Annotated in this window: 59 protein-coding genes and 2 pseudogenes (1 of these 61 running past the window's edge); 21 read left to right on the plus strand and 40 right to left on the minus strand. The window is 63.4% G+C overall.

What is annotated here, in order from left to right; all coding sequences use genetic code 11:
• Nucleotides 1-101 precede the first annotated feature (101 nt).
• On the plus strand, nt 102-1,184 hold the full coding sequence (locus BEN49_RS20945) for an SMP-30/gluconolactonase/LRE family protein (protein ID WP_070746368.1): 1,083 nt from the start codon (nt 102-104) through the stop codon (nt 1,182-1,184).
• A 109-nt stretch (nt 1,185-1,293) separates the two neighbouring features.
• Here BEN49_RS20945 and BEN49_RS20950 read toward each other — a convergent pair whose 3' ends face one another.
• On the minus strand, nt 1,294-1,815 hold the full coding sequence (locus BEN49_RS20950) for a GreA/GreB family elongation factor (RefSeq protein WP_070746369.1): 522 nt from the start codon (nt 1,813-1,815) through the stop codon (nt 1,294-1,296).
• 104 nt (nt 1,816-1,919) lie between these two features.
• Between BEN49_RS20950 and BEN49_RS20955 the strand changes: the two genes are divergently transcribed.
• Entirely contained in the window at nt 1,920-3,122 is a 1,203-nt protein-coding gene (locus tag BEN49_RS20955) for an MFS transporter (protein ID WP_070746370.1), read from the plus strand.
• Nucleotides 3,123-3,131: 9 nt separating this feature from the next.
• Here BEN49_RS20955 and BEN49_RS20960 read toward each other — a convergent pair whose 3' ends face one another.
• From BEN49_RS20960 to BEN49_RS20985, 6 genes are all read right to left on the minus strand, one after another.
• On the minus strand, nt 3,132-3,779 hold the full coding sequence (locus BEN49_RS20960) for a hypothetical protein (RefSeq protein ID WP_070746371.1): 648 nt from the start codon (nt 3,777-3,779) through the stop codon (nt 3,132-3,134).
• On the minus strand, nt 3,779-4,633 hold the full coding sequence (gene rfbD, locus BEN49_RS20965; protein ID WP_070746372.1) for a dTDP-4-dehydrorhamnose reductase: 855 nt from the start codon (nt 4,631-4,633) through the stop codon (nt 3,779-3,781). Before rfbD ends, BEN49_RS20960 begins: the two co-directional genes overlap by 1 nt.
• Nucleotides 4,634-4,741: 108 nt before the next feature.
• On the minus strand, nt 4,742-5,536 hold the full coding sequence (locus BEN49_RS20970) for a TIGR03915 family putative DNA repair protein (RefSeq protein WP_070746373.1): 795 nt from the start codon (nt 5,534-5,536) through the stop codon (nt 4,742-4,744).
• A gap of 127 nt (nt 5,537-5,663) precedes the next feature.
• Nucleotides 5,664-6,533: an alpha/beta fold hydrolase gene (locus BEN49_RS20975; RefSeq protein WP_070746374.1), complete on the minus strand. Its 870-nt coding sequence runs from the start codon at nt 6,531-6,533 to the stop codon at nt 5,664-5,666.
• A gap of 232 nt (nt 6,534-6,765) precedes the next feature.
• Nucleotides 6,766-6,948 carry a hypothetical protein gene (locus BEN49_RS20980; RefSeq protein WP_070746375.1) on the minus strand — a complete coding sequence of 61 codons (183 nt, stop codon included), beginning with the start codon at nt 6,946-6,948 and terminating at the stop codon, nt 6,766-6,768.
• Nucleotides 6,949-6,983: 35 nt separating this feature from the next.
• The gene (locus BEN49_RS20985) at nt 6,984-8,252 is read right to left on the minus strand and encodes a putative DNA modification/repair radical SAM protein (RefSeq protein ID WP_070746376.1); all 1,269 of its coding nucleotides are present in this window, start codon (nt 8,250-8,252) and stop codon (nt 6,984-6,986) included.
• 206 nt (nt 8,253-8,458) lie between these two features.
• Between BEN49_RS20985 and BEN49_RS20990 the strand changes: the two genes are divergently transcribed.
• A complete protein-coding gene (locus tag BEN49_RS20990; RefSeq protein WP_070746377.1) occupies nt 8,459-10,336 on the plus strand; it encodes a BamA/TamA family outer membrane protein in 1,878 nt (625 codons plus the stop codon).
• A gap of 226 nt (nt 10,337-10,562) precedes the next feature.
• On the opposite strand, the gene BEN49_RS20995 is transcribed toward BEN49_RS20990, so the two are convergent.
• A complete protein-coding gene (locus tag BEN49_RS20995; protein ID WP_070746378.1) occupies nt 10,563-11,024 on the minus strand; it encodes an energy transducer TonB in 462 nt (153 codons plus the stop codon).
• Nucleotides 11,025-11,218: 194 nt separating this feature from the next.
• On the opposite strand from BEN49_RS20995, the gene BEN49_RS21000 reads away from it, so the two are divergent.
• Entirely contained in the window at nt 11,219-12,049 is an 831-nt protein-coding gene (locus BEN49_RS21000; RefSeq protein ID WP_070746379.1) for a CvfB family protein, read from the plus strand.
• A 167-nt stretch (nt 12,050-12,216) separates the two neighbouring features.
• On the opposite strand, the gene BEN49_RS21005 is transcribed toward BEN49_RS21000, so the two are convergent.
• Nucleotides 12,217-13,293, minus strand: a complete 1,077-nt coding sequence (locus BEN49_RS21005) for a PLP-dependent cysteine synthase family protein (protein ID WP_070746380.1) — start codon at nt 13,291-13,293, stop codon at nt 12,217-12,219.
• A 367-nt stretch (nt 13,294-13,660) separates the two neighbouring features.
• On the opposite strand from BEN49_RS21005, the gene BEN49_RS21010 reads away from it, so the two are divergent.
• The 3 genes from BEN49_RS21010 to BEN49_RS21020 all read left to right on the plus strand — a co-directional run bounded on the left by BEN49_RS21010 (nt 13,661) and on the right by BEN49_RS21020 (nt 15,951).
• Nucleotides 13,661-13,972 (plus strand): hypothetical protein, encoded by a 312-nt coding sequence (locus BEN49_RS21010; RefSeq protein WP_070746381.1) that lies wholly within the window; start codon nt 13,661-13,663, stop codon nt 13,970-13,972.
• Nucleotides 13,973-14,141: 169 nt separating this feature from the next.
• A complete protein-coding gene (locus tag BEN49_RS21015) occupies nt 14,142-15,185 on the plus strand; it encodes a sialidase family protein (protein WP_070746432.1) in 1,044 nt (347 codons plus the stop codon).
• Nucleotides 15,186-15,378: 193 nt separating this feature from the next.
• Nucleotides 15,379-15,951 carry an NAD-dependent epimerase/dehydratase family protein gene (locus tag BEN49_RS21020; protein ID WP_204376180.1) on the plus strand — a complete coding sequence of 191 codons (573 nt, stop codon included), beginning with the start codon at nt 15,379-15,381 and terminating at the stop codon, nt 15,949-15,951.
• Nucleotides 15,952-16,130: 179 nt separating this feature from the next.
• On the opposite strand, the gene BEN49_RS21025 is transcribed toward BEN49_RS21020, so the two are convergent.
• The 6 genes from BEN49_RS21025 to BEN49_RS21050 form a co-directional block, all read right to left on the minus strand.
• On the minus strand, nt 16,131-16,436 hold the full coding sequence (locus BEN49_RS21025; protein WP_070746382.1) for a hypothetical protein: 306 nt from the start codon (nt 16,434-16,436) through the stop codon (nt 16,131-16,133).
• Nucleotides 16,437-16,650: 214 nt separating this feature from the next.
• Nucleotides 16,651-17,331, minus strand: coding sequence for an OmpH/Skp family outer membrane protein (locus BEN49_RS21030; RefSeq protein WP_070746383.1), 681 nt, complete (start codon nt 17,329-17,331; stop codon nt 16,651-16,653).
• Nucleotides 17,332-17,376: 45 nt separating this feature from the next.
• Nucleotides 17,377-18,333 (minus strand): succinylglutamate desuccinylase/aspartoacylase family protein, encoded by a 957-nt coding sequence (locus BEN49_RS21035; protein WP_070746384.1) that lies wholly within the window; start codon nt 18,331-18,333, stop codon nt 17,377-17,379.
• A gap of 23 nt (nt 18,334-18,356) precedes the next feature.
• A complete protein-coding gene (rimK, locus tag BEN49_RS21040) occupies nt 18,357-19,295 on the minus strand; it encodes a 30S ribosomal protein S6--L-glutamate ligase (protein ID WP_070746385.1) in 939 nt (312 codons plus the stop codon).
• Nucleotides 19,296-19,421: 126 nt separating this feature from the next.
• Entirely contained in the window at nt 19,422-19,901 is a 480-nt protein-coding gene (locus BEN49_RS21045; protein WP_070746386.1) for an ATP-dependent zinc protease family protein, read from the minus strand.
• Between the two features lie 184 nt (nt 19,902-20,085).
• A complete protein-coding gene (locus tag BEN49_RS21050) occupies nt 20,086-20,370 on the minus strand; it encodes a 2TM domain-containing protein (protein ID WP_070746387.1) in 285 nt (94 codons plus the stop codon).
• 192 nt (nt 20,371-20,562) lie between these two features.
• Here BEN49_RS21050 and BEN49_RS21055 point away from each other — a divergent pair, with 192 nt between their 5' ends.
• Nucleotides 20,563-21,102, plus strand: coding sequence for an O-acetyl-ADP-ribose deacetylase (locus BEN49_RS21055; RefSeq protein ID WP_070746388.1), 540 nt, complete (start codon nt 20,563-20,565; stop codon nt 21,100-21,102).
• An 88-nt stretch (nt 21,103-21,190) separates the two neighbouring features.
• On the opposite strand, the gene BEN49_RS21060 is transcribed toward BEN49_RS21055, so the two are convergent.
• From BEN49_RS21060 to BEN49_RS28405, 5 genes are all read right to left on the minus strand, one after another.
• Nucleotides 21,191-22,072, minus strand: coding sequence for a 4-hydroxy-3-methylbut-2-enyl diphosphate reductase (locus tag BEN49_RS21060; protein ID WP_070746389.1), 882 nt, complete (start codon nt 22,070-22,072; stop codon nt 21,191-21,193).
• Between the two features lie 101 nt (nt 22,073-22,173).
• The gene (gene cmk, locus BEN49_RS21065) at nt 22,174-22,866 is read right to left on the minus strand and encodes a (d)CMP kinase (RefSeq protein ID WP_070746390.1); all 693 of its coding nucleotides are present in this window, start codon (nt 22,864-22,866) and stop codon (nt 22,174-22,176) included.
• A 31-nt stretch (nt 22,867-22,897) separates the two neighbouring features.
• Entirely contained in the window at nt 22,898-23,305 is a 408-nt protein-coding gene (locus tag BEN49_RS21070) for a hypothetical protein (protein WP_070746391.1), read from the minus strand.
• Between the two features lie 7 nt (nt 23,306-23,312).
• Entirely contained in the window at nt 23,313-23,978 is a 666-nt protein-coding gene (locus BEN49_RS21075) for a hypothetical protein (RefSeq protein ID WP_070746392.1), read from the minus strand.
• A 27-nt stretch (nt 23,979-24,005) separates the two neighbouring features.
• Nucleotides 24,006-24,155, minus strand: a complete 150-nt coding sequence (locus tag BEN49_RS28405) for a hypothetical protein (RefSeq protein WP_158023022.1) — start codon at nt 24,153-24,155, stop codon at nt 24,006-24,008.
• A gap of 91 nt (nt 24,156-24,246) precedes the next feature.
• Between BEN49_RS28405 and ade the strand changes: the two are divergent.
• Nucleotides 24,247-25,916, plus strand: a pseudogene (gene ade, locus BEN49_RS21080) (adenine deaminase).
• 208 nt (nt 25,917-26,124) lie between these two features.
• On the opposite strand, the gene BEN49_RS21085 reads toward ade, so the two are convergent.
• The gene (locus BEN49_RS21085) at nt 26,125-26,526 is read right to left on the minus strand and encodes a response regulator (protein WP_070746393.1); all 402 of its coding nucleotides are present in this window, start codon (nt 26,524-26,526) and stop codon (nt 26,125-26,127) included.
• Nucleotides 26,527-26,639: 113 nt separating this feature from the next.
• Nucleotides 26,640-27,614: pseudogene (locus BEN49_RS21090) on the minus strand (PLP-dependent cysteine synthase family protein); the annotation flags it as partial.
• A 182-nt stretch (nt 27,615-27,796) separates the two neighbouring features.
• On the opposite strand from BEN49_RS21090, the gene sucD reads away from it, so the two are divergent.
• Nucleotides 27,797-28,678, plus strand: coding sequence for a succinate--CoA ligase subunit alpha (gene sucD, locus BEN49_RS21095; RefSeq protein WP_070746395.1), 882 nt, complete (start codon nt 27,797-27,799; stop codon nt 28,676-28,678).
• An 85-nt stretch (nt 28,679-28,763) separates the two neighbouring features.
• Here the strand turns inward: sucD and BEN49_RS21100 are convergent, their stop codons facing one another.
• From BEN49_RS21100 to BEN49_RS21110, 4 genes are all read right to left on the minus strand, one after another.
• The gene (locus BEN49_RS21100; protein WP_070746396.1) at nt 28,764-29,225 is read right to left on the minus strand and encodes a hypothetical protein; all 462 of its coding nucleotides are present in this window, start codon (nt 29,223-29,225) and stop codon (nt 28,764-28,766) included.
• Complete coding sequence (locus BEN49_RS26000) at nt 29,173-29,424, minus strand: DUF433 domain-containing protein (RefSeq protein ID WP_262490232.1); 252 nt, start codon at nt 29,422-29,424, stop codon at nt 29,173-29,175. Before BEN49_RS26000 ends, BEN49_RS21100 begins: the two co-directional genes overlap by 53 nt.
• Nucleotides 29,425-29,545: 121 nt before the next feature.
• Complete coding sequence (locus tag BEN49_RS21105) at nt 29,546-29,977, minus strand: organic hydroperoxide resistance protein (protein ID WP_193415857.1); 432 nt, start codon at nt 29,975-29,977, stop codon at nt 29,546-29,548.
• A gap of 136 nt (nt 29,978-30,113) precedes the next feature.
• Complete coding sequence (locus BEN49_RS21110; protein WP_083326320.1) at nt 30,114-30,890, minus strand: hypothetical protein; 777 nt, start codon at nt 30,888-30,890, stop codon at nt 30,114-30,116.
• An 82-nt stretch (nt 30,891-30,972) separates the two neighbouring features.
• On the opposite strand from BEN49_RS21110, the gene BEN49_RS21115 reads away from it, so the two are divergent.
• Nucleotides 30,973-32,406 (plus strand): mercuric reductase, encoded by a 1,434-nt coding sequence (locus BEN49_RS21115; RefSeq protein ID WP_070746397.1) that lies wholly within the window; start codon nt 30,973-30,975, stop codon nt 32,404-32,406.
• Nucleotides 32,407-32,418: 12 nt separating this feature from the next.
• On the opposite strand, the gene BEN49_RS21120 is transcribed toward BEN49_RS21115, so the two are convergent.
• The 5 genes from BEN49_RS21120 to pheT form a co-directional block, all read right to left on the minus strand.
• Nucleotides 32,419-33,381: an N-acetylmuramoyl-L-alanine amidase gene (locus BEN49_RS21120; protein ID WP_070746398.1), complete on the minus strand. Its 963-nt coding sequence runs from the start codon at nt 33,379-33,381 to the stop codon at nt 32,419-32,421.
• A 102-nt stretch (nt 33,382-33,483) separates the two neighbouring features.
• The gene (gene rny / locus BEN49_RS21125) at nt 33,484-35,151 is read right to left on the minus strand and encodes a ribonuclease Y (protein ID WP_070746399.1); all 1,668 of its coding nucleotides are present in this window, start codon (nt 35,149-35,151) and stop codon (nt 33,484-33,486) included.
• A gap of 127 nt (nt 35,152-35,278) precedes the next feature.
• A complete protein-coding gene (locus BEN49_RS21130; RefSeq protein WP_068228787.1) occupies nt 35,279-35,572 on the minus strand; it encodes a cell division protein ZapA in 294 nt (97 codons plus the stop codon).
• 26 nt (nt 35,573-35,598) lie between these two features.
• Nucleotides 35,599-35,895, minus strand: a complete 297-nt coding sequence (locus BEN49_RS21135; protein WP_070746400.1) for a hypothetical protein — start codon at nt 35,893-35,895, stop codon at nt 35,599-35,601.
• Nucleotides 35,896-36,048: 153 nt separating this feature from the next.
• On the minus strand, nt 36,049-38,484 hold the full coding sequence (pheT, locus tag BEN49_RS21140; protein ID WP_070746401.1) for a phenylalanine--tRNA ligase subunit beta: 2,436 nt from the start codon (nt 38,482-38,484) through the stop codon (nt 36,049-36,051).
• A gap of 127 nt (nt 38,485-38,611) precedes the next feature.
• On the opposite strand from pheT, the gene BEN49_RS21145 reads away from it, so the two are divergent.
• The 3 genes from BEN49_RS21145 to BEN49_RS21155 are packed head-to-tail and all read left to right on the plus strand — an operon-like array spanning nt 38,612 to nt 40,635.
• Entirely contained in the window at nt 38,612-39,214 is a 603-nt protein-coding gene (locus BEN49_RS21145; RefSeq protein ID WP_083326321.1) for a Uma2 family endonuclease, read from the plus strand.
• Between the two features lie 42 nt (nt 39,215-39,256).
• A complete protein-coding gene (locus BEN49_RS21150; protein ID WP_070746402.1) occupies nt 39,257-39,898 on the plus strand; it encodes a sulfite oxidase-like oxidoreductase in 642 nt (213 codons plus the stop codon).
• Nucleotides 39,895-40,635, plus strand: coding sequence for a ferredoxin reductase (locus BEN49_RS21155; protein WP_070746403.1), 741 nt, complete (start codon nt 39,895-39,897; stop codon nt 40,633-40,635). Before BEN49_RS21150 ends, BEN49_RS21155 begins: the two co-directional genes overlap by 4 nt.
• 132 nt (nt 40,636-40,767) lie before the next feature.
• On the opposite strand, the gene BEN49_RS21160 is transcribed toward BEN49_RS21155, so the two are convergent.
• Nucleotides 40,768-41,373 (minus strand): DUF1684 domain-containing protein, encoded by a 606-nt coding sequence (locus BEN49_RS21160; protein WP_070746404.1) that lies wholly within the window; start codon nt 41,371-41,373, stop codon nt 40,768-40,770.
• Between the two features lie 107 nt (nt 41,374-41,480).
• Nucleotides 41,481-41,678: a JAB domain-containing protein gene (locus BEN49_RS26005; protein WP_498366038.1), complete on the minus strand. Its 198-nt coding sequence runs from the start codon at nt 41,676-41,678 to the stop codon at nt 41,481-41,483.
• A 25-nt stretch (nt 41,679-41,703) separates the two neighbouring features.
• Here BEN49_RS26005 and BEN49_RS21165 point away from each other — a divergent pair, with 25 nt between their 5' ends.
• Nucleotides 41,704-44,178, plus strand: a complete 2,475-nt coding sequence (locus tag BEN49_RS21165) for a M1 family aminopeptidase (RefSeq protein ID WP_070746405.1) — start codon at nt 41,704-41,706, stop codon at nt 44,176-44,178.
• 95 nt (nt 44,179-44,273) lie between these two features.
• On the opposite strand, the gene BEN49_RS21170 is transcribed toward BEN49_RS21165, so the two are convergent.
• The 5 genes from BEN49_RS21170 to radC form a co-directional block, all read right to left on the minus strand.
• A complete protein-coding gene (locus tag BEN49_RS21170; RefSeq protein WP_070746406.1) occupies nt 44,274-44,966 on the minus strand; it encodes a LytR/AlgR family response regulator transcription factor in 693 nt (230 codons plus the stop codon).
• 6 nt (nt 44,967-44,972) lie between these two features.
• A complete protein-coding gene (locus BEN49_RS21175) occupies nt 44,973-45,905 on the minus strand; it encodes a sensor histidine kinase (protein WP_239692041.1) in 933 nt (310 codons plus the stop codon).
• 196 nt (nt 45,906-46,101) lie between these two features.
• Entirely contained in the window at nt 46,102-46,512 is a 411-nt protein-coding gene (locus tag BEN49_RS21180) for a DUF2846 domain-containing protein (protein WP_070746408.1), read from the minus strand.
• Nucleotides 46,512-47,258 (minus strand): hypothetical protein, encoded by a 747-nt coding sequence (locus BEN49_RS21185; protein ID WP_070746409.1) that lies wholly within the window; start codon nt 47,256-47,258, stop codon nt 46,512-46,514. The genes BEN49_RS21180 and BEN49_RS21185 overlap by 1 nt, the downstream gene beginning before the upstream one ends.
• A 335-nt stretch (nt 47,259-47,593) precedes the next feature.
• Complete coding sequence (gene radC, locus BEN49_RS21190; protein WP_070746410.1) at nt 47,594-48,331, minus strand: RadC family protein; 738 nt, start codon at nt 48,329-48,331, stop codon at nt 47,594-47,596.
• A gap of 104 nt (nt 48,332-48,435) precedes the next feature.
• On the opposite strand from radC, the gene BEN49_RS21195 reads away from it, so the two are divergent.
• From BEN49_RS21195 to BEN49_RS21215, 5 genes are all read left to right on the plus strand, one after another.
• Nucleotides 48,436-49,674, plus strand: coding sequence for a metallophosphoesterase (locus BEN49_RS21195; RefSeq protein WP_070746411.1), 1,239 nt, complete (start codon nt 48,436-48,438; stop codon nt 49,672-49,674).
• Nucleotides 49,675-49,764: 90 nt separating this feature from the next.
• The gene (locus BEN49_RS21200) at nt 49,765-50,445 is read left to right on the plus strand and encodes a hypothetical protein (RefSeq protein WP_070746412.1); all 681 of its coding nucleotides are present in this window, start codon (nt 49,765-49,767) and stop codon (nt 50,443-50,445) included.
• Between the two features lie 124 nt (nt 50,446-50,569).
• Nucleotides 50,570-51,244 (plus strand): carboxypeptidase-like regulatory domain-containing protein, encoded by a 675-nt coding sequence (locus BEN49_RS21205; RefSeq protein ID WP_083326323.1) that lies wholly within the window; start codon nt 50,570-50,572, stop codon nt 51,242-51,244.
• A gap of 106 nt (nt 51,245-51,350) precedes the next feature.
• A complete protein-coding gene (gene uvsE / locus BEN49_RS21210) occupies nt 51,351-52,334 on the plus strand; it encodes a UV DNA damage repair endonuclease UvsE (RefSeq protein ID WP_083326324.1) in 984 nt (327 codons plus the stop codon).
• 77 nt (nt 52,335-52,411) lie between these two features.
• Nucleotides 52,412-52,765, plus strand: coding sequence for a hypothetical protein (locus BEN49_RS21215; protein ID WP_070746413.1), 354 nt, complete (start codon nt 52,412-52,414; stop codon nt 52,763-52,765).
• 74 nt (nt 52,766-52,839) lie between these two features.
• Here the strand turns inward: BEN49_RS21215 and BEN49_RS21220 are convergent, their stop codons facing one another.
• Together BEN49_RS21220 and BEN49_RS28410 are read right to left on the minus strand one after the other, a co-directional pair.
• The gene (locus tag BEN49_RS21220) at nt 52,840-53,220 is read right to left on the minus strand and encodes a hypothetical protein (protein WP_070746414.1); all 381 of its coding nucleotides are present in this window, start codon (nt 53,218-53,220) and stop codon (nt 52,840-52,842) included.
• Nucleotides 53,221-53,324: 104 nt separating this feature from the next.
• Nucleotides 53,325-53,714, minus strand: a complete 390-nt coding sequence (locus BEN49_RS28410) for a hypothetical protein (protein WP_158023023.1) — start codon at nt 53,712-53,714, stop codon at nt 53,325-53,327.
• 578 nt (nt 53,715-54,292) lie between these two features.
• Between BEN49_RS28410 and BEN49_RS21230 the strand changes: the two genes are divergently transcribed.
• Nucleotides 54,293-54,566 carry the 5' portion of a hypothetical protein gene (locus tag BEN49_RS21230; RefSeq protein WP_125917083.1) on the plus strand. Its footprint extends 56 nt past the window's final position, so the window shows 274 of its 330 coding nt (coding positions 1-274); it begins with the start codon at nt 54,293-54,295; its stop codon lies off the right edge, out of view.

Consider the following 54,566-nt stretch of genomic DNA (forward strand, 5'->3'; position numbering starts at 1 on the left):
TAGCCCACTTCCAGTGGTTTCTTTTAGTCGGCTTTAGCCGAAACCACCGAATTCCATTCGGCTTCAAACCTATGGACTTTCAGTCCATAGTCGTTTAGTTTATGAAATTTCCCCTGTACTTCTCGCTGGGCCTGGCCGCCGCCGCCGGCCCCGCCTTGGCGCAGCAGCTGCCCGTGCCCCTGGAAGAGGTGGCCTCGTTCGGCCGCCAGCAGCCGCTGGGCGTGGGCGTGTCGCACCAGGGGCGCGTGTTCGTCACGTTTTTGAAGAAGAAAACGAACTACGACTTTGCCCTCGTGGAGCTAGTGAACGGCCAGCGCCGCCCCTACCCCAACGCTGAGTGGAACCGCTGGGACTCGCTCCAGGCCCCCAACCGCTTTGTGAACGTGCAGGCCGCCGTGGTCGACGCCACTGATGCGCTGTGGGTGCTCGACCCCAGCAACCCCGGCGACGACGCGCCGCTCATCGCCGGCATTAAGCTGGTGAAAATCAACCTCACTACCAATAAAGTCGAGCGCATCTACCGCTTCGAGGACCTGCCCCGCGAGCGCACCGGCCTGAACGACGTGCGCGTGGACCCCAGCCGCCAAGTGGCGTACTTATCCGACCCCAAGCTGGCGGCTATCGTGGTGCTCGACCTGAAAACCGGCAAGAGCCGCCTGCTGCTGCAAGGCGACAAATCGGTGATGACGGAACAAGGCTTTGTTCTGCGCATCGACGGCAAAGAGGTGAAGGACAAGACGGGAAAACCATTCAGCAGCAACGTGAACGGTATTGCGCTGACGCCCGATTTCAAGTATCTATACTATCGGGCCATCAACCAAACCAAGCTCTACCGCATCGAAACCGAATACCTGCGCAACCCGGCCCTGCGCCCGGCCGAAGTAGCGGCGCACGTGGAAACGGTGGGCGAGGACGGCATTTCGCACGGCATGCTGGCCGACGACGCGGGCAATATTTACACCTCCGATTCGCCGAACCACGCCATCCAACGCGTGACGCCCGCCGGCCGCTTCGAAACCGTGGCCCACGACCCGCGCCTGCTCTGGCCCGACACGTTTGCCATGAGCCCCGGCGGTTACCTCTACCTCACGGCCACCCAAATCCACCGCCTGCCCAAGTGGAACAACGGCGAGGACAAAGTAGAATACCCCTTCCGCCTCTACCGCGTGAAACTGCCGCAATAGCCCGGACTGTAGCGCGGACTTTGTAGTCCGCAGCTCTCGCTTCGTCCTGCCGGTAATCGTGCGGCGACTGGGCAGCGCCGCGGACTACGAAGGCCGCGCTACAGCCACGCTACTGGTACTGGATGCTAACTACCTCCACCACTTCCGGCAGGGGCCCCAGCGGTAGCGTAGCCGTTTTGCCCAGCTTGGTGCCGATGATGGCCCGCGCAATGGGCGCCACAAAGCCCACCTTGCCCGCCGCCACATCGGCCTCATCCACGCCCACAATGGTGAAGGTGCGCTCGAAACCCACCCGGCCGCCGCTCACGGTGCGCAGCCGCACGGTGGCCCCGAAGCGTACTTCCTTGGCCGGTTGTCCCTGCAGATCAACCACTTTGGCGCTGCCGATGCGCTCGGCCAGCAGCGCCAGGCGGCCGTTGAGCAGCGAGAGGCGGTGGGTGCGGTCGGTGGCGGTGGCGTCGTGGTTGGCCGCAGCAGCGGCGTGCTCGGCTTCGAGGGCCGTGTGCTCGGTGCGCAGCTGCGCCAGGCCCTGGGGCGTGACGTAGTTGGACGTGCCCGGCGGCAGGGCGGCGCGGGGCGGCACAATGGGCGCGGCCTGAACGTCGTCTTCTTTGGTAAATGCGCGGCTCATGAGGGTTGAACGCAGCGGTTGGCATGGGGTTGCCGGCAACCATTGCGGGGCCCCGGGGGTTAATAGCCCCGGCCTACGCCGCTTGCCCAACTCTTCCCGTTGTTATGAACCCATCCCCGGTGGCCCTTTCGCCACTTGCTGAAAAATCCGCTGCCCCGCGCCTCGACAACGCGCTGGTCTGGCTCATGGCCCTCACCTGCGGCCTCGTGGTGGCCAACATCTACTATAACCAACCGCTGCTGGCCGCCATCGGCCGCACCTTTGGCGTCTCCGATAGCCAGGCCAGCCTCGTGGCCACGGCCACCCAGGTGGGCTACACGCTGGGCATCTTGCTGGTGGTGCCGCTCGGCGACATGTTGGAGCGCAAGCGCCTGATGCTGTTGCTGCTGGTGGGCGCGGCTGGCTGCCTGGGCCTGGTGGCTGGGGCCCCCAGCTTTGGCGTGCTGGCCGGGGCCAGCGTGCTGGTGGGCATCTGCTCGGCAGTGCCGCAGCTGCTGCTGCCCATGGCCGCCCACCTGGCCCCGGAGGAAAGCCGGGGCCGCATCGTGGGCCGCATCATGAGCGGCTTGCTCGTCGGCATCTTGCTCTCGCGCACGGCCAGCGGCTACGTGGGGGCCCACTTCGGCTGGCGCGTGGTGTTCGAGGGCGCGGCGGTGCTCATGGTGGCCCTCACGGCCCTGCTGGCCTGGCGCCTGCCCACCGACCGCCCCCACTTTGCGGGCACCTACGGCTCGCTCATGCGCTCCCTCATCACGCTGGCGCGCGAGCTGCCCGACCTGCGGCGCTCGGCGCTGGTGGGCGGCAGCGTGTTCGCCGCGTTCAGCGTGTTCTGGACGACGTTGGTGTTTTACCTCGGCAGCCCGGCCTACGGCTACGGCAGCGACGTGGCAGGCTTTTTTGGGCTGGTGGGGGCCGCCGGGGCCCTGGCCGCACCGCTGGCCGGCGGCCTCACCGACCGACGCGGGGCGGTGTACGCCGTCACGGCGGGGCTGGGGCTAGCCTTGGCTTCGTACCTGCTGCTGGGTGTGAGCGGCGGCTACCTGGCCGGGCTGGTGCTGGGCATTCTGCTGCTCGACGTGGGCGTGCAGTCGGTCCACATCTCCAACCAGACGCTCATCTTTTCGCTGCGCCCCGAGGCCCGCAGCCGCCTCAACACGGTGTACATGACCGGCTACTTCACTGGCGGCTCCCTGGGCTCCATCGCCGGCGGCCTGGCCTGGACGCACTTCGGCTGGGCCGGCGTGTGCCTAGTGGGCAGCGCCTTCGTAGCGTTGGCGTTGGCGCTGCACCGGTTTTATGGGCGGTAGGGTTATAATTTACGAAAGATGCTGCGTGAGTAAATCTTCGTACTGCGCAGCCCATTCGTCATAATCGCGGATACCGCGGAATGCATGGGCTACGATCATAAGCTTATCACAAAGCGGCTCAAACAAAGATGCTTGTATTCGGGAATCAAACCACGAGCGTAGCGGGCTAATATCCATCAGCACTATCATCGCCCAGTAGCGTACTTTCTCATTGGGGCTATCCAATTGTTTACCAAGCAAGTCAAGCACTTGTTTAGCAGCAAGAAATACGTTGCTATTACTCCTCAGTGATCCTGAATAGTTCGCCGCCGCCGCCGTATCAGGTGAAGCCGAAATAGCGGAGAGCAACGCCTCGATTCCGGGCTTGTCCAAAAGATTTAACGCTCGACCAGCCCGATCAACCACTGGCCCATCGTCTAACATCAGGCAAGTAAGTAACAAGGGAATAACTACGTCTGCATCATTCTGTAACTGAACTGCATAACGCTTAATTAGAATCTCCAGACAACAAAATAATATTCGATTATTACTCGATTCAGCTATAATCTCCAACAGTTCTGAATAGCGGTTATTGCCATCATCCAGCTGTTCCAAGGCTTGATGAAACTCATCTTGGCTGCCGTTCCCTACCAGCCAAAGTAACCCTCGCGTATCCATTACCCCAGCCGCCCAATGCACACCGCTAAACTGGTGCGCCAGTGCGGAATAGCCACGCCGAGCACCGTTTTGGCTTTGGTCTTGTCCATTACCGAATAGGCGGGGCGGGTGGCTTTGGTGGGGTACTCGGCGGTGCGGATGGGCACAGTCTTCACCAGTGTGCCGCTTAGCTCGAAGATGGCCGTGGCAAAGTCGTACCACGACGTTATGCCCTCGTTGCTATAGTGGTAAATGCCGTATTGCTGACTTTGCGACTCGATGATGGTGAGGATGCAACCGGCCAAATCGATGGCGTAACAGGGCGTGCCCGTTTGGTCCCAGATGACGCGCATTTCGTCGCGGTCCTGGCCCAGGCGCAGCATGGTTTTCACGAAATTGTTGGCGTATTCGGAGTACAGCCAGCTCGTGCGCAGGATGAAGAACTGGCTGGTGTGGGCCGGAATTACCTGCTCGCCTTCGAGCTTGGTGAGGCCATACACGCTGATGGGCTCAGCGGCGTCGGTTTCCACCAGGGGCGTGTTGCCGGTGCCAGCAAACACAAAATCGGTCGAAATCTGGATGAGCGTGGTGCTGTGTTCGCCGCACAAGCGGGCCAGGTTTTCCACCCCGTCGCGGTTGATTTTGCGGGCTAATTCCAGTTCGTCCTCGGCCTTGTCCACGGCCGTGTAAGCGGCGCAGTTGATGCAATAGGCTGGCTTATGCTCCGCAAATAGCGCCTGAAGGCCGCTCACGTCCAGAATGTTGGCCTGCGCCTCAGGCGGAAATACGATGCCCGGTATGTTCCGTTCCTGCGCTACGTGCGCCAGGCACTGCCCCAATTGCCCGGAGGCCCCAAAAACCAATATGCTGCCCATCAAATCGAATGTGAAAAGGTGTAGTGATGTGGAAGATGTGAGCCAAAACAAAGCACGGATAGCCTTTGCCGTCCTCACACCAACGCACAAAGTAACCGCGCCAGCGGCTTACTCCACGTCCAGCAGCGGGGGCCCCGGGGTGGGCGGACGCTTATTTTGGATGGGCTGGAAGGGCTGGGCGCGCGGCTGCTTCTCGCTCAGGTACTTCCAGTAGCGCAGGGGCATGTGGCGGCGGTGCAGCTTCAGGTTGCGGCGCTCGGGGATGTTCACGTGGTCGAAATACGCCTGCCACAGCACCTGGAACAGCGGCTCGCGCTCGTCGAGCACGGTGGCGGTCACGTCGGTGGCGCGCGCCGGGGCCCCGGTTTCTTCGAATTGCACAATATCGGTGCGCGTCAGGTCGTAGTAGAGGCCGTAGCGGCGACGGCGGTCGTAAATCAGCCAGCGCTGGTCGGCGTAGCGTTTGGTGAAGTGCGGGGCGATGAGCGGCAGCACGTCATAGTCGGGCTCGATGGTGGCGTGGAACAAGCCGTCGCCGGTTTTTTCGAATCGCACGAAGGCCTCCATCCGGTGCTTCTCGCGGAACATCTGCTGGGCCAGGCGCTGCACCCGGCGCACGGTGGCGTCGGTATAGTTTTCCGAGATGTCAGCTGCCGTGCGCAAGGCCAAGTCTACGTACCTGAAAATCAGCAATTCCCGTTCCGCATCTTCGCTCAAGAACACGTGGTAGAGGCGGGCGCGGGCCTCTTCAGTCATGGTGCGCAGCAGGCCGTCCCACACGCGGGTGGCCTGGGCTTCGTTGGTTTCACGGTGCGCCGGCTGGGCAAATAAGCCCGTCTGGGCCGTGGCTTCGGGCTGGATGGAGTTGGGCGCGGCGCGCCAGTCGTACACCGTGAAGAGCACCGTGAGCAGGCCCTCAAACGTGCCGTCGTAGGTGTAGTCGCGCGGGGCGGCGGTGAGGGCGGGGCCCCCACGGGGCGGGCCGCCGCGGGGCCCACGGCCGCCGGCCGGCGCAAAGACGGGAGCTTACTCATGCGGGCGTTTCGCGTAAAAATTCAATCAACAGTTGGTTCACCTGCGCCGCCTCTTCGTGCTGCACCCAGTGGCTGGCCTTAAGGTAGGTCAGCCGCCCATCGTCGCAAAACGCTAAGCTCTCCTGGGCCAGACCGGCGTTCAAAAAGGCATCGTGCCACCCCCAAATGATGTGCAGCGGCACCGCCACGCGCCCGGCCTGGCCCAGCCGCCGGCCAAATCGCGCGGCGGCCCGGTACCAATTAATCATGCTGCGCAGGGCCCCCGGCTGGGCCCAAGCCGCCTGATAAGCCACCAAATCCGCGTCGCTGAACGTGCCGGGGCGACTGGTACGCCGCAGAGCTTGGCGCGCCAACCACGCGCCGCGCAGCCGCGCCAGGGTTTCGGGCAGCCACGGCAGCTGGAAGAAGAACACGTACCAGCTCTTCAGCAGCTGCCGCGGCTGGCGGCGCAGGGCCCCGGCCAACGCCCGCGGGTGGGGCACGTTCAGCACCGCAGCGCGGCGGATGCGCGCAGGGAAATTGGCGGCCAGGTGCCAGGCCACGGCAGCACCCCAGTCGTGGCCCACCACGGCGGCGGTGTCGTAGCCGGCAGCGTCGAGCAGGCCCAGCACGTCAGCCGCCAGCTCATTGATGGCGTAAGCGCGCACGGGGTGGGGCTTGTCGCTGAGGTTGTAGCCGCGCTGGTCGGGGGCCCACACGCGGTAACCGGCGTCGGCCAGGGCCCCCAGCTGCTTCCGCCAAGCGTACCAAAACTCGGGGAAGCCGTGCAGCAGCACCACCAGAGGCCCGGCAGCGGGGCCGCACTGCACCACGTGCAGCGTCAGGCCGTTGGTGGGCACAAAGTGGTGTTCGAGCGGGCAGGCCATAGACGCATACCGCAGGCCGGGGCCCCGGGTTGCTGCTACGTGTTCGCGCCGTTGAACGGTCTGTAGCGCGGACTTTGTAGTCCGCGGCTCTGCACGGTCGCTGCACGGTTTATACCCTGCATTCACTGTCCGGTCGCCCAACGGTAATCGGCAGGACGAAGCGAGAGCCGTAGACTACAAAGTCCGCGCTACAGACCGTTCAACTGCGCGGACTCGCAGCGCCCACGCTACTTTAGGCAGCTTGCTGGTTTTCCTGGATCTGGCGGGCTTCGGCCTCGGCGCGGGCCATGCCGTGGAGCTGGCGCACCAGCGGCATCAACTCGCTGATGTGGCAGCAGCACGAGAGGCGCGGGGCTTTACCGCTGCCTTCGTAGGCGAAGCGGCGAACGACGTTTTGGCGGTGCGAAACTTTCATAACCAAGGCGTTAAGAGGCGGTATTGAAAAATTGATTAGCCAGCTTGGGCAAATAAATCGAGCTGCTGCGTGACCAAAGCAGAACGCACCGAGCCGGCACCGAACAGGATTTGGCGGCGCACCTGCTGCTCGGTCAGCTCGCCCAGGGCGGTGCGCTGCTCGCCGCGGCAGGTGAGGAAAAACTTGGCCCGCTTCAGCACCACGCCGAAGCTGTGCAGGTGCTCGGTGGTGAGCGGGGCGAAGCGCCGGGCCGCGATGATGCGCTTGGCAGACCGGGCCCCCACGCCGGGAATGCGCAGAATCATCTCAAAATCCGCCGTGTTCACGTCGATTGGGAACACGTGGCGGTTGCGCAGGGCCCAGGCCAGCTTAGGGTCAATTTCCAGGTCCAGGTGCGGGTGCGCGGGGTCGAGAATTTCGTCGGCCTGGAAGCCATAAAAGCGCATCAACCAGTCGGTTTGGTACAGGCGGTGCTCGCGAATGACGGGCGGCTGCATCACCTGCGGCAGGCGGGCGTCGTCGGTCACGGGCACGTAGCCCGAGTAGTACACGCGCTTCAGGCCGTAGCCCTGGTAGAGCGAGTCGGAGAGCTTGATGATTTGCAGATCGGTTTCGCCGCTGGCCCCCACGATGAGCTGCGTGGTTTGGCCCGCGGTGGCAAAGGCCGGCACCTTCTTGAACAGCGCCTTCTCCTCCTTATTCTGGATAATACCGTCCCGAATCTGGGCCATCGGGGTCAGAATCTCCTGGTAGCTTTTCTCCGGCGCCAGCGTTTGCAAGGCCAGCTCCGAGGGCAGCTCAATGTTCACGCTCAGGCGGTCGGCGTACAAGCCAGCTTCCTGAATCAGCTCCTCGGAGGCCCCAGGGATGGTTTTGACGTGGATGTAGCCGTTAAACTTGTGTTCGGTACGCAGCGTCTTCACAATGCGCACCAAGCGCTCCATCGTGTAGTCAGGGCTGCTGAAAATGCCGGAACTTAGGAACAGCCCTTCGATGTAGTTGCGGCGGTAGAAGTTGATGGTCAGGTCCACCACTTCGTCCACGGTGAAGGCGGCGCGCTTCACGTCGTTCGAGCGGCGCGACACGCAATAAGCACAGTCGAAGATGCAATGGTTGGTGAGCAGGATTTTGAGCAGGCTCACGCAGCGGCCGTCCTCGGTGTAGCTGTGGCAAATGCCCATGCCTTCGGCGTTGCCCAGGCCCTTACCTTCGTTTTTGCGCTTGCCGCCGCTGCTGCTGCACGAAGCATCGTACTTTGCGGCATCGGCTAATATGCTTAGTTTTTCCTGAATGCGTTCGTTCATCGGGAATGGCTGCTTTTCGGTGTTAAAAGTAGTGCAAATCCCGCTAACGGGCAATACCTATTAAGCTAATTTTTTTGGAAAAAGTTTCTTAGTATCCAGTAAAGGGCCCGGGGCCCTGCTAAAGCGGGGCCCTGCACTTTTCGTATCTTGCTTGTGGCTGTTCAAGGGGCCCCTTTATGTTATTGCGCTGCGCCGTCTTTCTTCTGTTGTTGCTGGGGCTGGGCGGCGCGGCGCGGGCGCAGTCGTTCGACCCGCGCTCGGCGGTGCCGCCCGACTCGCTGCGGACCGAGGCCGCCCTGCGCCGCGAGCAGCCCGATTCGCTGCGCCGCGACTTCGACGAGCAGCGCCTGCGCCTGAAATTGCAAGCCTATACCCGGCGCAAAACCATTGTGGGGCGCGCAGCGGCGGCGGCCCTGCGCCTCACCCGCCCCAAGGAAGAAAACGCGGGCCTCGACGCCGTGCTGCTCGACCGGCAGTTCGACCGGCACACGTTTAAGGTGGTGCGCCGCGTGACGGTGCGGCCCAACGATGCGTTCGGCTACAGCCTCACCGACTCCACGCGGCAGCCCCACTCGCTGCTCGACCGCACCGGCAACTGGGTGCACATCCGCACGGCGCCCTCGCGCATCCGGCAGGTGCTACTGTTCCGGCCGGGCCAGCGGCTGGCCCCCCAGGCCCTGGCCGAATCGGAGCGCCTGCTGCGCCAGACCGACGAAATCCTCGACGCCCGGGTGCTGGTGAACGAGCGCACCTCTACTGCTGACAGCATTGACATTGTGGTGATTACCACCGACGTGTTCAGCATCACGGGCAACTTTGAGCCCGGCGGGGCCGCCGCGGGCCGCGTCGACGTGGGCGACCAGAACTTCCTGGGCCTGGGCCACCACTTCAGCAACACCTACCAGTACGGGCGCAACCTCGACCAGCGCTGGCGCTACAGCGGCGACTACTCGGTACCGTTCCGGCACTTCTTTTTGGCCCAGGCGCGCTACAACAACGAGTTCCGCGACGAGCACGGCGGCGTGTCGCTCCAGCGCGACTTTTACTCCGTGAACACGCGCTACGCCGGGGCCCTGTCGATGGATTCCTACAACCAGCAAATCACGCTCACGGTGCAGCAGCCGGGCGAAATTCTGAACTACTACACCCTGCGCTACAACCGGCAAGACCTGTGGGTGGGCCGGTCGCTGCGCCTACGCTCCTACGACCTGGGCTACGAAAACCCGGGCCGCCTCATCGTGGCCACCCGCTTCACCCGCACCGACTACACCGTCAGCCCCAGCCCCGACTACCGCAACACCAACCTGATTCTGGGCACCGTGGGCTACTCGGTGCGGCGCTACTATAAGGACCGCTACTTGTTCGGTTTCGGCCGCACCGAGGACGTGCCCACCGGCACGCTGCTCAGCTTCACGGCCGGCCTCGACGCTAATGCGGTGGTGCCGCGCCGCTACTTTGACGTGCGCCTGGCAACGGCCGTTTTCAGCCAGCGCCACGGCTACTTGTTTGGCAATGTGGAGTTTGGCACCTTCCAGCGCCTGGCCAACCACCGCGTGTGGGAGCAGGGCCTGCTGAATGCCCAAACCACGTATTTCACCCGACTCTACCGCCTGGGCAACTACCAGTACCGCCACTTTTTGGGCACCACCACCACCGCGGGCTTCAACCGCCGGCCGGGCGAGCTGCTGCAGGGCATTTCCGACGAGCGGGGCATCCGGGGGTTTTCGCCGTCGGTACCCATCCTGGCCACCAGCCGCTTCGCCTTTAACTACGAAACCACGGTGTTCACGCCGCTCTCGCTGCTGGGCTTCCGGGTGGCGGGCGTAGCTTTTGCCGATGCGGCCTGGATCGGCGAAAAGGTGGGCGGCGGCTCACCCTTCGGCCACACGCCCTACACGGGCTTCGGCCTGGGCCTGCGCCTGCGCAACGAGTTCACGTCGCTGCGCACGTTCCAGATTTTACTGGGCTACTACCCCCGCGGCCTCGTGTCGGCCAACGGCCTGCGCGTGTTCGAAACCGCCCGCGAAACCGTTTCCTTCACCGATTTCGGCATTGGGGCCCCGGGCGTCACCATCTACCAGTAAGGCCCCCGGGCGCTGCGTCGCGGGGGCCCCAGGGAAACCGTTCGGGTTTCAACTGCGCAGGGCCCCAAGTGGGACGGTTTTAGCGTACCGGGCTGGCAGCGTTGCACAAAAAAAGGGCAAGCCGCCGCTTGCCCTTTTTTGGAGAATTGCCCACAGCTTTTGCCGGGGCAGGGCCAATAACTGGCCCCAAACCATATTTATCTTATAATCAGTTAAATACAGTAAATCAGTGCTGCGTGTCGAAATTGATGGGGATGGTGCAGGCCACGCGTACGGCCTGGCCCTGCTGACGGGCGGGGGCCCAGTTGGGCATCAGCCACACCAGGCGCAGGGCCTCCTCGTTCAGGCCGTAGCCGGGGCCCCGCACCACGTGGGCGTCGGTTACGCGGCCTTCGCGGTTCAGCACGAACGACACGTACACCCGGCCCGACACGTGCTGCCGCAGTGCGGCTTCGGGGTAGCGAATGTTCTTGGTGAGGTAAGTGGTCAGGGCCACATTGCCGCCGGTGAACGCGGGGCGGCTGTCGGTATTGACGTAGATGGAATCGGGCGAAACCACGGAGGCCGGGGCCAGGGCGTCGCCGCCGCCGGCGTGCGCGCCGGTCGTTAGAATGCCCTGGGCTTGCACGCGCCCCACGCCGATTAACAACACGGCTACCAGAAACAGAAATTGGGTAAAGTTTTTCATGTTAATAGTATTTTGTAGTGAATAACTTGGTTTGGCTTAAAGGCCCTATGTTCAAATATACAGCACGTTACGTTGATGTATGCAAGTAAAATATTAATTATTTTATTGTCCATTTTGGTCTTCGAAAATTGCACTTGCACCGGCCGTAGCTTTGCACTTCCGGCGGGCCAGGCCCGCTTCTTTTTGCTTTTCTTATGAACCTCGGCGATTACAACGACCTCGAAGTAGCCCGCGAAACCAGCGTCGGCCTCTACCTCACTTCCGACGACGGCGACTTGCTACTGCCCAACAAGTACATCCCCGAAGGCACGCGCGTGGGCGACGTGCTGCGCGTGTTTGTGTACCGCGACTCGGAGGACCGCCTGATTGCCACCACCCTGCGGCCGCTGGCACTGGTCAACTCCTTCGCCGCCATGGCCGTGCGCGACCACGGCCCCGCCGGCTCGTTCCTCGAATGGGGCCTGGAAAAAGACCTGCTCTTGCCCTTCCCCAACCAGCGCCGCGACCTGCGCGTGGGCGAGCGGGTGTTCGTGTTCGTGTACCTGGACGAGGAAAGTGACCGGCTGGTGGCTTCGGCCAAGTGGAAGAAGTTCCTGTCGTCCGAGCCGTTCGCCGGCCAGCCCGGCGACGCCGTGCGCCTGATGGTGGCCGACGAAACCGAGCTGGGCTACCCCGTTATCGTGAACGGCACGCACCAGGGCCTGCTGTTCCACAACGAGGTGTTCCGGCCCCTGCGGCTGGGCGAAACCATTCCGGGCTTCTTGCGCCAGGTGCGGGCCGACGGCAAGCTCGACGTGCGCCTCCAGCGCGAGGGCTACGGCGAGGTCGAAACCGCCGCCGCTACGCTGCTGGCGGCCCTGCGCGGGGCCCCCGGCGGCCAGCTGCCCATCGGCGACAAGAGCGAGGCCGACGACGTGTACCGCCGCGTGGGCATGAGCAAAAAGGTCTTCAAAAAAGCCCTGGGGGCCCTGTTCAAGCAAGGCGCCGTGGAGCTGGCCCCGCTCGAAACCCGCCTGCGCGCCTAAAGCAGTTTCCCAATTAGGAATGTAAAACGGAGTGGCACTCCGTTTCCGTGCGAACGGAGGCAATAAACCGAAGACGCAAGGCAAGGCTGTTAAACGGAGTGGCACTCCGTTCGGCGTTCGCACGGAGAAACGGAGTGCCACTCCGTTTTACAATATGGGGCCCCAGGCTACTCAGCAGCGTGCACGTAGGGCGTGGCCAGGCGGCTGATGGGCTGATAATCAACAAACTCAATTTCCGGGGCGAGGTAGCCGGCGCGCACGGGCTCCTCGCGCAGCAGGTCGGTGCTGAGGTATTTCTTGTTGCTGTCGCAAAGCAGCGTTACCACCGTGGCCTGGGGCCCTAATTCGGCGGCCAGGCGGATGGCGGCGATGACGTTGGCCCCCGACGAGATGCCCACGGCCAGCCCCAGTTGCTGGGCCAGCTTTTGGGCCACCAGGATGGCGTCGCCGTCCGAGGCCTGCACTACGGCGTCCAGCTCTTCCAGCTGCACGATGGCGGGAATGAACTCGTCCGAAATGCCCTGGATGCGGTGCGAGCCCACCTTGTGGCCCGTGGTAAGGGTGGGCGACTCGGCTGGCTCCAGCGGGTGCACGCGCACGCCGGGGAAGTGCGCCTTGAGGTAGTGGCCGGTGCCCATCACGGTGCCGCCAGTGCCCACGCCGGCCACGAAGGCCGTGGGCGTGCGGCCCACGCTGGCGAGCTGGGCGGCTATTTCGGGGCCCGTGGTGCGGGCATGGGCCTCGGCGTTGTAGCAGTTCTCAAACTGGCGGGTCAGGAACACGCGCCCGTTGGCGGCGGCCATTTCCTCGGAGAGCTTGATGCTGCCCAGAAAGCCGCCCTGCGCCTTGCTGATGAGCGTGACCTCGGCCCCCAGCGAGCGGATAATGTCCTGGCGCTCCCGGCTCAGCCAGTCGGGCATGAGGATGTGCACGGGGTGGCCCAGGGCCTTGCCGATGGCGGCGAAGGCAATGCCCGTATTGCCGCTGGTGGCCTCCACAATGGTGTCGCCGGGCCGGATTTTGCCCTGCGCGTAAGCTTGCTGCAAGATATAGAGCGCCATGCGGTCCTTCAGGCTGCCGGTGAGGTTGTAGTGCTCGCACTTAACGAACACCTGGCCCGGCTGGCCCCGGTAGGTGTAGTGCAGCGCCAGCATGGGCGTGTTGCCCACCAGGTGCCAGAGGTGCGCAAACTTGGCGGTGAGGACGGGCGAGGGCAGCGCGGGCACTACGAGGTCTGGTTGCATAACGGGGAGTGAGCGGGCGAAGGAGAAGCAGGCAGGCTTTTGGTGCCGGCAAAGCTCCACACCAGCCGGCGTTGCACCACCAAGCGCACAGGATTATTTCATGGTGAACCGCTGAATTGGTTGGGCTTGCCTGGCCAGGGAGGCGCTTGGCCTAAGCGGTAATTTCCGACAAGCTGGGGCCCTGCTTTCTATCCAACGGCCCCGCTTTATTCGGGGCGATTTACCTAAGTATAATTCACTGTCCAATAAATAATTGAATAATATTTATGGCCACTGGCCAAAAACGCACCGGGCCCCTAAAAAAGCCAGGCGTGGGCCTTGCAATACTGCGCTTATTTGGTAGCTTCGACCCCCTATTTCTTATTCTATGAACCCACTATTAATCACCCCCAACACTACCCTGCTGAGCCCATCGCACGGCACGCACCTGCACCACGACGACCCCGCGCACCACTACCCCACGGTGTGCGGCAGCTTCAGCTTCGGCCGCCCGCCCATGCTCGTGTGCACCGCCCGCAGCGCCTCGCACATCGAGTTCGACGAAGTGCTCTTCGAGCTTGGCGAGTGGGTGAGCTGCCCGCAGTGCCGCGCCCGCTACCAGGCCGATTTTGCGGCCGCCGCCCTGCTGCCCGGGCTGCGCGACGAGGTGGCCCAGCCGCGGCACCTCACGCCGAATTAGGGCCCCGGCGGCGGGGCAGCGGCTACGGCCGCGCACAGGAACAGGACCCCGGCTAGCGAAAGCGAGCCGGGGCCCTATTTATGGCCAACAGCTAGCGCTGAGTGGCGGCGTACGTTAATTTTTGCACTTTGCGGGCCGGCGCGCTGGAGTATTCGGCGGCCGGGCAAAAATGAAAGAATCGGTTTTGCTGGCCGCAGCGCTGCTGCTGGGGGCCCCGGCCCACCTGGGGGCCCAACCCACGTGGGCCAAAATCAGGGAGGAAATAGTCTTTCCGCAGCCGCCCTTCCGGCAGTGCCACGCCTCCACCATTGTGCAAGCCGCCGATGGCCACTTGCTGGTGGCCTGCTTCGGCGGGGCAAATGAGGGGGCACCCGACGTGGGCATCTGGCTGATGGCCCTCGGGGGCAAAGGCCGCGCAACGCCGCGACAGGTGGCCACCGGCGTGGTGAGCGACACGCTGCGCTACCCCACCTGGAACCCCGTGCTGTTCCGGCCGCGCGGGGCCGGGCCCCTGTTTCTGTTCTATAAAGTGGGGCCCAACCCGCGGGAATGGTGGGGCATGGCCAAAACCTCGGCCGACAATGGCGCCACTTGGTCGGTGCCGGTGCGGCTGCCGGCCGGGGTGCTGGGGCCCATCAAAAACAAGCCGGTGCAACTGGCCAACGGCACCATCCTTTCGCCGTCGAGCCGCGAGGAGGCCAGCGGCCGCTGGCGGGCCCACCTGGAAAAATCGACGGACCAGGGCCAGACCTGGCAAATTATTTCCATCGACCCCGGCTCGGCGTTCGACGTCATTCAGCCCAGCATTTTGGTGCACCCCGGCCACCGGCTCCAGCTGCTGTGCCGCAGCAAACAGGGCGCCGTGGTGCAGGCCTGGTCGGCCGACGATGGCGACACCTGGGGACCTCTATCCAAAACAACTTTGCTGAACCCCAACTCGGGCACCGACGCCGTGACCCTGCGCGACGGCTCCTTCCTGGTAGTGTACAACCCCGACGTGCCGGGCAAAGACTGGTTCAACGGCCGCAGCAAGCTGCGCGTGGCGGCCTCGGCAGATGGCCGCGCGTGGCACGACGTGGCGGTGCTGGAAGACGGCACCACCGAGGAATTCAGCTACCCGGCCATCATCCAGACCACCGACGGCCTGGTGCACATCACCTACACCTACGACCGGAAGAACATCAAGCACGTGGTGCTGAAGGCGGCAAAGTGATGATTATGGGGTGATTATGCTGCCGCACCGCCAAGCGGCGCTGGCACCGCAGGAACCTCGCCCCGGGGCCCCCAGGGCAGCTTAGTTGTGCGGGCACGCGGGCGCGCTGAGCGGGCCAGGTAGCCATTTTGGTCCGCTTGCGTACACTGCTGGGCCCCAGGCGGCTACTTCCCGCTTGGTGGGGCCCCGCGCTATGCAAAAAACTGCCCTCCTGGCCGGGGCCACCGGCCTCATTGGCGCGGCCCTGCTGCCGCTGTTGCTCGCCGATGCCCGCTATGCTAAAGTGGTGGTGGTGGGGCGGCGGCCCGTGGCCCTCGCCCACCCCAAGCTGGTGCAGGTCGTCACGGAGCTGAGCGAGTTGGAAAGCCACCGCCTCCAGCTCATTGCCGACGACGTGTACTGCTGCCTGGGCACCACGCGCCAGCAGGCCGGCTCGAAGGAAGCCTTTTACCAGGTTGATTTCCTGTACGTGGTGCAGCTGGCGGCGCTGGCGGCCAGCAACTTCGCCAGCCAGTTCCTGGTGGTATCGAGCATCGGGGCCGACGCCGATAGCCGCGTGTACTACAGCCGGGTGAAGGGCGAGATGGAGGCCGCGGTGGGGCCCCTGCCCTTCCGGGCGCTGCACATTTTTCGGCCGTCGCTGCTGCTGGGCCAGCGCGCCCACCTGCGCCTGGGCGAGCGAATTGGCGCCGCCGCCCTGGCCTGGCGGGGCCCCTGCTGCGCGGTGGCTGGGCCAAGTACCGGCCCGTGGCCGCCGCCGCCGTAGCCGCCGCCATGCTGCGCGCCGCCCGCACCGACGCCACCGGCTTGCGCGTGCACGAGCCCGCCGGGGCTTAGCGCCGGGGCCCACGGCTCAATTTCCGCAGCCCAATAAAAAAACCTCGGCCATAACAGCCGAGGTTTTTTTGTTAAATAGAAGTGCGGAGCCTTGTGGGGCCCAGCGGCTTAGTAGCGCCGGCCGCGGTACCTATTGCCATAGTAGCGGGGACGGACTGGGTAAGGCCGCACGTAGCGCGGGCGGCCATAGTATGGGGCCGGGTACACCACGCGGGCGGGCGGGGCGTAGTACACGGGCGGGGCCACCACCACCGGGCGGGGGTAATAGTAGCCGTTGCCATAGTACGGCCGGGGCGGGGGGTAGTAGCCACCGCCGCCGATGGCCACGCCTACGCTAACCTGGGCCGACGCCGCCCCGCTGCTCAGCAGCAACATAAACAACGCCGAGGCGAAAATCACGAGCTTGTTACGCATGGTAAGGATGCGCCGGAGCGCACAGGTTAAGGAGTGGAAGGATGAATAACTACAGGAGGTTTTGCAAATAAAATGCCAGACTATACCGGGTTAGAGGGCCCAGGCCGGCCAGGGTTTAACGGGCCCCGACAAGTTTTTCTTACGAGCCAGGCCAAAAAAAGTGGCGCGCCTGGGGGCGCGCCACTTTGGCTTAGCAGAGCCGAAGCCCGCCGGATTACTTGGTGTACGTCTGGTTGAGGTAGGCAAGCACGGGCGTGGTGAGGTCGAGGTCTTTGCGGCCGTAGGCGATGGTGCCGCTGGGCGCGGCCACCAGGATAAGCTTGTAGCCGTGGGCCTTGCCGTAGGCTTCCACCTTCTTGTTCACGCTGCCTAGCACGCGCTGGGTGAGCTTGCCCTCTTCCTCTTGGGCCAGGGCTTGCAGCTTCTGCTGCTGCTCGCCCGACTGCTGCTGCTGGGCTTGCAGCTTCTGCTCGGCGGCGGCGCGCTGCTCGGGCGTAAGGCTAGGGGCCTGCTTCTGGTAGGCCTCCACGGCGGTGCGGAAGCTGGTGACCAGCGCCTGGTTCTGGCGCTCCCAGCCCTTGGCCTTTACCTCGAACGAGCGGCGGGCATCCTTCATGCCCTGGTAGCCGTCGAGCAGCTTGGCCGACTCGATGTAGGCAATCTGGTCGGCGTTGGCGGCGGCTTCGGCGGCGGGCACGTTGGGCGGCGTCACGGGCCGCTCGGCCACGGCGGCCAGCGTAGTGGTGTCGGGCGCGGCATCGGCGGCAGGAGTTTCGGTGGCGGCGGGCGCGGCGGCCACGGCCGGAGCGGCGGGCTGGCGGAAGTGCAGGAAGTACAGCACGGCTACGGCCACGAGCAGCACGGCGTTAAACGCCAGTTGGAGCGGGTTTTTCATTGAAACAGAAAGTGAAACGATGCACAAAAGTACGGCCGGGGCCCCTCACACCGGCAAGCCAATGTGCAGCAGCGCATCGCCCTGGTTCACAACGGGCATGTAGTTGAGACCCACCACGTAGCCGCTCACCGGCGATTCGAGGCGCACGGTGCGCTCGCCGTAGGGGTCGGCCACGGAGCCGTACACCTGGCCTTTCTGCACAAAGTCGCCGTTTTGCACCAACGAACGCCACAGGCCCGCAAACCGGGCCCGCAGCCAGGTGTGGCGGCGGCATACCACGCCGGCCGGCGCGGCCGGCGGCACGGCGGGGCCCATGCCCAGGTGGTGCAGCACACGCAGGGTGCCGGCCACGGCCATTTCCACCCCGGCATCGTCAATACGCAGGCTCTCGCCGGTTTCGTACACAATCAGGCGCTTGCCCAAGCGCTGCGCGGCCTCGCGCAGCGAGCCGGGGCGCAGGGCGGCGTGCAGCGTGAACGGGGCCCCAAAGGCAGCGGCCAGCGCATCGGTCACGGGGTCCACGTCCAGCTCGCAGCGCACCTGCGGGTGGTTGGCCCGGGCCGCGCCGCCGGTGTGGAAATCAACGCCGTAGTCGATCAGGGGCATTATTTCGCGCATGAAGCGGTGGGCCACCCGGCTGGCCAGCGAGCCGCGCGGCGACCCCGGAAACGAGCGGTTCACGTCCTTGCCGTCGGGCACTTCGCGGCTAAAATTCAGGAACCCGTAGATGTTGAAGATGGGGATGGCGATGATGGTGCCGCAGGTGGGCCGCAGCAAGTCGCGCCGCAGCATGCGCCGGATGGTTTCGATGCCGTTCACCTCGTCGCCGTGCATGCCCCCCATCAGCAGCAGCACGGGGCCCGGCACGGCCGAGCGCAGCACGTGCACCGGCACATCAATGAGGGTGCCCGAGGGCAGGCGCGAAATCACCAGCCGCGTCAGTACCCGCTCGCCGGGCATGATGGTCAGGTCGTTGAGGTAAATTGGGTCGGGCGGGGGCATCGGGCAAAGGTAGCGGCGGGGCCCTAGGCGGCGGGGGCGTCGGGGTGGGCATCGGCGGCCTTTTTGGCCTTGCCCTTGCTCCGCTTTTTGGCCACCAGCGCGGCCGTGTAATCGATGATGCGGCCGGCAATGTCGAGCTGCGTGGCCTTCTCGATGCCCTCCAGGCCGGGCGAGGAGTTCACTTCGAGCACCAGGGCCCCCCGCTTGCTTTGCAGCATGTCCACGCCGGCAATGCCCAGGCCCAGGGCTTTGGTGGCCAGCAGGGCGGCGGCCTTTTCGGCGCGGCTCAGCTTCACAAGGGTGCCCACGCCGCCGCGGTGCAGGTTCGAGCGGAACTCGCCCTCCTTGCCCTGCCGCTTCATGGCCCCCACCACCTCGCCGTCCACCACAAAAGCCCGCAGGTCAGCGCCTTTGCTTTCGGCAATGAACTCCTGCACAATGATGCGCGCCTTGAGGTTATGGAAGGCTTCAATAACGGACTGGGCGGCTTTCACGCTCTCGGCCAGCACCACGCCCAGGCCCTGGGTGCCTTCGAGGAGCTTGATGATGACGGGGGCCCCACCCACTTGCTCGATCATGGCGGGCACGTCCTGCGAGAAGTTGGTGAAGGCCGTTTTGGGCATGCCCAGGCCGGCGCGGCTCAGGATCTGCATCGAGCGCAGCTTATCGCGCGAGCGCACAATGGCCTGGCTATCAACGGCGGTGCGCACCTTCATCATCTCAAACTGCCGCACCACGGCCGTGCCGTAGAACGTGACCGAAGCCCCGATGCGCGGCACAATGGCGTCGAAATGCGCCAGCGGCTCGCCCTGGTAGATGATGCCAGGCTGGCCTTTTTCCAGCACCAGGTTGCACTGGAGGTGGTCGACGACCACGGCGTCGTGGCCGCGGGCAACGGCAGCCGCCACCAGGCGCTGGGTTGAGTACGATTTGGGTTCCCGCGAGAGAATGGCCAGTTTCATTGGTCGGAGGGTAAGGAGGCGGGCAGGAATTGGAGAGTGGCGGCGGCCAAGAACGGGCCGCGGGGCCCCAACAAGCGGCGCGCCTACTTGGCTGGCCCGCGGCCCAAATTTACGGTCGAAACTGAGCTACGGCGCCGCCCGGCGCGCCGCGGCCCGGGCTGCAGCCTTGTGCGAAAGGTTGCGCCGGGCCACGTCCACCACGAAGCGGCCCTGGCGCAACAAGCTGCGGCCCAGCAATACGGGGTACTTCATGTCGGAGCGGTCGGAGAGCGAAAACTCCACCCGGAAATCTTTGCCGTACAGCCGCACGACGGCCTCAATCACGTAGCGTTCCTGCACCTCGCCGTTGGACGAGCGGATGTCGCGCCGCGTGAACGTAGCGAATTCCAGGGCCCTGCCGTCGAAGCCGGGGTGGTCGGGGTCGAGCAGGCGGCCGCGCAGTACGGGGGCTCCGGCGGGCCCCGGGGCCTCGTGCAGCTCCGTGCAGTGCAGGGCGCTGGTGTAGGCCCCGGTGTCCACCTTGGCCTCCACACCGAGCAGGGCAAACGCGGGGAAATCAACCAGCTCGCGCCGGCCCAGGGTGCGCTTGGCGGGGCGGGTTTTCATACTGGCGAAGGTAGAACGCAAAACGCCCTTCCGGCAGCGGAAGGGCGCGTGAAAGATGTTACCGCTGGAACCTCACCCCCGGCCCCTCTCCTGCGGAGAGGGGTGCCAGTACCTGACCGTTGGTGACTGAACGAGCTAATTGAACGCACCCCTCTCCGCGGAGAGCGGGGGTGAGTTCCGGGGTCTAATAGGAACCCTGCTGCTCGCGCACTAGGCGGTCGTACACGCGCTGGGTGCGCTCGTCGCGGCTGTGGCCGGAGTAGGCGGCCAGGCCCTGCGTCAGCAGCCCGAAGCCCCAGAAGGCCGTTGACCAGATGGGCCAGGGCAGCAACTCGCGGCCGTGGGGCGTGAGCGCCCACAGCAGCCACAGGCCGCCGTTCACGAGGCTGTAGATGAGCAGGTGCGATTGAAATTTGGTACGGGCTTTGGCTTTCTGCCATAGGTAGGGGTCGCGGGCTTGGGGTTCCATGGGCGGTGGGGTGAAACGGTGGATGGATTTGATGCTCAAAACTATTCCCGGGCCCCGGGGCCCACAATTTCTTGTGGCCGAAGCGTCGGCTTCTGCGGATCAAGCGCCCAAAACGGCGACCGAAGCGCGGGGCCTCGGCAGCTTTTCGGCCCTATTTTCGTTAGCCTCTTCTACCCCTCACTCCTTCCGCCCATGCCCACCGACGCCGACCTCACTGCCCGCATTCGCCTCGTGCAGGGCGACATCACCCGCCAGACGGTAGCGGCCATCGTCAACGCCGCCAATTCCAGCCTGCTCGGTGGCGGCGGGGTCGATGGGGCCATCCACCGCGCCGGGGGCCCTCAGGTACTGGAAGAGTGCCGGCAGATTCGGGCGCGGCAGGGTGGCTGCAAAACCGGCGCGGCCGTTATCACCACGGGTGGGCGTCTGCCGGCGGGCCACGTCATCCACACCGTGGGGCCCGTGTGGAACGGCGGCCACAAGGGTGAGCCGGAGCTGCTGGCCAGCTGCTACCGCAACAGCCTGCACTTGGCCACCGAGCACAACCTGGAAACCCTGGCTTTCCCCGGCATCAGCACCGGCATTTACGGCTACCCCAAACCTGAAGCAGCGGCCATTGCCGTGCGCGAGGTGCGGCAATGGCTGGGGGCCCACGCGGTGCCCGCCACGGTTACGTTCGTGGTGTTCGACGACGAGAACCGGCGCGTTTACGAGCAGGCACTGGCGGAATAAAGAGCAGCGCGGGTGGCATCCTAAAAAACGAAAACGGTCATGCTGAGCTTGTCGCAGCATGACCGTTTATTCAACTTATTAACTTGCCTTACACCAGCTCGCCCACGGCTTCGATGCGGGCCTGCACCTGCTGCATCAGCCAGAGCGGCGTGCTGGTGGCGCCGCAGATGCCCACGGTTTGGGCCCCGGCAAACCACTCGTCTTCGAGCTCAGTCTCATTCTCCACGAAGTAGCTGCGCGCGTTGAACTGCTGCACCACGGAAAACAGGGCCTTGCCGTTGGAGCTTTTGCGGCCGCTCACAAAAATGATGACGTCGTGCAGGGCGGCGAATTTGGCCAGCTGCGGCTCGCGGTTGCTCACCTGCCGGCAAATGCTGTCGTTGGCGTCGAAGCTCTCCAGGGCCCCGCCGGCGGCCGTGATGCGGGCCTCCATCAAGGCCTTCATTTTGTAGAAGCCGGCCGTGCTTTTGGTCGTCTGGCTGAAGAGCGTGACGGGTCGGGCGAAGTCAATCTGGTCGAGGTCGGCTTCCGTCATCACGATGATGGCGCGGTTGCCAGTTTGGCCTGTGAGGCCGGCCACTTCGGCGTGGCCGGGCTGGCCGTAAATCACAATTTGGCCGTCCTGGCGCTGGCTCAGGTCGAAGGCGTGCTTGACGCGGTTTTGCAGCTTGAGCACCACCGGGCACGAGGCATCGATGAGCTCCAGGTTGTTGCGCAGGGCCAGGGCGTAGGTTTCGGGCGGCTCGCCGTGGGCCCGGATGAGCACCTTACAATCGTGCAGCTCAGCGAGTTGCTCGCGGTCGATGATGCGCAGGCCGCGCTGGTGCAGGCGCTCCACCTCCATGCGGTTGTGCACAATGTCGCCGAGGCAGTACAGCGTTTCCTCGTGCGCCAACTCGTCCTCGGCCATCTGAATGGCAAACTCGACGCCGAAGCAATACCCGGAATTTTTATCAATCGTGACTTCCATAGCACTTATAAAACACGGTATAGTTAGATAGGGTTCTGGCCCACGGCAAAGGTACGCCGGGGCCCCGGCCCTAGCCGCAACCGTGCCAATAAGAAGCTGCCCTACCCCCAGCCGGCCGCGAACAGGGCCGACGATACTTGGTCAATCACGAAATCGACCTGCTCGCTGATGGTAATGTGGGTGGTGTCGAGCATTACGGCGTCGGTGGCGCGACGCAGAGGGCTTTCGGCGCGGGTCGAGTCGATGTGGTCGCGCTTGCGCAGGTTGTCGATGATGTCGACCAGAAGCACGTGCTCACCTTTTTCAGCCAGCTCCATTTGGCGGCGGCGAGCGCGCAGCTCCATGTCGGCGGTCATAAAAATCTTTACCTCGGCGTCGGGAAATACGGTGGTGCCGATGTCGCGGCCGTCCATCACCACGCCGCGCTTGCGGCCCATGCGCTGCTGCTGGGCCACCAGGGCGTGGCGCACCTGCGGGATGACCGATACCTCGCTCACGGAGTTCGAAATCCGCATTTGGCGAATATCGTCCTCGCGGTTCACCCCGTCCAGGAACAGCTCGTTGCGCCCCGTTTGGGGGTGGCGGCGGAAGCTGATGGTAAGGTCTTTGAGCACCTGATCCACGGCGGGCAGGTCGTCGAAGGCGATGCCGTGCTCCAGCAAGTGGAGCGTGACGCCCCGGTACATGGCGCCGGTGTCGACGTAGGCGTAGTGCAGCAGGTGGGCCACCGCCTTGGCAGTGGTGCTTTTGCCGCACGAGGAGTAACCATCAATGGCGATGACGAGCTGTTTCATAAGAAAGCGGGGGGCCATTGGCCCCGCAAGATTACGAAATCCAGCGCTTACGGCCAGCCACCGGGGCCCTCAGCCGCCCGGGCACCGACGCGAAAAAAGCGGCAATGGATGCCGCATCGCCCCTATCCAACTGCTGGCTAACCAAATAAAAGGGGTTGAAAAAAAGTCGGTCAGCCAGGCCCACGCCGGTGCTGCCGTCGGGCCCGGCCGCCCATTCGCCGCCGTGCGCCCGCACCAGGCACTCGCCCAGGTAGCAGCCAAAGGCCTGCACTACGCCCGCCCGCTGGCCGGCCGCCACCTGCCCCCGCTGCGCCGTGATGAAGTGGTCGAGCCGGGCCACGCCCGCGGCGTCGAAGCTGGCCAGGCCCAGCTGCTGGCGCACGGCTTCGGCCGCTGCTTCAAGGGCAGAAACGGGGCTGGAAACGGGTTGGTCGGGCATAAAAAAGTTATTTGGGCCGGGCGTTGAAGGCCTTCCACCGGTCGTAGGCCCCCAACACGCGCGGCAAGTCTTCGGGCGTAAATTCCTTCATTTGCAGCACCTGAGCCGATAAAGCGGGGTAATCCTGCACCATGTAAGCCGTCACGCGCCGCACGTCCTGCGGGTTGGTGGGCACCACCACGGTGGTATCGGGCCGGCACAGCAGGGTGTAGGGCTTGGCGTCGCGCAGGCCGGTGCGGTAATCCACGTACTCATTCACCTGGATGCCCCCGGCCCGGTACATTTTCCGGGCGAAACTGCTGCGCACGTACTCACCAGTTTTGGGCACCGTGAAGCGGCGCACAATGCAAAAAGTATCGGTGCCAAACGCAAACCCGCGCAGGCTGTCAATGGCACAGCGCTGGGGCGGCGCTTTTTTGTCCTTATTCTGAGGGTCGGCGATATAAAGGTTTTGCCAGTCGTAGTAAAACCGCCCGCGCTGCCAAACGCCGTTGGCCTGCTGGAAATCACCCTTGCGGTACACCATGCCGGGGCCCCGGAACTGGTTCTGGCTCTTGGAAACGCCGCCAATAATCAACCCGGTAATGGCTCCTGCCAATTGCGCCTGAGCCGCCGGGGCCCCCAGCAAAGCCGCGCCGCCAACCAGCGCGAATGAGCAGTAGAATTTATTCACGCAGAAGCGGCAGTAAATGGTGGAGAATTACTTCCCCTCGCAGGGGCAGGGCACGTGTTTGCCCGATTTGTGGTGCTTGTACCAGCTGGTTTTCTTCTGCATGGAGCTTTGGCGGGCGCAGCCGCCGCTGGCCAGCAGCAGCGGGGCCAGCAGCGCAAAGGCGATAATTTTTTTCACGGGAATATGAGGTTAGGCTAACGGCTTGTTTAGCCAAATATAAGGTTCTTTGCCCCTCCGAACCCCACTGCCCGGCCCGTCCGTTCCGCTTATGTCCGCTGACTTTTCTTTGCTCGCCAACGTCGTCGACGTATTTGCCCGCACCGTGCGCCCCGCCACCATCCAAGTGGCCGGCGGGCGCATTGCCGCCGTGGTGCCCACGGGGGTCCCGGGGCCCGATGCGGCCCTGCCCTACGCCCTGCCCGGCTTCGTGGATGCCCACGTGCACGTGGAAAGCTCCCTACTGGTACCCAGCGAGTTTGCGCGCCTCGCGGTGGCCCACGGCACCGTGGCCACCGTGTCCGACCCCCACGAAATCGGCAACGTGCTGGGCGTGGCCGGCGTGCAGTACATGCTGGATAATGCGGCCGCGTCGCCGTTCAAGTTTTGCTTCGGGGCCCCAGCTGCGTGCCGGCCACGCCGTTCGAAACGGCGGGCGCCGAAATCACGGCGGCCGACATTGCCCGGCTGTTTGAGAACCCCAAAATCGGCTACCTGGCCGAGGTGATGAACTGGCCCGGCGTGCTGAACCGCGACCCCGGCATAATGGAGAAAATTGCCCTGGCCCACGCCGCCGGCCGGCCCGTAGACGGCCACGCGCCCGGCCTCCGGGGCCCCGACGCGGCCCAGTACGCCAGCGCCGGCATCGCCACCGACCACGAGTGCTTCACCGCCGACGAAGCCCGCGACAAGCTGGCCGTGGGCATGCACATCCTCATCCGCGAGGGCTCGGCGGCCCGCAACTTCGACGCCCTCATCGAGCTGCTGCCGGAGCACTTCCCGCACCTGATGTTCTGCTCCGACGACAAACACCCCGATACACTCGTGCTCGGCCACATCGACCAATTGGTGCGCCGGGCGTTGGCGCTGGGCAACAACGTGTTCGACGTGCTGCAAGTGGCCTGCGTGAATCCCGTGCAACACTACCGCCTGCCCGTGGGCCTGCTGCGCGTGGGCGACCCAGCCGACTTTATCGTGGTCGACAACCTCACCGATTTCCGTGTGCAGCAAACCTACCTCGACGGCCAGCTGGTGGCCGAAAATGGTCAGTCCCAGCTGCCCGCCGCGCCCATTGCGGCGGCCAATAACTTCCACGCCCAGCCTGTACAGGCGGCCGACTTCCGGGTGCCTACGCCGGCTGCTGGGGCCCCCACGCTGCGCGTCATTGAGTGCTTTGATGGGCAGCTCGTCACGGCCCGGCTGGACTTGCCGGCGCGGGTTGAACAAGGCGAAATTGTGGCCGACCCAGCGCGCGACGTGCTCAAGCTGGCCGTGGTGAACCGCTACCAGGCGCACGTGCCGCCGGCGGTGGCGTTTATTAAGGGCTTCGGGCTGGCGGGTGGGGCCCTGGCCAGCAGCGTGGGCCACGACTCGCACAACATCACGGCCGTGGGCTGCGACGACGCGAGCCTGGCGCGGGCCGTCAACCTCGTCATCGGGGCCCGGGGCGGGCTGGCAGCGGTGGGCCCCGGTGGCGAAGCGCTGTTGCTGCCGCTGCCCGTGGCCGGCCTCATGTCGGACCAGCCCGGGGCCGACGTGGCGGCGGCCTACGCCGCCCTCGATGCGTTTGCCAAGCAGCTGGGCTCGCCGCTGGGGGCCCCGTTTATGACGCTTTCCTTCATGGCTTTACTTGTTATTCCCAGCCTGAAGCTGAGCGACAAGGGCTTGTTCGACGGCGAGGCTTTCCGGTTCGTTGATGCCGTGGTTGGAGAGGGTGTTTGAATTAACGCTAGCGCGGGGTGGAGACGCGATACTTCGCATCTATGGTTTGAACAGTTTCGGATAAGTCGTTCAAACTGGAGACGCCAAGTGTCGTGTCTCTACCTCGTTGTAAAAATTAACAGGTTAAGACAAACCACTGTCCGAGCCAATCGGGTACGAAAAAGCCGCCGGACAATGCATCCGGCGGCTTCTTGCTTTTCAAGCGGTGCTAGGCTTGCTGAAAGCGCTTGTCCAGCAGCTTTTGCATCTTCTCTTCAGTCAGGGGCTTGGTGAGGTACTCCACGTTGGGGTACTCGGCCACGCGGGCGGTATCGGCCTGGTGCATCGACGTCGTGAGCACAGCCAGCACCGTTTTGTTCTGCACGGTTTCGGGCAGCTTGCTGTACATTTTCAGGAACTCGAAGCCCGACACGCCGGGCATTTTCAAGTCCACAAACACCAGGTCGGGCGCCGGGGCCCCGTCGGACCACAGCTTGGCAAAGGCCTCATCGGCACGGGTGTACGTCGTCACCTGCTCAGCCACGGCCAGCCGCCCCAGCAGGCGGTTATTCAAGAAGCTAGTGGTTTCGTTGTCGTCCACCAATACGATGTGGTTAAGAGAGTTGGGCATAAAACTATATCGTATTCATTGGACAGGAAGCCACGAAGTTACGCGGCCACCGCAACACACACAACCCCGACAGTAGGACGAAACCATGAGCGCCGGGGGCCCTGGGGGCCCTACAGCCAGCCCTGGGCCTGCATCCAGTCGTCGTTGTAGATTTTACCCAGGTAGCGGGTACCGTGGTCGGGCAACAGCACCACCATCGTGTCGGTTTCCTGGAGGTGCTCGCGGGCATATTCCAGGGCCCCAAACGCGGCCGAGCCGCAGCTCCAGCCCACGAACAGGCCTTCCTCCTTGGCCAGGCGGCGCGTCATTAGGGCCGCGTCCTTGTCGGTGACTTTAATAAACTGATCAATCACGTCAAAATTCACGTTTTTCGGCAGAATGTCCTCGCCGATGCCCTCCGTTTTGTAGGGGTAAATTTCGTTCGGGTCGAAAATGCCGGTTTCCTTGTACTTCTTGAACACCGAACCGTAGGTATCGAGGCCGAGCGTGAACACGCTGGGGTTCTGCTCCTTGAGGTACTTGCTCACGCCGCAGATGGTGCCGCCCGTGCCCACGCCGGCCGCCCAGTGGGTAATCTGGCCTTCGGTGCCGGCCCAGATTTCGGGGCCTGTGTGCTCGTAGTGAGCAGCGGTGTTCGAGAGGTTATCGTACTGGTTGGGGTAGAAGGAGTTGGGCGTTTCCTGGTTGAGGCGGCGGGCCACCGAGTAGTAGGAGCGCGGGTCGTCGGGGGCCACGTCCACGGGGCAGACCACCACCTGGGCCCCCACGGCGCGCAGAATGTCCTGCTTCTCTTTGCTCTGCTTGTCGCTCATCACGAAAATGGTTTTGTAACCCTTCGCAATGGCGGCCAGCGCCAGGCCCATGCCCGTGTTGCCGCTCGTGCCTTCGATGATGGTGCCGCCGGGCTTCAGCAGGCCGGCCTTTTCGGCGTCCTCCACCATGCGGATGGCCATGCGGTCCTTCACCGAGTTGCCCGGGTTGAAGTACTCGACTTTGGCCAGCACGGTGCCTTTGATGCCTTCGGTGACTTTGTTGAGCCGGACGAGCGGGGTGTGGCCGACGGCTTCGATGATGTGATTATAATGCATGACGAATACTGGGTAGGAAGCGGCAAAGGTACGGCATTCGGGCAGGGCCCCGGGGCCCCGGGCGGGGCGGGTGGGCCCCGGGGCCCCGATTTTTATGTGCCGCCGCCCGCCGAATTAGCCCTACTTTTGCGGCGGCGCAGGCCATCCCCTTCCCATCGTTTTCATCCCCCAATCCCCCAAGAATGAGCGTTCTGGTCAACAAAAACTCCAAGGTTATCGTGCAGGGCTTCACCGGCTCCGAGGGCTCTTTCCACGCCGGGCAAATGATTGACTACGGCACCCACGTGGTGGGCGGCGTAACGCCGGGCAAGGGCGGCACCCAGCACCTCGATTTGCCGGTGTTCAACACCGTGGCCGACGCCGTGGCCGCCACCCAGGCCGACACCAGCATCATTTTTGTGCCCCCGGCTTTTGCCGCCGACGCCATCCTCGAGGCTGCGCAAGCCGGCATTAAGGTCATCGTGACCATCACCGAGGGCATTCCGACTAAGGACATGATTGCCGTGAAGCACTACCTGAAGGACCGCCCCGAAATCACGATGATCGGGCCGAACTGCCCCGGCGTGATGACCGCCGGCGAGTGCAAAGTGGGCATCATGCCCGGCTTCATTTTCACGAAGGGCCGCGTGGGCATTGTGTCCAAGTCGGGGACGCTGACCTACGAGGCCGTTGACCAGCTCACTAAGGCCGGCCTGGGCCAGACCACGGCCATTGGCATTGGCGGCGACCCCATCATCGGCACCACCACCAAGCAGGCGGTGGAAATGCTGATGAACGACCCCGAAACCGAAGGCATCGTGATGATCGGCGAAATCGGCGGCGGCATGGAAGCCGAAGCCGCCCGCTGGATCAAGGAAACCGGCAACAAAAAGCCCGTCGTGGGCTTCATCGCCGGCCAAACCGCGCCTCCCGGCCGCCGCATGGGCCACGCCGGCGCCATCGTGGGCGGTGCGGATGATACCGCCGCCGCCAAAATGGCCATTATGCGCGAGTGCGGCATCCACGTCGTGGATTCGCCCGCCGAGATTGGCGACACCATGCTGCGCGTGCTGGGCGCCAAGTAGGGCCCCTGGCTAACTAGTTTAAAAAAGCCGCTGCCTATTTTGGCAGCGGCTTTTTTTGGCCCCTTTCCTGACAGCATCTTATCAATCAAAATGCCGTGTAGGTGAATTCTTCGGTGCGGGTTATATCCGGGTATATTGAAGTGGTGGTGCGCAAGCGCAAAGTCGTGGGCGACAGTTCTACTACGTCTGCCAAAAGAATAAAACTGCTGTAGGAAACCGCGTGAGACGTTAGCTTGGTCTGGTCGTCGTTTAAGCTCCACGTGCCAGTAAGCGCCTGCGGAAGCGTCGTGCTGCACTTGGTAAGACCTTCGTCCGTTATTAACGAATTATCGGCGTTGAATACGAGGAAGTCATCCTGCTTGCACGTGGGCAGACGCGCATAGACATCCGTTGTAGTAGTCTTACCGCTGGCAACATCGGTCGTCACGTCAGCCGACATGCGCCAGCTTTTGGCTATCAGCAATTCGGTGCGTAAAGGAGCACTGTCATCTTTTTTACAACTGCCGAGCGCAACGGTTGCCAACAGCAGCAAGTAGCACGTTTTCATATCGTTTGCGAGGTTTTAGCAATCTCCTCAAATAAAGATAATAGAACGGTGCGCGCAGTAAGCAAGCCCCTACCTGAGCCGGGCCAATTACCGGAAAATCTTCGGTGCTGTCGGCAGTACTCATGCCGTTGGCCAGCATTTCCAACACCTTAGCCACGGTCGTGCGCGTTCCCTTCAGTACCGGCTTACCAAAGCGCACTCGGGGGTTCAGTAGAGGAATTCATTCAAAAATACGACAATTGCTTTTCTTTACTCAACCCATCTAAACGCAAAGGGGCAGCGCATTGCGCTGGGGCCCTTCCTTTATAATCCCAGTAAACCTACGCGTTGGTCGTCGTGGTCAGGTTCACGTCGATGTTGCCGCGGGTAGCGCGCGAGTAAGGGCACACCTGGTGGGCTTTGGCCACGAGGGATTCGGCCTGGCCCTGGCCCAGGCCAGGGATATTTACGGTCAGGTCCACGGCGATGCCGTAGTTCTCACCGTCTTTGCCGAAGCTCACGTCGGCAGCTACAGTGCTGCCGGTGATGGGGGTTTTCTCCAGGCGGGCCACCAGGTTTAGGGCCCCATCAAAGCAAGCGGCGTAGCCGGCGGCGAAGAGTTGCTCGGGGTTGGTGCTGCCCGCTACGCCGGCGCCGCCCATCTCTTTGGGCGTGCTCAGGGGCAGGTCGATAACGTTGTCAGACGAAACGGCGCGGCCGTCGCGGCCACCGGTGGCCTTGGCACGGGCCGTGTATAAACGCTGAATGCTCATGGTATTTGAAATAATAATTGTTGGATTTGGGAGATTAACGGTTAACGGTTTTACAATGTTTAATTGTGCACAATTAAACATTGTAATATTGAGTAAACCACTTGATTTTCAGCCCATAAATTTTTAATCTAGCGCCTTACTGCGCGCCCGGCTTCCACGAGTTGCTACCCCCCAAGCCAATGATCAGCCCCAACTGAAATACTGAGTTGGCGGCTTTCAGGTAATCGTTGGGGTGGAAGCCGAAGGCCTGGCCGCTCATCAGCTGAAGCTGGAAGGGGCCCGCCAGCTGCACCCGCGTGAAAGTGATGGGCTCGAATATGACGTTGCCGATGGGGGCCTGCCCCTGCCCATCGATGCGGAAGTTGTTGAGCTGCACGTAGCTCAGGCGCAGGGCCGTGCCGTAGCTGAGCGGGAAGTCGTGGTGGCCGAGGTGCACGCTGCGCTTCTTCTTGCTGGCGTAGTTCACCTGCACAAACACTTTGCTCAGGCTGCCTTCGAGGCGGCGCATGGTGAGCTGCTCGGGGTTTCGCTCGGTGCGGTCGGTGCCGCCGCCGCCCGCGCCCACGTACACCTCCAGCACGCGCTTGTCGGGTATGCGGGTGAAGTAGCCCACGCTGGCCTCGGCAAAGTCGAAGTTCTCGGTTTTGTCGCCCTTCGCGCGGTGCAGCGACGAAAACGTGCCCGCCGCCGCCAGGTGGTCGGCAAAGGCGTAGGCCCCCTGAAAGGCAAAGTTGTTCTGCTGATTGGTGCTGATGCTGCCGTAAAATTCGCCCTTTTGGGTGAGCAGCGGCGCGTGCGGCGGCGGCGGGAAGTAGAGCGACGTGCAGCCGGCCAGGGCCGCGGCGGCCGCGGGCACGCCGCCCCGCACGAGGGCAGTCAGCAGGAAACGAAATAACTTCTGGGGCGGCACCATACCTCAACGGCGAAGGTAAGGATTTCTTGCCCACTCCGCCCTTTCGGGGCCCCGGCCCGTATGCGAAAGTAAACGCTTCTTCATGCCCGCTTCCATCAAGTACGACGCCCTCATCATCGGTTCTGGCCAAGCTGGCAACCCCCTCGCTACGGCCCTGGCCAAAGCCGGCCGCAAGGTCGCCCTCATCGAAAAAGCGCAGCTCGGCGGCTCGTGCATCAACTACGGCTGCATCCCCACCAAAACCCTGCTGGCCGCCGCCGACCGCCTGCACCTGCTGCGCACGGCCCCCGAGGTAGGGGCCCCCAAGGTGCCGGGCGCCAACGAGCTGACGGTGGACCTGGAAGCCGCCATGGCCCGCAAAAATGCGCTGCTGGCCAAGCTCCGCGTCGGCGTCGAGGAAAATCTCACCGCGCCCGAAGTAGGCGTGACGGTACTGCACGGCCACGCGGCCTTCACGGGGCCCCGCACGGTGCGCATGGTGCCCCACGGCGCTCCGCACGAGTACCAGGACCTGACCGCGCCGCTCATCTTCATCAACACGGGCACCCACGCCACCATACCCGACGTGCCGGGCCTGGCCGAAGTGAAGTACCTGACCACCACCCAGCTGCTCGACACTGACGAGCTGCCCGAGCACCTGGTTATTCTGGGCGGCGGTTACATTGGGTTGGAGTTCAGCCAGATGTTCCGGCGCTTTGGTAGCCGCGTCACCATCGTCGAGCACGGCACCCAGCTGCTGGAGCGCGAGGATGACGACGTGTGCGAAGCGTTGAGAGTGGGCCTGGGCGACGACGGCGTGGAGTTTGTGCTGGGCGCCGAAGTGCGCCGCGTCAGCCAGGGCCCTGACGGCCACATCACCCTTACGGCCCACACCCCGGACGGCGAGCGGCGCATCCGCGGCACCCACTTGCTGGTGGCCACCGGCCGCACGCCCAACACCGGCGACCTAGGCCTGGACGTGGCCGGCATTGCAACCGATGAGCAGGGTTACGTGCAGGTCAACGACCAACTGCAAACCAACGTGCGCGGCGTGTACGCGCTGGGCGACGTGCACGGGGGCCCCCAGTTCACGCACCTTTCCTACGACGATTACCGCATCGTGCGCGACGCCCTGTTGCACGGTAAGCGGCGCACGGCCAAGCAGCGGCCCCTGCCCTACTGCATCTTTACCGAGCCCCAGGTGGCGCGCATTGGCCTCAGCGAAAACCAGGCGCAGGAGAAAAAGCAGCCCTACCGGGTAGCCGTCATGCCGGTAGCCGCCACCGGCCGCGCCCAGCAAACCGGCGCGAACGAAGGGTTTTGGAAGGTGCTGGTGGGACCCGACGACCGCTTGCTCGGCGCCACCATCGTAGGCGCCGCGGCGGCCGAAGTGATGGCCATGCTTGAAATTGCCATGGCCGGCCGCCTCAAGTATCAGATGTTGCAGGAAATGGTATTTGCCCATCCAACTTGGGCCGAATCGTTGAATAACGTGTTCCGCGAACTAAAGGAAGTAAAAATCGAGGCCGGAAAATAGGCGTTGGGGGCCCTACAGGTACTTTTTGTACAGATTGAATAGCACGCGCCGGTCGTCGTGGGTCAGCACGGCGTTCACATTTTGCGGAATAAAATGTCGCTTGAACGCGGTGATGGCCGCACCCAAGTCCCGCGTATCGTAGCCAATAATGCGTAGCGCCTCCCGCGGGTCGAAGGCATCCACCGGACTCAACGGGGCCCGGGCGACGCTATCGGCCAGCACCAGCCCGGGCGGGGTGAGGGCCCGCACCAGCGGCACGGGTTTGGCCGCTGGCGGGGGCCCCGGCATGGCCGGGTACACGACGGCCGACGGCGCCACCACGATGGTATCGAGCAGCGCGGCCTCGTCGTACCACAGGCCAAATCCGCTGTCAGCCAGCTGCTTCCAGGGGAAGGTCACGTTGGGATCGTTCTTGCGGGTGGGCGCAATATCGGCGTGGCCGATGAAGTTGGCGGTGGGGATGTTGTAGGCTTTTTTCAGGTGCTTGAGCACCACGAGCAGGCTCTTAATCTGCGCATCGGCAAAGGGCTCGGTGCCGTCGTTGTCCAGCTCAATGCCGATGGACGACGAATTGATGTCGCTGTCGTTGCCCCAACGGGCCGCGCCGCCGTGCCAGGCCCGCAGGTAGTCGTTCAGCATGTGAAACGTGCGGCCGTCGCGCCCAATTACGTAGTGCGCACTCACCTGCGTACGCGGCAGCGTGAAGGTTTTCAGCGTTTCCTCGGCCGAGCGCTGGGCCGTGTGGTGAATGACGACCAGGTTAGGCTTGCGCAGCCCGAAGTTGGTGGTGCCCACCCAGTAGGGCCCCTGGGCCAGGCTGTCGGGCCCCGCGCTCAGCTGCGGCTGGGCCCGGATGGTGCGCGCATAGGCCTTGGCCTGCCGCTCGTACGATTTGTTGGTGGCGCGGTAGGGGTTGGTGGCGCAGGCTGTGGCCAGGCCAGCAGCCAAGAGCAACGCGGAAGACAGGTATTTCATAAACGAAGCAGGTCACGGGCGGAGGGGACCAGAAGCTGCAAAGAAAAGGGGCCCCGGAAGCAATTGCTTCCGGGGCCCCTTTTCTGCATTGGTGTGGTGCAGCTACTTGGCGTAGGCCACCGAACGCATTTCCCGAATCACGGTGATTTTAATCTGGCCGGGGTACTGCATTTCCTTCTCGATTTTCTGCGAAATCTCGAAGCTCAGCTCCGCGGCGCGCTCGTCGGTCACGTTCTCGGCGTCCACCATCACGCGCAGCTCGCGGCCGGCCTGGATGGCGAAGCACTGGTTAACACCCTTGAAGGCGCCAGCCGTTTCCTCCAGCTGCTTGAGGCGCTTGATGTAGCTTTCCATCATCTCGCGGCGGGCCCCCGGGCGCGAGCCCGAAATGGCGTCGCAGGCCTGCACGAGCGGCGAAATCATGGCCGTCATCTCCATCTCGTCGTGGTGGGCCCCAATGGCGTTCACCACGTCGGGGTGCTCCTTGTACTTCTTGGCCATCTCCATGCCCAGGATGGCGTGGGGCAGCTCGGGCTCCTCACTGCTCACCTTGCCGATGTCGTGGAGCAAGCCGGCGCGCTTGGCTTTCTTCACGTCGAGGCCCATCTCGGCGGCCATCGTGGCGCAGAGGTTGGCTACTTCGCGGCTGTGTTGCAGCAAGTTCTGGCCGTAGGAGGAGCGGAAACGCATCCGGCCCACCATGCGCACCAGCTCGGGGTGCAGGCCATGAATGCCAAGGTCGATGACGGTCTTCTCCCCAATTTCGATGATTTCCTCCTCGATTTTCTTGGTCGTCTTGGCCACGATTTCCTCCACCCGGGCGGGGTGGATGCGGCCGTCCTTCACGAGCAAGTGCAGCGAGAGGCGGGCAATTTCGCGGCGCACCGGGTCGAAGCCCGAGATAATGATGGCCTCCGGGGTGTCGTCCACAATCACTTCCACGCCCGTAGCCGCTTCCAGGGCCCGAATGTTGCGCCCCTCGCGGCCAATGATTTTGCCCTTAATGTCGTCGCTCTCAATGTTGAACACCGACACGCAGTTCTCAATGGCGTGCTCCGAAGCGGTGCGCTGAATGGTTTCCAGCACAATCTTCTTGGCATCTTTGGTAGCCGTCAGCTTGGCCTGCGCCACGGTATCCTTAATGAAGGCCCCGGCTTGGAGCTGGGCCTCGTTCTTGAGCGATTCCACGAGCTGCTCACGGGCCTCGGCGGCGGTGAGGTTGGCCACGGTTTCGAGCTGGCGCTGCACAGCGTGGAGCTGGGCGTCGGCCTCTTCCTCCTTCTGCTTCAGCTCGGCCAACGTGGCTTCGTGGGCGGCGCGGCGCTTCTCGTTTTGGTCCTCAATCTTGTCGCGCAGCTGCTGGGTATCGGCCTGGTTTTTCTCGCGGGCCCCTTCTAGTTCCTTCTCCTTGCGCTGCAGCTGCTCGAGTTGCTTTTGCGTGGTTTCGGTGAGCTTTTTGATGCCCTGCTCCTGCTCCATTACGCCCTGGCGGCGCTGGGTCAGCTCGGCTTCCAACTCGGCTTTGAGGCGGCGGCTTTCCTGCTCAAACTCGTTGCGCTGCTGGCGGTTTTTGTCCTTCGACTGCTGAATGCGCTCGTCGCGGATGCGGTTGCCTTTTTCTTCGGCTTCCTGGAGCAATTGTTGGGCCCGCGCTTGCGCCTGGCCCTCAAGGTCTTGCCTGGCTTTGCCGGCCAGCTGCCGGCCCACCACCAGGCCCGCCACAAGGGCGACCACGGCGGCCAGCAGACAGTATAATAGTATGGTAGACATGTAGTTATGGTTTTGAAAAGGTTCAATACCATAACCGGCAAACTTCCCCCTGCCGCGCCCGGTGCCGCCCCGCCGATTGCGAAGCTGGGGCCCGAGCGGGGCCAACGTATGCCAGTGCCGCCAGCCGCTAGGCCGCCAGCACCACGCCCGACAATAGCCCGTCTAAGCGGGCCAGGCGCTCGGTCAGCGCCGCGTCGGTACCATCTTTTTCCTTGCTTACCTTCAGCTGGTCGGCCATCGTGGCCAGGGCCACCATTGCCAGCAAGTCCTGCTTGTCCTGAATGCCGTATTGCTCACGGAATTCGCGCAGCCGTTCGCCCAATTGGCGGCCGGCCAGGCGCAGCCGTTCTTCGTCGGCCACGTCCACCCGCATGGGGTAGTCGCGCTCGGCAATTCGGATTTTTATGGCTAACTCGCTCATAAAGCGTCAGTTGAGAAAAAATCGAGTTATTCCTTCAAATAGGCAAGGCACTTATCCAGTTCGCGGATGTATTCGTTGAGGCGTTGTTTTAATTCGTTGGCGTGGGTGGGCTCCCCAGCTATGGTTTGCACAAGTTTAACGATATTTTCCTGGTTTTGCCGCTCCTTCAGTTGGCGGTCGCGCTCGCGCACGTCGGCTTGCAGCTGCTGCACGGTGGTGTTGGCATCGGCCAGCTCCTCGCGCAGCTGCTGATAGGCAGCCACTAAAGTGGTCACCTGCCGTTCCAGGCGGTCGAGTTGCGCAAGCTGTTGGGACGAAGCCAAGGAGTAAGTTTTTTTCGGGACGTAAGGTACAGCGCAGGCCACACTTGCGCTTGTAGAACGGAGCGGCACTCCGATCCGAGAGCTGCGAGCCAGCTGGTGCTTCGTTCTACCAAGCCCGGGCGCGAACGAAAGGCCCCTCTGCTCGGCAACTCCCTACTTCCGGATCAGGGCCCCCGCTTGCTGCTCAAACTGCGCAATGAGCCGCTGCATCACCTGGTCAATAGCCTGTTCGCTGAGCGTCTGGGAAAAGTCCTGCAAGCCGAAGCTCACCGAGTACGACTTCTTGCCCGCGCCCAAGTTGGGGCCCTCGTACACGTCGAACACGTTCACGCTCTGCAAAAGCTTCTTCTCGGTGCGCAGGGCAATGCGGCGCAGCTGGTCAAAGGTCACGCCCTGGTCCACCACCACGCTCAGGTCGCGGCGCACCTCTGGGAACTTGGGCAGCTCGCGGGCCACCAGGGCGGCGCGGTACTTGCGCACCAGGCCGTCCCAGTCCAGCTCGGCGTACCACACTGGCTGGCCCACGTCGAGGCGCTTGAGCAAGGGCCCCGCCACGGCGCCGGCCTGGGCCACGGGCTGGTTGTGGGCCAGCAGGGCCAGGCCGCCGGCCAGGTAGGGGTGGTCGGTGGGCTGCTGAGCGGGTTGGGCGTGGCCCAGGGCCCCCAGCACCTGCACCACGGCCCCGGCCAGGTCGGGGAAGGCGGTTTTGCGGGCCGGGTGCTGCCAGGTTTCGGCGGTGGCGTTGCCGGTTAGGTACAGGGCCAGCACGTTGCGCTCGGCGGTGCTGCCGTCGGCGCGGCGGTGGTAGGTTTTGCCGAACTCGTAGAGCTTGAGGTCTTTCTGGCGGCGGTTCACGTTGTAGCGCACCGTTTCGAGGCCCGAGGGCAGCAGCGAGGGGCGCAGCACGTTCAGGTCGCCGCTGTTGGGGTTGAGCAGGCGCACGATGGCCTCGTCGGGGGCCCCGGGCCCCTCGAAGTAGGCGGCGTTCACCACCGAGTTGGTCAGAATTTCCGAAAAGCCCTGGCCGCTGAGCAGCGCCGCCACCTTCTGGCGCAGCACCTCGGGGTCGGGGTTCGGGGATTTGGCCAGGAACGTGGCCGAGTTGTGGGGCCGCAGCGCCACGTTATTATAGCCGTAAATGCGCAGGATTTCCTCGATTACGTCCACCTCGCGGGTCACGTCCACCTTGTGGCGGGGCACGGCTAACGTCCACTCTTCCTGGCCCTGCTCGTCGAGTTGCTCAGCTGTTATTTCAATACCCAAGTCGCTCAAAATCTGCCGGATGCGGGCGGGCTCGATGTACTGGCCCACCAGCCGCTCGACGCGCGGCAGGCGCAGGCGCACGGCCGTGGGGCCCAGCGGCAGCGGGTACACGTCCACAACCGGGGCGGCGGGGCGGGCCCCGGCTACTTCTTGCAGCAGCAGCGCGGCGCGGTGCAGGGCTGGCAGCACCATATCAGGGTCGGTGCCGCGCTCGAAGCGGAAGGAGGCGTCGGTTTTCAGGCCGTGGGTTTGGCTGGTGCGGCGCACGGCGGCCGGCGCGAAGTAGGCGCTTTCGAGGAACACGCGGGTGGTGGCCGGGCTCACGCCCGAGGCCTGGCCACCGAACACGCCGGCCAGGGCCAGCGGGGCCCCGGAGCCGTCGGCCACCACCAGGTCTTCGCCCTTCAGGGTGCGCGCTACGCCGTCGAGGGTCACGAACTGCTCGCCCTCGGTGGCGCGCTTCACAATGATTTCGTGGCGCGCCAGCCGGTCGGCGTCAAAGGCGTGCAGGGGCTGGCCCAGCTCGTGCAGCACGAAGTTGGTCACGTCCACCACGTTGTTGATGGGGCTTAGGCCGATGCTGCGCAGGCGGCGCTGGAGCCACTCGGGCGAGGGCCCCACATGCACGTTATCAAGTAGTAAGCCGGCGTAGCGCGGGCAAGCAGCGGCGTCCTCCACAATCACGCCGATGGCGGTGCCGGCCGTGGTGGGGGCCCGGAACTGGCTCACGTCGGGCAGGTGGGCGGGCTGGTGCAGCAGGGCGCGCAGCTCGCGGGCCACGCCGTAGTGCGAGGCGGCGTCGGCGCGGTTGGGCGTGAGGCCGATTTCGAAGGCCGTGTCGGTGCCCAGGCCGAAGTAGTCGGCGGCGGGCGTGCCGTTGGGCAGGTCGGTGTCGAGCACCATGATGCCGGCGTGCGAGGTGCCCAGGCCGATTTCATCCTCGGCGCAAATCATGCCCTCGGAGGCCGCGCCGCGGATTTTGCTCTTCTTGATTTTGAACGGCTCGCCCGCCGTGGGGTGCAGCGTGGCACCTTCTAGGGCCACCACCACGCGTTGGCCGGCGGCCACGTTGGGGGCCCCGCACACGATTTGGCGCGGCGTGCCGTCGCCCACGTCCACGGTGGTCAGGCTGAGCTTATCGGCGTCGGGGTGCTTTTCGCGGGTGAGCACCGTGCCCAGCACCACGCCGCGCAGCCCGCCGGGAATGCTTTCCAGCTCCTCCAGGCTTTCCACTTCCAGGCCGGAGCCGGTGAGCAGGGCCCCAACCTCGGCGGCAGTTTTATCGGTGGGAATGAGCGTTTTGAGCCAGTCGAAGGAGATGCGCATTGGGGAAATTATTTAAGGACTGAAGGGTTGATTGTTGCCGTTCAGCCCGGGCAAAGGTACGGCAGGGCCAAATGACCGAATGGGGCCCCGCGGCGTATCTTAGCCTAGCCCAACGCACTTTCCCGCCATGACCCACTTCCCCGATTTTGCCGAAGCCACCGTGTTGCGCGGCGCACTCATCGCCGGGTTCAGCGACGACGAGTTTTTTCAATTCTGCCAGGAAAACGACTCGGCCCGCATCGAGCGCACCGCCGACCACGAAATCATCATTATGCCCCCCGCCGGCTTCGAATCAAGTTTTAGTAGCGGCCAAGCTTACGGCAGCCTATATGTATGGCAGCGCCAAACCAAGCTCGGCCGCGCGGTGGAGTCGTCAGCCGGCTACCTGCTGCCCGATGGGGCAGTGCTATCGCCCGATGCCTCGTGGGTGAGTTCGGAGCGCCTGGCTACCGTGTCGGCCGCGCAGCTCCAGAAGTTTCCGCCGCTGTGCCCCGATTTTATTATCGAGGTTAAGTCGCCTTCTGATAGTCTCAAAGGATTGCAAGCCAAAATGGAGCAGTGGCTGCAAAACGGTGTGCGGCTGGGCTTCCTTTTAAACACTGAAACCGAAACGGCCTATGTGTATGCCCCCGGCCAGCCCATGCAAACCGTGCAAGGCTTTGATAAGGAGCTGAGCGGCGAGCCGGTACTGCCGGGCTTCCGGCTCGATTTGCGGGAGCTAAAGCGCTAGCCCCGCGCCGGTTTCGCACTTTTCTACTTTGACCTGCCTCTTATGCCCTTTATTAACAAAGGCTTTCACGCCAAGCGGCCCACCGAGGGCCCTAATAAACTGCCGCCCGGCCAGTACGAAACCCAGGATTTTCCGGTGCTCACGGCCGGGCCCACGCCGCGCATCAACCTGGCCAACTGGGAGTTCCGGCTTGAGGGTTTGGTGGAAAAACCGGTGAAGTGGAGCTGGAACGAGTTCAACGCGCTGCCGCAGCAGGATTTCAACCCCGACATTCACTGCGTCACGAAGTGGTCGAAATTCGACACCAAGTGGCGCGGCGTAAGCCTGGATACGCTGCTTGAGCACGTGCAGCTCCAGCCCGAGGCCGAGTTTGCGCTGGCCTTCTCCTACGGCGGCTACACCACCAACCTGCCGCTGGCCGACCTGCGCAACGGCCAAGCGTTCATTGGCTTGCAATACGAGGGCAAGCCGCTGACGCCCGAGCACGGGGGCCCCGCACGGCTGGTGGTGCCGCACCTCTACTTCTGGAAAAGCGCCAAGTGGGTGCAGGGCCTGCGCCTAATGGGGGTGAACAAGCCGGGCTTCTGGGAGGAGGCGGGCTATAGCATGCGCGGCGACCCGTGGCAGGAGCAGCGCTACGGCAGCGACGACGACGCGGCTGATACCAGCAGCCTCCGCCTGTGAGCCGGCTCGACTGGCAAATCGGCACCGTGACGGCCATAACGCCCGACACGCCGCGGGTTAAAACATTCACCCTCAGCCTATCCCGCTGGACAGCCCACCGCGCCGGCCAGCACTACGACCTGCGCCTAAGTGCCGCCGACGGCTACCAAACCGAGCGCAGCTATTCCATCGCCTCACCCCCAGAGCAAACCGGCGAAGTTGCCCTCACCGTGGAGCTGATTGCCGACGGCGAGGTATCGGGCTACCTGCACGAGGGTGTGGCCGTGGGCGACCAGCTGGAGCTGCGGGGCCCCATCGGCGGCTATTTCGTGTGGCCCGCCGGGGCCCTGGCCGCCCCGCTCCTGCTAGTAGCCGGCGGCTCGGGCGTGGTGCCGCTGATGGCCATGCTGCGCCACCGTCAGCGCGCTAAGCTGCCCAATCCAGCCGTGCTGCTCTTCAGCATCCGCACGCCGGAAGAGGTTATCTACCAGCAAGAACTGGAAGCAATGGCGGCGGCCGACCCAGCTTTTACCCTGCTGCTCACCTATACCCGCCAAGCCCCGGCCGGCTGGACCGGCCACCACCGCCGCGTCGATGCCGCCATGCTGGCCGAAGCGGTGGCCCTCCTGCCCGGGGCCCCGCAGTGCTACGTGTGCGGCCCCACGGGTTTGGTGGAAAGCGTGGCCACGCTGCTGCAAGCCCAAGGCCTGCCCGACGACGCCATTCGCACCGAGCGGTTCGGGCCCACGGGCAATTAGGGGCCACCTCACCCCGCTCTCGTCGGGAGAGGGGTGCCAGCACCTAACCATTATGAATTGAACGAGCAAATTGAACGCACCCCTCTCCGCCGGAGAGGGGCCGGGGGTGAGGTTCTCCCAGTGCAGAAGGTACTAATCGTGAAACGACTTCTCGCCGGCGGGCACGGCGGCCGTTAGGCGGTTTTCGGCGGGTGGCACGGGGCAGCTGTAGCCGTTATTGTAAGCGCAGTACGGGTTATATACCCGGTTGAAATCCAGCACGATGGTGGTGGCGCCAGCGGCCGGAATAGCGGCATCGAGGTAGCGGCCGCCGCCGTAGGTTTCGCGGCCGTTGCTGGCGTCGGTGAAGGGTACGAACAGGGTGGAGTCGGTGGTTTTGCGAAACAGGGTGAGCTGCTGGCGCTGGCCGTTCAGGTCGAAGGTGGCACGGCCCCAGGGCGTGTAAGGTTCGGTGCGGCGGTCGGTCATCTGCATGGCCACCGGGCCCAGGCGGGCCAGGGGCGCGTACTGGGCCGTAACGACGTACTGCTTGTCGGGCGCAAAGTATTTCAGGCTGTCGAACTGCGGGCGCTGCGCCTCGGTCAGTGGCGACTCGTTGCCGCCACGGAAGGCGCTGTTTTTGGCTTTCCGCGCCACTTGCACTTGGGCAAAATACGGGTCGGGGCCCTGGGAAATGTCCCACATCGAGAAACCCACCACGGCCATCACACCGCCAATAATTAAAAGCTTAGTTTTCATAAAATGGACGTCAGATTTGCACAGCGTTGACGAGAGGAACTGGGTTTTAACAAGCCACTACTGCTTAACAAAACCACCTCTTCTCATCACCTCAGCGCCGTACAAAATTACTCAGCGCACACGCTGGCGAAGCTGTAGTGTCTGCGGTCGGTGTAGATGAGGTGGTCGAGCACGGGCAGGTCGAGGAAGTCGCCGGCCTGGCGCAGCTTTTTGGTGAGGGCCAGGCCGGCGGCGCTGGGCTGGCGGTTGCCGCTGGGGTGGTTGTGCATCAAAATGCTGCTGGCACGTGGCATAGGTGCTACCATTGGAGCCCCGTACCTTGCTCGCCTTATGCGAAACCTCTTACTACTGGCCGCTGGGCTACTGTGCACCGCGCCAGCCGGGGCCCAGCAGCCGGCCGGGGCCCCGTACCACGCCACCGAGCGCAAAATTAACGACCTCGTGCACACCCAGCTCGACGTGCGGTTCGACTACGCGAAACGCTACCTCTACGGCCGGGCCACGCTGACGCTAAAGCCCCACGGCTACCCCACCGATTCGCTGCGGCTCGATGCCAAGGGGATGGACATTAAAACGGTGCAGCTTAGGGCCCCGGCGCAGAAAGGAACGGCGCCGCTAAACTTGAAGTACGAATACAACCAGCAGCAGCTACTCATTCACCTCGGCCGCCCGGTGCCTGCGGGGGAGGCTTACACCGTCTACCTTGAATACACGGCCAAGCCCGACGAGCTAAAGACCAAAGCAAGCGATGCTATTGGCGAAGCTAAGGGACTGTTTTTCATCAACCCCGACAGCGCGGTGGCTGGCAAGCCGGTCCAAATCTGGACGCAGGGCGAGACGGAATCTAACTCCGCCTGGTTTCCCACCATCGACAAGCCCAACCAGAAAACCACCACCGAAATCAGCCTGACGGTGCCCGCCAAGTACGTCACGCTCAGCAACGGCCAGCTGACCAGCCAGGCGCCCGCGGGCCCTGGCCTGCGCACCGACACCTGGAAAATGGACCAGCCCCACGCGCCCTACCTGGTGATGATGGCCGTGGGCGACTTCCGCATTACCAAGGACAGCTGGCGCGGCAAAGAGGTCAATTATTACCTCGAACCCAAGTACACGGCCCAGGCCCGGCAGATTTTTGGCAAAACGCCGCAGATGCTGGAGTTTTTCTCGGAGCGCCTCGGCGTGGCGTTTCCGTGGAATAAGTACAGCCAAGTTGTTTGCCGCGAATACGTGGCCGGCGCCATGGAAAACACCTCCGCCTCGCTGTTTGGTGAGCAGGCGCAGGGCTCGGCCCGCGCGCTGCTGGACTGGGAATACGGCGGGGTGGAGCGGGAAATTGCCCACGAGCTGTTCCACCAGTGGTTTGGCGATTACGTGGCCTGCGAAAGTTGGAGCAACCTGACCATGAGCGAGTCATTCGCCAACTTCAGCGAAGTTATTTGGGCCGAGCACGCCCACGGGCTCGATGCGGGCGCCGAGCACGCCGACCGCAGCCTGCGCACGTACCTCCGCAACCCGGCCAACTACACCAAGCCGCTGGTGCGCTTCGAATACGCGGACCAGGAGGACCTGTTCGACAACGTGACCTACCAGAAGGGCGGCAGCATCCTCAACATGCTGCGCGCCGAGCTGGGCGAGGACGTGTTTTTCCGGGGTTTGCAGCGCTACCTCACGCAAAACGCCTTCGGCACCGGCGAGCCCCACCAGTTGCGGCTGGCCCTGGAGGAAGCTTCGGGCCGCGACCTGAACTGGTTTTTCAACCAGTGGTACTACCGCGCCGGCCACCCCATCGTCACCATTGATTACCAATACGATGCCGCCCGCCATCGCCAGGCCGTGGTGGTGCGCCAAACCCAGGCCGGCGCGCCGTTTGTGCTCCCGTTTAAGGTGGACGTGTACGCCAACGGCCGCGCCCAGCGCTACCCCGCCACCCTGCGCCACGCCGTGGACACGCTCTATTTCCCGGCCGCCACCCGACCCGATTTGGTGAACATGGACGCCAACAAGGTGCTGGTGTGGCAGAAACAGGACCACAAGCCGCTGGCGGAGTTTGCCTACCAGTACCGCCACGCCCCACGCTTCCTCGACCGCCGCGAGGCCCTAATCGCCGCCGGAGCCCAGTCGTCCGACCCCGCGGCGCAAAAAATTCTAGCCGCAGGCTTAGCTGACAAGTCGCCGGCGCTGCGCCAAATGGCCATCGAAATGCTCGACCTTAAGAACAAGGCGGTGCGCAAAGCCGCCGCGCCCACGCTGGCGCAGCTGGCCGCGCGCGATTCGTCGTTGCTGGTGCAGGCGGCAGCGCTGCAAGCGCTGGGCAAGCTCCAGGACAAACGCTACGCGGCGCTGATTACTGGGGCCCTAAATAGCCCATCGTACCGGGTGCAGGGCGCGGCGCTGCAAGGCCTGCTGCCGCTCGACCCCGCCCAGGCACTGGCCCGCGCCACGGCTTTCGAGGCCGACAACCAAGGGGCCCTAACCATCGCCCTGGTGGTGGTGTACGGGCGGGCTGGTGGCTTGGCGCAGTGGCCGTCGATGCTGGCCAAATACGATGCCACTGACCCAAACGGCCGCTTCGGAATGCTGGATGGTTTTATTGAAATCCTGGGCCGCCTCGACGACCCCGCGGCGCTGGAGCAAGGCATCACGCGCATCCGCGACCTGACCGTGAAATTCAAGCCCTACGTCAATTCGGCGCGGATAATCAAGCTGTTGCACGAGGTGCAGCAGCACCAGTCCACCCGGCCAAACGCCGCCCGGGTGGCCGAGTTGGTGGCCCAAGCCGACGCCGCCATCCAGGCCGCGAAGTAGGGCCCCCGCGGCAAAATAGGGCCCCTAGCGCCGCCTTTTTGGCGAATCGTTTTCGGGCTTGGGTACGGTGCTGGCGAAGCCTGCGCAGGCGGCACTTAGCGGCTATTCTTGGTTAGCAGGCGGCTTTGCAGGGCTTCGCGGTAGCTTTCCGCCAGCGGGATGGTGGCCGTTCCCACCGTTACTTGGTGGCGCTCAATTTTGCGGATGGCCTTAAGGGCCACGATGTAGGACTTGTGCACCCGGATGAAATCGTCGGCCGGCAGGGTAGCGAGCATATCGGCCAGGGTCATGCGGGTGCTCACCTGCCGGTCGTGCTCGTGGATGAACAGCAGGTTGGTGTCCGACTGGATGTAGAGCACCTGCTCCACGTTCACCCGAATCCAGTCGTAGCCGTCTTTGACGAAGATGCCGGGCGGGCCTTCGCGGGCAGGCAGCATCTGGGCGTAGGCGCGGTTGCAGGTTTGCAAAAACCGGCCGAACTCGATGGGCTTGAGCAAGTAATCGAGGGCCTGTAGCGAGAAGCCCTCCACGGCGTGCTCGGCGTAGGCCGTGGTAAAGACGAGGCGCTTTTGCAGGGGCGCAATCAGGCGGGCGAAGTCCAGGCCCTGCACGTCGGGCATTTGGATGTCGAGAAACACCAGGTCGACGCGCTCGGTGTGCAGGCAGCCCAGGGCCTCGGTGGTGCTGAGGAAGCAGTGGGTGAGTTGCAAAAACGGCACCTTGGCCGCGTAGCGCCCCAGCACCTCCAAGGCGGCGGGCTCATCATCGATGGCGATGGCGTGTAGCATAAGCGCCTAAAGGTCAATAGTAAGGGAAACGGTAAAAGAATCAGCGGTTTGCTGGATGTGCAGCGCGTGCCGGCCGGCGTACATCAGGGCCAGGCGCTGCCGGGCGGTGGCAATGCCGGTGCCCGGGCCCGGCCGGGCGGCCGGGCCCGGGGCAATGCTGTTAGCCACGCGCAGGCGCAGGCAACGGTTTTCCACCACCACTTCCAGCTCAATGTACGCCGGGTGCACCAGGCTGATGCCGTACTGATAGGCATTTTCCACGAACGGAATCAGCAGCAGCGGGGCAATGGCGGCGGGCACGCCGTCCCAATCCAGCCGGGTGGCCACGCGCAGGGTTTCGCGCTGGGGCAGGCGGGCGCGCTGCAAGGCCAGGTACTTTTCCAGAAACGAAAACTCGTTTTCGATGGACGTCAGCGGCTGCTTCGACTCCTGCAATGTGAAGCGCATGATGCCGGCGAGCTGCTGAATCAGGTCGGCCACCGTTTCGTTGTCGACGCGCTGGGCCTCGTTGTAGATGGTGTTCAGGGCATTGAAGAGAAAGTGCGGGTTCACCTGCGCCTTGAGGGCCGTCAGCTCGGCCTCCACCTTTTGCTGGAGCAGGTGGGCTTGCACCCGGCGGGCCCGGAACGAATCGGCCACGTACCCATAGGCCACAATCACGGTCAGCAGCACGGCCGTCATCAGCAGGTTCTCATCGATGAAATCGGGCACGTGGTCGGTGCGCACTTGCAGCAGCTCGAACAGGAGCGCCGCCAGCCCGCACAGCCACGTCCAGTAGCCCCAGCCGGTTTCGCGGCCCAGCAGCCACCGCCGAAACGCCAGCCGGTAGTTGAGGTGCGCCAGGGCCCCCAGGCCGGCCAGCAGCAGCCCGATGCCCAGCAGGTACCGCGCCAGGCCGCCCACCTCGGGCGCGCCCGCCCCGCCCCGCCACACGCCCACGTACAGCAGCTGGCCCCAGTAGGCCAGCAGGCCGCTCAGGGCAACGCCAAAAAGCAGGGCCGGGGCGGCCGGAAACGAGGCATAATGAACAACCTAAGCAATGGTGCAAAAATAAATAGCCATTATTTTCAATGTAAATTTTTGTAATTAAGAACATTAGCCATCAGCCAATAGCTATCAGCTCATGACTCAGCACTTAGTGGGCGCGGGGCACGGCCGCGGGTTTGATGCCTTGCAGCTCGCGCTGGCCCTGCGCCTCGCTCACGGGGGCCAGCAGCAGGGCCCGGGTCAGGAAATCGACTTCCTCCACGGCTTTGACGTAGTACGTGCGGCCAGACTGGGCATCGAGCTGCACGGTCTGGTTTTCGGAAAAGTAGCCCTGGGCCGACTCGATTTTGACCCGCCCCGGCGGCAGGTCCAGCTGCAAATATCGATTGGTGGGCAGCGCGCCCATTTTTTTGTCATTGATCCGAATGGTGTAGGTGTCGCCCTCAAATTCGCGCTGCCGGTAGATGACCAAGTGCGCCGGGCTGCCCTGGGCCGGTGGGGGCCCCTCGGCCCGGCTGCCGAGCAGCAGCCACGCCGCCGCAAGCACAAGCGCCTTCATCACTTAGTGGCTTTGGCGTAGTTGCGCGACAATTGGAACCCCGCCTGAAAGTAGACCTGGCTGAGGCGGTCCAGGGGCGCGTCGCGGAGCTGCACCGTGCCCGATTGCCAGGCATTGGGCTGCCAGCCGCGCCGGTAGCCCAGCCGGAAGACGCTGGCAACGCTCAATTTGCGCTTCTCCCGCTGTGATAATTCCAGGTTGACGTCCCAGTAGGCGTTATTAAACTTCAGCGACGGGATGTTGCCGGCCTGGCTGTACTGCGGCAGGTTTTGGAACGCAACGGACTGGGAAGTGCGGTTGAGCACGGCGTAGTCGTAGTTGACGCCGCCCACCCCCACGTTGAGGTAGAGGCGTCGGTTGCGGTCGTTGAGCACATCGTACCCCAGCATCGCCCCGGCAAAGCCGGCATAAGTGCGCCGCACCACGAGCGCATCCCGCTCATTAGGCGGGAAATAATTAAATCCGTACCCGGCTTGTATCATGAGCTTCAGCCGCTTGTAGCGGGGCCCGAAGTTCAGGTACACAAAGGGGTCGAGGGGGATGGGGAAATCGCGCTTGATGTTGTTCTGGCGAAAGAACGCCTGCATGTTCGGCGTACTGGTCAGCGCCCCCATAACCCCTATTTCGGTGATCATCGAAACCTTGAAATTGCTCTTGGCCGGCAGGCTAGGGCCCTGGGCCGAATCCACTGCTTGGCCCAGCGCCACCGGCCCCGTCAGGAGAAATAACAGTAAGAAACGCGGCATACACGTGGGGATTGAGTGGTGAGTGACGCTTCAAAACAAGCGCCTCCCCGCGGCCCCAGCAATGCCGCGTGGCCAACCAGCCAGAGTTTGTGGGCAAACCCCTCAAGTTTGTGGCGTTACCTCCCTCCTCTAGCCCCGCAAGCACAACAGCTATCGGGGCAGGCCAATAAGCCGAGAAGCCTTTTGGATTAGGGCCCCCACACGCTGTAGAGACGCTGGGGACCCAAAAATTAATTCAAACGGCTGCTGAGCACAAGCGCCGCGCCCACCCAGTAGCGCAGCCGTAGCGGCCGTCTGCAATCAGCGCAATCACGGTTAATCTGCATAGCCAGCAACTACAGCACGCCCTCGTCGGCGAAGCTGTAGTAGCCGCGGTCGGTGTAGATGAGGTGGTCGAGCACGGGCAGGTCGAGGAAGTCGCCGGCCTGGCGCAGCTTTTTGGTGAGGGCCAGGTCGGCGGCGCTGGGCTGGCGGTTGCCGCTGGGATGGTTGTGCACCAAAATGATGCTGCTGGCAAGCTGCTCCAGGGCCTCCTTAAAAATCATTTTCGGGTCGGCCACGGTGCCGGCCACGCCGCCCTGGCTCACGGCCACCTTGCGCATCACCACGTTGGCGCGGTTCAGCAAAATCACCCAAAACTCCTCGTGCGACAGATCCATTAGGCTGGGGCGCACCAGGTTGTAGATGTCGCGCGAGCAGGTGATGGTGGTGCGGGCGGGCGCGTCGGCCTCCTTGCGGCGGCGGCCCAGCTCCAGGGCGGCCACCACCGAAATGGCCTTGGCCTCGCCGATGCCGGGGTGGCGGCAGAGCTGCTTCACGCTTTGGCGGGCCAGCTCGTTGAGGTCGTTCCCCACGCCTTGCAGCATGAGCTTGGCCACGTCCACGGCTGAGAGCTTGACGGTGCCCGAACCCAGCAGGATGGCAATCAGCTCGGCGTCGGACAGCGCGGCGCGGCCCTTGGCCATGAGCTTCTCGCGGGGCCGGTCTTCCTCGGCCCAGCTTTTGATGCCGAGGGCCCCGGGGGCAACGTAGGCGGGCACTGGTGCTTTGTCAATATTATCAAGCACTTGCATAGGATATAGCTTTGCGTAAAAGACGAAATTTAACCCGCCGCCAAGCAAAAGGTGTCGCTTTACGTTTACGGGGCTAATCTTCTTCTTGCCCTGCTTTTTCTTCTATGCGAAATCCAACTATTCTACTGCTCGTGCTGGCCGCCGTGCTCCTGGCCGAGTGGTACGGCTTCCAAGCTACCCGCACCCTCACCCAGCACCTCGACGCGGGGCCCCGGCGTGCCTGGGCCTGGGGCTACTGGCTGCTCACGGCAGCCGTATGGGGCCTGGCCCTTTGGGCCGGGCCCACCCGCCAATCGGGCAATACCCTGCTTAAAAGCCGCTTGATCAGCCTGTTGCTGTTATTGCTAGTCACTAAGCTGGTGATGCTGCTGCCGCTGCTGCTCGAGGACCTGACGCGGCTGGGGCGCTGGGCCCTGAGCGCCGCCACGCGGCCAGCTGGGGCAGCGGGCGACGCCGTTTCGCGCAGCGAGTTTTTGGCCAAGGTGGCGCTGGGGCTGGGGGCCGTCCCGTTCGTGGCGCTGCTGTGGGGCGTGGTGCGCGGGGCCACCGACTACCAGGTGCGCCGCGTGGTGCTGAAGTACCCCAACCTGCCGCCGGCCTTCGACGGCTTCAAAGTGCTGCAAATCTCGGACTTGCACACGGGTAGCTTCACCTCCACAGAGCCGCTGCAACGGGCCGTGCGCTTCATCAACGCCCAGAAGGCCGACCTGATTTTGATGACCGGTGACCTAGTGAACAACGTGGCCACCGAGGTAGAGCCGCACATTCCAGCGCTGGCGGGCATCAAGTCCGAGCTGCCCATTTTCTCTAGCCTCGGTAACCACGACTACGGCGACTACGTGCAATGGGCAAGCCCCGCCGCCAAACGCGCCAACCTGGAGCGCCTGATGCAAAGCCACGCCAAAATCGGCTGGACGCTGCTCAACGACACCAGCCACACCATCGAGCGCGGGGGCGACAAAATTGCCGTGCTGGGCGTGCAAAACTGGAGCAGCCACGCCAACTTCCCCAAGCACGGCAACCTGCCGCAGGCCCACGCGGCCAGCGGCGACGCGCCGTTCAAAATCCTGCTCTCGCACGACCCCTCGCACTGGGAGGCGCAGGTACTAGATTACCCCGACATAGACCTGACGCTCAGCGGCCACACGCACGGCATGCAGTTTGGCGTAAACCTGCCGTTCTTCAAGTGGAGCCCCGTGCAGTACAGCTACAAGCAGTGGGCCGGCCTCTACCAGCAGGGGGCCCAGCGGCTGTACGTGAACGTAGGCCTGGGCTACCTGGGCTACCCCGGGCGGGTGGGCTTCCTGCCCGAGATTACGGTGTTTGAACTGCGGCGCGCATAGGGCCCCAGCAGCAGCTAACCCTGGCCGAATTGGGCCCGTATAGGGGACACTAATTATCTTCCCTAATCCCCTTTCACTCACCCAATCATCATGAAAAACTACCTGTTTTTAGTGGCCGGCACAGCCCTCTCGCTGGCCTCCTGCTCGGAGTCGAAGACGACCGAAACTACTACCACCGCGGGCATGTCCGGCGACTCGACGGCGATGCAATCGTCGACGACGTCGAACACGATGTACACCGACGAGGCCTACAAGTCGCGCTCGAAGCGCATCGCCGACAAGTACGCCACCGACATGAAAATCACGGACCCGGCGATGCGCGAGAAAATCAGCACCGCTTACTACAATCGCTCGAAGCGCTACGGCGACATGCAAACCAAGTACGCCTCCGATACCACGGGCATGGGCGCCGCTATGCGCGACTACAACACGGCCACCGACACCGAATTTAAGGGCATCTACACCGACCCAGCCCAGTACAAATCGTACGAGTCGAGCCGCACCAACTACAACGAAGACACCTACGTGAACGACGCCACCAGCGCCTCGTCCTCGTCGATGGGTTCTGACTCTAGCTCGACGATGAGCAGCGGCGGCAGCGCCATGAGCGGCACCACCGACGACAACGCCATGGGCTCGTCGGCCGGCGCCACGACGGGCGGTACCGTGAGCAAGTCGAAAACCAAGCTCACCGACGGCACAAAAATTAAAGTAAAGGGCGACGGCCAAGTGAAGGTAAAGGACGCTGACGGATCCAAAATGAAGCAATAACTGGTGCCTTCGGCCGGAGATTCCGCGTCGTTCGTCTACCAAAGCCCGCGCCTGCAACGGCGCGGGCTTTTCTTTGCTATATGAGGTGGGCCCCAGGGCCCGGTTTTTGCGTTTATAGCTCCGAATGACGTTTCGCTTTTTCGACTTGATGCGCCGCGGCTGGCCTTGGGTGCTGGTGTTGCTGGCCGGGCTGGCCCTGCCAGCGCGGGCGCAGCAAACGGTGCGCGTGAGCGGCACCATCTCGGCGTTTGACTCGCGCGAGGCCATTCCTGGGGCCTCGGTGCGCGTGACGCGCACCCGCGTGGGGCAGGCCGCGGGCCTCAAGGGCGAGTTCGAAATCGACGCCCTCCCCACCGACACGCTCCTGTTCCGGGCCGTGGGCTTCCGGGCGCGGCTGCTGCCGCTGGGGGGTACGGGCATTTCGCAGCTCATCATCCAGGTGCAGTTGCAGCGCGACAGCGTGCGCCTGAGCGAAGTGCGGGTCATCAGCGACCGCCCCGACCGGGCGATGATCAACCGGGCCCTGCGCAACATGAAGCGCCCCGCGCCGCCCGTGGTGAGCGGGGCCAAGCGCCCGCCGCGCCCCAAACCCATGTTCCCCGTTGATTCGAGCGCCCCCAAGGCCCCCACGCCCACCCTCGAAAGCCCGGTGAGCTTGCTCTACGAGCAGTTTTCGCGCGAGGGCAAGCAGCGCAAAAAGGTGCAAGCCCTGGAAGCTGCTGACCAGGCCGAGAAGGACCGCAAAGCCCGCGCTAAGTACAACAAGGCCTTCAAAGACAACCGCGGCTACGAGCCATAGGCAGTTATCAGTGAACAATTATGAGTGAGCAGTGAACCGTTTATTCTTGGTCACTGATAACTACTCACTCATAACTGATAACTGTTTTCCCGCGTAAGCACAGGGTATGAAAATTGGGTATCCCTGCGTGAACGAGGCGATGGATTGCAGCGCCGCCAACACCTTCCGGTTGGCCTCTTATTCGGAGGAGCGTCTTGTAACGGCCGTAACCGCCAACTTGGCCTGCCTGCGCCGCCTGCTGGAGTGGAACGTGGCCCAGGGCCTGCTGTTTTTCCGCATGGGCTCGGGTATTGTGCCCTTTGGCTCGCACGAAATCAACACCTTCCCGTGGCAGCAGCACTTCGGGGCCGAGTTTAGGGCCCTGGGCGACTACATCAAGGCTCACGGCTTGCGCGTTAGCTTCCATCCCGACCAGTTTGTGGTGTTGAATTCGCCAAGCCCGGCCATTGTGCAGCGCAGCATCGAAGAGCTAATCTACCAAGGCTCAATGCTGGACCTGATGGGGCTGGACGGCACGGCGAAGCTGCAAATCCACGTGGGGGGCCTGTACGGCGACCGGGAGCTGGCCATCAGCCGGTTTGCGGACGTGTACGCCACGCTGCCGGCCGCCGTGCGGGCCCGCGTGGTGGTGGAAAACGACGACCGCTTATTCCCGCTGCGCGACTGCCTCGACCTGCACGCCCGCACCGGCGTGCCCATCCTGTTCGACAACTTCCACCACGAATGCCTCAACCACGGCGAGCCCATGCACGAGGCCCTGCGCTTGGCCGCTGCCACTTGGCACCCCACCGCCGACGGTGTGCCGATGATGGACTACAGCTCGCAGGCCCCCGCCGAGCGCAAAGGCAAGCACACCACGTCGATGGTCGAGGACCTGTTCCGTGGCTTCGTAGCCGAGCTGCAAGGGCTTGATTTTGATATGATGCTGGAAATTAAAGACAAAGAAGCCAGTGCGTTGCGCGCAGTGGCCATATTGCGCGAGTTGGGCTTGGCCGCCCCCGCGCCCGAGGGCCCCGTGCCACCCCTGGTTTTGCCCCCAGACCCCGGGGCCCCAACTAAGGCCCGAGCCAAGAAGGCCGTCAAAAACTAACTACCGCCGCCCGCAAACCCGGGGCCCCAAATTTTATTTCTCCCACCGAATCTCCACCCTCAATTTTACTCAACACCATGCCTTTCGACCACCTGCACGCCACCGTTAGCGCCCTCAAGAATGGCCTCACCAGCCTCCCCTTGGGCTCGGCAATGGACAACACTGAAACCTGGCAGCAGCAGTTTCTGCAAAGCGGCCAGCCCGGCCTGCAAGACATTGCCCGTGAAATCGGCAACCTCCAGTCGCTGCTCTCCAGCGGGGCCCTCGACGGTGCCGCCCTCGCCGCCTCGCTGAGCATGCTCGGCGACCAAACCGGCGAAGCCGCCGCCCAAGCCCCCGACGAGCTTAAGAAACCCCTCACCGAGCTCGCCGACCTGCTGCGCCGCCACGGCGGCGACCTGGCCGCCCACAAAGAGGGCCCCAGCAAATAGCCACCGCTTGCTCTCAATCGCAAAAAGCCCCGCTGATGCACTCAGCGGGGGTTTTTGCGTTCGATCTGGGGCCCCTAGTAGGGCGTTTTGCTGCTGCGGCTGCGGTTGTTGCGGCTCGGCACGATGTCGGTCGATTCGCGCCGCGGCTGCTGCCGGATGATGGGCTGCTCGCGCACGTCGGGCACCGCCGCGGGCGAGCCCGCGGGCGTAGCGGCCGGCCCAAAGCCCGATTCCGGGTCGAGGCGCGAGGGCTGGGCGTCGAGGCTCGTGGTGGCGCGCTGCACCTCGGCGGGGCCCTGGATGGTGCTGTGGTTGAGGCCCGGGTTGAGGGGCGGCACTACGGTTTGGCCTTGGGCCCCGCCCCGCACCGGCGCCGAGGGGTCGAAGGGCACTGTTTGGGCCCGGGCAGCCGCTCCCAGCAGGAGCAGCCCCATCAAAAAGAAGAAGTTTTTCATGTCAATTGGAAGGCTTAAAATAGGTAAAGCAAAAACGACGGCTGTCTCTAAGCGAAACAGCCGTCGTCTTAACTACTCAGTGTGGCCTGGGGCCGCAACTGTGCTTAGTTCATCGGCGCAGTGGTGGTCTTCATTTTGCCTTTGCCTTTGCGCGTCGACCTCTTCATTTTTTTGTCCGACATCGTGCCGTTGTTCATCGTACCATCGCTCATGGTGCCGGTGCCCATTGTGCCCGTACCCGTAGTGGTGCCGTTCATCGTGCCCGTACCCGTAGTGGTTCCGTTCATCGTGCCGTTGCCCATGGTACCGGTGGTCGTGCCGGTGCCCATCGTGCCCGTAGCGGGCGTCTGCATGGGGGCAGTGGTAGTGGTCGTCGTACCGGGCGTGGTGTTCATGGTGCCGGGCATGGTGGTGGTCGGCGTCGTCTGAGCCATTGATACGCTCGTTACACCGACAGTCAACAAAGCAGCGAGGAAGATTTTGGAGGTTTTCATGGTAAGTTATTTTAAAGTAAGAAAAGCAGGAAATTCAAAGACTGACAACCCAAGCAATTTTGCTGAGGCCCCATCTATACGGAGCGCATTAGGAAGGGTTATAATTTTTCTAATTATAATATTATGGCATGACCAATAATACCTGGCGGCTAAATGCGTAAAAACCACGCTGCCCGTTTATAAACTCAACGTTAGAAGGTTCATATGTGCACTCCATTATTTGAATAACTCGAAAATCCTTTATAGGGCATTCCAGTCAGCAGTTGCAAGCATATCGCTGTCGAAAATATAATTGCACTAATCATTTTCCCATCCTGTTTTATACCAATTAGTTGGCTACCATTTTTAACTATTTTAGTTCCCCTACGCAGCAATCAATGTCACAAGCTGCGTGCTTTTCGCAATTATTTCCAGTAAAAAATTATTCGCTCGCAGCTTACAGCTGGTTTGGCTCAATCAAACCCAGTAAAAAACAGCATTCCTTTTATCTAATTATCAAAAATGGTATTTTTGATAATTAGATAAAAGGAATATTTTTGATTTCTGATTTGCTCCTCATCCCAGTAACAGCAAGCCCTATGAAATCTGCTTTCCGTCCGCAAATCATTATTTTCCTATCCGCATTGGGGGCCCTGTTTAGCAACGCGGTTTCCGCTGCTACTCCCCCGGCCGCTGTACGCGCGGCCTATACCCTCACCGCATTCGACGAAAGAAAAGCCGACGGCAAAGCGTACCGGATTTCGGTATTGCGTGCGCCCGATGGCACCGAGCTAATCGCCCAGCAAGTGCAAGCCGCCCAGAATGCCGCCGTGGCTAACCCTGCGGCCGCCCGCTACTTCGAGGGCTACGTGG

It is taken from the genome of Hymenobacter coccineus, assembly GCF_001816125.1.
GTDB classification, from domain to species: Bacteria; Bacteroidota; Bacteroidia; order Cytophagales; family Hymenobacteraceae; genus Hymenobacter; species Hymenobacter coccineus.

Coding starts and splice junctions, on each gene's coding strand:
- BEN49_RS21000 (WP_070746379.1), top strand. CDS start 11,219: ATGAACCTCGGCGATTACAACGACCTCGAAGTAGCCCGCGAAACCAGC.
- BEN49_RS21115 (WP_070746397.1), top strand. CDS start 30,973: ATGCCCGCTTCCATCAAGTACGACGCCCTCATCATCGGTTCTGGCCAA.
- BEN49_RS21215 (WP_070746413.1), top strand. CDS start 52,412: ATGCCTTTCGACCACCTGCACGCCACCGTTAGCGCCCTCAAGAATGGC.
- BEN49_RS21030 (WP_070746383.1), bottom strand. CDS start 17,331: ATGAAAAACCCGCTCCAACTGGCGTTTAACGCCGTGCTGCTCGTGGCC.
- BEN49_RS21045 (WP_070746386.1), bottom strand. CDS start 19,901: ATGAAAACCCGCCCCGCCAAGCGCACCCTGGGCCGGCGCGAGCTGGTT.
- BEN49_RS20995 (WP_070746378.1), bottom strand. CDS start 11,024: ATGAAAAACTTTACCCAATTTCTGTTTCTGGTAGCCGTGTTGTTAATC.
- BEN49_RS21085 (WP_070746393.1), bottom strand. CDS start 26,526: ATGCCCAACTCTCTTAACCACATCGTATTGGTGGACGACAACGAAACC.
- BEN49_RS20975 (WP_070746374.1), bottom strand. CDS start 6,533: ATGGCCTGCCCGCTCGAACACCACTTTGTGCCCACCAACGGCCTGACG.
- BEN49_RS20945 (WP_070746368.1), top strand. CDS start 102: ATGAAATTTCCCCTGTACTTCTCGCTGGGCCTGGCCGCCGCCGCCGGC.
- BEN49_RS21020 (WP_204376180.1), top strand. CDS start 15,379: ATGCAAAAAACTGCCCTCCTGGCCGGGGCCACCGGCCTCATTGGCGCG.
- BEN49_RS21010 (WP_070746381.1), top strand. CDS start 13,661: ATGAACCCACTATTAATCACCCCCAACACTACCCTGCTGAGCCCATCG.
- BEN49_RS21100 (WP_070746396.1), bottom strand. CDS start 29,225: ATGAAAACGTGCTACTTGCTGCTGTTGGCAACCGTTGCGCTCGGCAGT.
- BEN49_RS21050 (WP_070746387.1), bottom strand. CDS start 20,370: ATGGAACCCCAAGCCCGCGACCCCTACCTATGGCAGAAAGCCAAAGCC.
- rimK (WP_070746385.1), bottom strand. CDS start 19,295: ATGAAACTGGCCATTCTCTCGCGGGAACCCAAATCGTACTCAACCCAG.
- BEN49_RS21015 (WP_070746432.1), top strand. CDS start 14,142: ATGAAAGAATCGGTTTTGCTGGCCGCAGCGCTGCTGCTGGGGGCCCCG.
- BEN49_RS28410 (WP_158023023.1), bottom strand. CDS start 53,714: ATGAAAACCTCCAAAATCTTCCTCGCTGCTTTGTTGACTGTCGGTGTA.
- BEN49_RS21025 (WP_070746382.1), bottom strand. CDS start 16,436: ATGCGTAACAAGCTCGTGATTTTCGCCTCGGCGTTGTTTATGTTGCTG.
- rny (WP_070746399.1), bottom strand. CDS start 35,151: ATGTCTACCATACTATTATACTGTCTGCTGGCCGCCGTGGTCGCCCTT.
- BEN49_RS21160 (WP_070746404.1), bottom strand. CDS start 41,373: ATGAAAACTAAGCTTTTAATTATTGGCGGTGTGATGGCCGTGGTGGGT.
- BEN49_RS20960 (WP_070746371.1), bottom strand. CDS start 3,779: ATGGATACGCGAGGGTTACTTTGGCTGGTAGGGAACGGCAGCCAAGAT.
- BEN49_RS21130 (WP_068228787.1), bottom strand. CDS start 35,572: ATGAGCGAGTTAGCCATAAAAATCCGAATTGCCGAGCGCGACTACCCC.
- BEN49_RS21105 (WP_193415857.1), bottom strand. CDS start 29,977: ATGAGCATTCAGCGTTTATACACGGCCCGTGCCAAGGCCACCGGTGGC.
- rfbD (WP_070746372.1), bottom strand. CDS start 4,633: ATGGGCAGCATATTGGTTTTTGGGGCCTCCGGGCAATTGGGGCAGTGC.
- BEN49_RS21110 (WP_083326320.1), bottom strand. CDS start 30,890: ATGGTGCCGCCCCAGAAGTTATTTCGTTTCCTGCTGACTGCCCTCGTG.
- BEN49_RS21055 (WP_070746388.1), top strand. CDS start 20,563: ATGCCCACCGACGCCGACCTCACTGCCCGCATTCGCCTCGTGCAGGGC.
- BEN49_RS21170 (WP_070746406.1), bottom strand. CDS start 44,966: ATGCTACACGCCATCGCCATCGATGATGAGCCCGCCGCCTTGGAGGTG.
- uvsE (WP_083326324.1), top strand. CDS start 51,351: ATGAAAATTGGGTATCCCTGCGTGAACGAGGCGATGGATTGCAGCGCC.
- sucD (WP_070746395.1), top strand. CDS start 27,797: ATGAGCGTTCTGGTCAACAAAAACTCCAAGGTTATCGTGCAGGGCTTC.
- BEN49_RS21070 (WP_070746391.1), bottom strand. CDS start 23,305: ATGCCCGACCAACCCGTTTCCAGCCCCGTTTCTGCCCTTGAAGCAGCG.
- BEN49_RS26005 (WP_498366038.1), bottom strand. CDS start 41,678: ATGGTAGCACCTATGCCACGTGCCAGCAGCATTTTGATGCACAACCAC.
- cmk (WP_070746390.1), bottom strand. CDS start 22,866: ATGAAACAGCTCGTCATCGCCATTGATGGTTACTCCTCGTGCGGCAAA.
- BEN49_RS21120 (WP_070746398.1), bottom strand. CDS start 33,381: ATGAAATACCTGTCTTCCGCGTTGCTCTTGGCTGCTGGCCTGGCCACA.
- BEN49_RS21200 (WP_070746412.1), top strand. CDS start 49,765: ATGAAAAACTACCTGTTTTTAGTGGCCGGCACAGCCCTCTCGCTGGCC.
- BEN49_RS21205 (WP_083326323.1), top strand. CDS start 50,570: ATGACGTTTCGCTTTTTCGACTTGATGCGCCGCGGCTGGCCTTGGGTG.
- BEN49_RS21195 (WP_070746411.1), top strand. CDS start 48,436: ATGCGAAATCCAACTATTCTACTGCTCGTGCTGGCCGCCGTGCTCCTG.
- BEN49_RS21035 (WP_070746384.1), bottom strand. CDS start 18,333: ATGCCCCCGCCCGACCCAATTTACCTCAACGACCTGACCATCATGCCC.
- pheT (WP_070746401.1), bottom strand. CDS start 38,484: ATGCGCATCTCCTTCGACTGGCTCAAAACGCTCATTCCCACCGATAAA.
- BEN49_RS21150 (WP_070746402.1), top strand. CDS start 39,257: ATGCCCTTTATTAACAAAGGCTTTCACGCCAAGCGGCCCACCGAGGGC.
- BEN49_RS21185 (WP_070746409.1), bottom strand. CDS start 47,258: ATGCCGCGTTTCTTACTGTTATTTCTCCTGACGGGGCCGGTGGCGCTG.
- BEN49_RS20955 (WP_070746370.1), top strand. CDS start 1,920: ATGAACCCATCCCCGGTGGCCCTTTCGCCACTTGCTGAAAAATCCGCT.
- BEN49_RS20980 (WP_070746375.1), bottom strand. CDS start 6,948: ATGAAAGTTTCGCACCGCCAAAACGTCGTTCGCCGCTTCGCCTACGAA.
- BEN49_RS21220 (WP_070746414.1), bottom strand. CDS start 53,220: ATGAAAAACTTCTTCTTTTTGATGGGGCTGCTCCTGCTGGGAGCGGCT.
- BEN49_RS21060 (WP_070746389.1), bottom strand. CDS start 22,072: ATGGAAGTCACGATTGATAAAAATTCCGGGTATTGCTTCGGCGTCGAG.
- BEN49_RS21145 (WP_083326321.1), top strand. CDS start 38,612: ATGACCCACTTCCCCGATTTTGCCGAAGCCACCGTGTTGCGCGGCGCA.
- BEN49_RS21165 (WP_070746405.1), top strand. CDS start 41,704: ATGCGAAACCTCTTACTACTGGCCGCTGGGCTACTGTGCACCGCGCCA.
- BEN49_RS21180 (WP_070746408.1), bottom strand. CDS start 46,512: ATGAAGGCGCTTGTGCTTGCGGCGGCGTGGCTGCTGCTCGGCAGCCGG.
- BEN49_RS20985 (WP_070746376.1), bottom strand. CDS start 8,252: ATGAACGAACGCATTCAGGAAAAACTAAGCATATTAGCCGATGCCGCA.
- radC (WP_070746410.1), bottom strand. CDS start 48,331: ATGCAAGTGCTTGATAATATTGACAAAGCACCAGTGCCCGCCTACGTT.
- BEN49_RS20950 (WP_070746369.1), bottom strand. CDS start 1,815: ATGAGCCGCGCATTTACCAAAGAAGACGACGTTCAGGCCGCGCCCATT.
- BEN49_RS21005 (WP_070746380.1), bottom strand. CDS start 13,293: ATGCAACCAGACCTCGTAGTGCCCGCGCTGCCCTCGCCCGTCCTCACC.